At 63.6% G+C, this 57,671-nt stretch carries 52 protein-coding genes (2 of these 52 running past the window's edge); 12 read left to right on the top strand and 40 right to left on the bottom strand.

Annotated features, from left to right (window positions below):
- On the top strand, positions 1-767 hold the 3' portion of the coding sequence (locus tag AB4Y81_RS01050; protein WP_018777706.1) for a DUF3097 domain-containing protein. Its footprint begins 85 nt before the window's first position; only the last 767 of its 852 coding nucleotides appear in the window; its start codon lies beyond the left edge, outside the window; its stop codon occupies positions 765-767.
- 129 nt (positions 768-896) lie between these two features.
- Positions 897-1,310, top strand: a complete 414-nt coding sequence (locus AB4Y81_RS01055) for a DUF4870 domain-containing protein (protein ID WP_018777707.1) — start codon at positions 897-899, stop codon at positions 1,308-1,310.
- Positions 1,311-1,399: 89 nt separating this feature from the next.
- Here the strand turns inward: AB4Y81_RS01055 and hemW are convergent, their stop codons facing one another.
- The gene (gene hemW / locus AB4Y81_RS01060; protein ID WP_189075534.1) at positions 1,400-2,629 is read right to left on the bottom strand and encodes a radical SAM family heme chaperone HemW; all 1,230 of its coding nucleotides are present in this window, start codon (positions 2,627-2,629) and stop codon (positions 1,400-1,402) included.
- The gene (gene lepA / locus AB4Y81_RS01065) at positions 2,630-4,483 is read right to left on the bottom strand and encodes a translation elongation factor 4 (RefSeq protein ID WP_026267159.1); all 1,854 of its coding nucleotides are present in this window, start codon (positions 4,481-4,483) and stop codon (positions 2,630-2,632) included.
- A 160-nt stretch (positions 4,484-4,643) separates the two neighbouring features.
- Between lepA and AB4Y81_RS01070 the strand changes: the two genes are divergently transcribed.
- Entirely contained in the window at positions 4,644-5,180 is a 537-nt protein-coding gene (locus tag AB4Y81_RS01070; protein WP_189075533.1) for a type II toxin-antitoxin system PemK/MazF family toxin, read from the top strand.
- A gap of 168 nt (positions 5,181-5,348) precedes the next feature.
- A complete protein-coding gene (gene rpsT, locus AB4Y81_RS01075) occupies positions 5,349-5,609 on the top strand; it encodes a 30S ribosomal protein S20 (protein ID WP_011774926.1) in 261 nt (86 codons plus the stop codon).
- 106 nt (positions 5,610-5,715) lie between these two features.
- Here rpsT and holA read toward each other — a convergent pair whose 3' ends face one another.
- From holA to AB4Y81_RS01115, 8 genes are all read right to left on the bottom strand, one after another.
- The gene (gene holA / locus AB4Y81_RS01080) at positions 5,716-6,732 is read right to left on the bottom strand and encodes a DNA polymerase III subunit delta (protein ID WP_189075532.1); all 1,017 of its coding nucleotides are present in this window, start codon (positions 6,730-6,732) and stop codon (positions 5,716-5,718) included.
- Positions 6,651-8,369: a ComEC/Rec2 family competence protein gene (locus tag AB4Y81_RS01085; RefSeq protein WP_189075531.1), complete on the bottom strand. Its 1,719-nt coding sequence runs from the start codon at positions 8,367-8,369 to the stop codon at positions 6,651-6,653. Before AB4Y81_RS01085 ends, holA begins: the two co-directional genes overlap by 82 nt.
- Positions 8,362-9,249, bottom strand: coding sequence for a helix-hairpin-helix domain-containing protein (locus AB4Y81_RS01090; protein ID WP_441994878.1), 888 nt, complete (start codon positions 9,247-9,249; stop codon positions 8,362-8,364). The genes AB4Y81_RS01085 and AB4Y81_RS01090 overlap by 8 nt, the downstream gene beginning before the upstream one ends.
- A 145-nt stretch (positions 9,250-9,394) precedes the next feature.
- The gene (locus AB4Y81_RS01095; protein WP_374757497.1) at positions 9,395-10,378 is read right to left on the bottom strand and encodes a DegV family protein; all 984 of its coding nucleotides are present in this window, start codon (positions 10,376-10,378) and stop codon (positions 9,395-9,397) included.
- Positions 10,379-10,437: 59 nt separating this feature from the next.
- A complete protein-coding gene (gene leuS, locus AB4Y81_RS01100) occupies positions 10,438-12,966 on the bottom strand; it encodes a leucine--tRNA ligase (RefSeq protein ID WP_189075528.1) in 2,529 nt (842 codons plus the stop codon).
- A 301-nt stretch (positions 12,967-13,267) separates the two neighbouring features.
- Positions 13,268-14,782 carry a glycerol kinase GlpK gene (gene glpK / locus AB4Y81_RS01105; protein ID WP_055975914.1) on the bottom strand — a complete coding sequence of 505 codons (1,515 nt, stop codon included), beginning with the start codon at positions 14,780-14,782 and terminating at the stop codon, positions 13,268-13,270.
- 79 nt (positions 14,783-14,861) lie between these two features.
- Positions 14,862-15,614: an MIP/aquaporin family protein gene (locus AB4Y81_RS01110; RefSeq protein WP_018777716.1), complete on the bottom strand. Its 753-nt coding sequence runs from the start codon at positions 15,612-15,614 to the stop codon at positions 14,862-14,864.
- A 169-nt stretch (positions 15,615-15,783) separates the two neighbouring features.
- Positions 15,784-17,568, bottom strand: coding sequence for a glycerol-3-phosphate dehydrogenase/oxidase (locus AB4Y81_RS01115; RefSeq protein WP_189075527.1), 1,785 nt, complete (start codon positions 17,566-17,568; stop codon positions 15,784-15,786).
- Positions 17,569-17,690: 122 nt separating this feature from the next.
- On the opposite strand from AB4Y81_RS01115, the gene AB4Y81_RS01120 reads away from it, so the two are divergent.
- Genes AB4Y81_RS01120 through AB4Y81_RS01135 form a run of 4 tightly spaced genes read left to right on the top strand, consistent with a single transcriptional unit; the run spans position 17,691 to position 21,613 of the window.
- Positions 17,691-18,653: a sugar-binding transcriptional regulator gene (locus tag AB4Y81_RS01120; protein WP_018777718.1), complete on the top strand. Its 963-nt coding sequence runs from the start codon at positions 17,691-17,693 to the stop codon at positions 18,651-18,653.
- Between the two features lie 34 nt (positions 18,654-18,687).
- The gene (locus AB4Y81_RS01125) at positions 18,688-19,569 is read left to right on the top strand and encodes an aldo/keto reductase (protein WP_189075526.1); all 882 of its coding nucleotides are present in this window, start codon (positions 18,688-18,690) and stop codon (positions 19,567-19,569) included.
- 11 nt (positions 19,570-19,580) lie between these two features.
- The gene (locus tag AB4Y81_RS01130; protein ID WP_189075525.1) at positions 19,581-20,525 is read left to right on the top strand and encodes an alpha/beta fold hydrolase; all 945 of its coding nucleotides are present in this window, start codon (positions 19,581-19,583) and stop codon (positions 20,523-20,525) included.
- Complete coding sequence (locus AB4Y81_RS01135; protein ID WP_039241667.1) at positions 20,522-21,613, top strand: glycosyltransferase family 4 protein; 1,092 nt, start codon at positions 20,522-20,524, stop codon at positions 21,611-21,613. The genes AB4Y81_RS01130 and AB4Y81_RS01135 overlap by 4 nt, the downstream gene beginning before the upstream one ends.
- Positions 21,614-21,630: 17 nt before the next feature.
- Here AB4Y81_RS01135 and AB4Y81_RS01140 read toward each other — a convergent pair whose 3' ends face one another.
- The 13 genes from AB4Y81_RS01140 to pyrR form a co-directional block, all read right to left on the bottom strand.
- Entirely contained in the window at positions 21,631-23,730 is a 2,100-nt protein-coding gene (locus AB4Y81_RS01140; protein ID WP_193590591.1) for a primosomal protein N', read from the bottom strand.
- Between the two features lie 149 nt (positions 23,731-23,879).
- The gene (metK, locus tag AB4Y81_RS01145; protein WP_039241670.1) at positions 23,880-25,109 is read right to left on the bottom strand and encodes a methionine adenosyltransferase; all 1,230 of its coding nucleotides are present in this window, start codon (positions 25,107-25,109) and stop codon (positions 23,880-23,882) included.
- A gap of 72 nt (positions 25,110-25,181) precedes the next feature.
- Positions 25,182-26,444, bottom strand: coding sequence for a bifunctional phosphopantothenoylcysteine decarboxylase/phosphopantothenate--cysteine ligase CoaBC (gene coaBC / locus AB4Y81_RS01150; RefSeq protein WP_441994884.1), 1,263 nt, complete (start codon positions 26,442-26,444; stop codon positions 25,182-25,184).
- 27 nt (positions 26,445-26,471) lie between these two features.
- Positions 26,472-26,732, bottom strand: a complete 261-nt coding sequence (gene rpoZ / locus AB4Y81_RS01155) for a DNA-directed RNA polymerase subunit omega (RefSeq protein ID WP_017197559.1) — start codon at positions 26,730-26,732, stop codon at positions 26,472-26,474.
- Between the two features lie 38 nt (positions 26,733-26,770).
- Entirely contained in the window at positions 26,771-27,343 is a 573-nt protein-coding gene (gmk, locus tag AB4Y81_RS01160) for a guanylate kinase (protein ID WP_018777725.1), read from the bottom strand.
- 21 nt (positions 27,344-27,364) lie between these two features.
- Positions 27,365-27,691 (bottom strand): integration host factor, actinobacterial type, encoded by a 327-nt coding sequence (gene mihF, locus AB4Y81_RS01165; RefSeq protein WP_039241672.1) that lies wholly within the window; start codon positions 27,689-27,691, stop codon positions 27,365-27,367.
- A 157-nt stretch (positions 27,692-27,848) separates the two neighbouring features.
- Positions 27,849-28,721 carry an orotidine-5'-phosphate decarboxylase gene (pyrF, locus tag AB4Y81_RS01170; protein WP_055975933.1) on the bottom strand — a complete coding sequence of 291 codons (873 nt, stop codon included), beginning with the start codon at positions 28,719-28,721 and terminating at the stop codon, positions 27,849-27,851.
- The gene (gene carB, locus AB4Y81_RS01175) at positions 28,714-32,022 is read right to left on the bottom strand and encodes a carbamoyl-phosphate synthase large subunit (protein ID WP_018777728.1); all 3,309 of its coding nucleotides are present in this window, start codon (positions 32,020-32,022) and stop codon (positions 28,714-28,716) included. The genes pyrF and carB overlap by 8 nt, the downstream gene beginning before the upstream one ends.
- The gene (gene carA / locus AB4Y81_RS01180; protein ID WP_026267162.1) at positions 32,022-33,266 is read right to left on the bottom strand and encodes a glutamine-hydrolyzing carbamoyl-phosphate synthase small subunit; all 1,245 of its coding nucleotides are present in this window, start codon (positions 33,264-33,266) and stop codon (positions 32,022-32,024) included. The genes carB and carA overlap by 1 nt, the downstream gene beginning before the upstream one ends.
- Positions 33,247-33,768 (bottom strand): PH-like domain-containing protein, encoded by a 522-nt coding sequence (locus AB4Y81_RS01185; protein WP_018777730.1) that lies wholly within the window; start codon positions 33,766-33,768, stop codon positions 33,247-33,249. The genes carA and AB4Y81_RS01185 overlap by 20 nt, the downstream gene beginning before the upstream one ends.
- Entirely contained in the window at positions 33,768-35,090 is a 1,323-nt protein-coding gene (locus tag AB4Y81_RS01190; RefSeq protein ID WP_055975935.1) for a dihydroorotase, read from the bottom strand. The genes AB4Y81_RS01185 and AB4Y81_RS01190 overlap by 1 nt, the downstream gene beginning before the upstream one ends.
- Positions 35,090-36,118: an aspartate carbamoyltransferase catalytic subunit gene (locus tag AB4Y81_RS01195; protein ID WP_018777732.1), complete on the bottom strand. Its 1,029-nt coding sequence runs from the start codon at positions 36,116-36,118 to the stop codon at positions 35,090-35,092. Before AB4Y81_RS01195 ends, AB4Y81_RS01190 begins: the two co-directional genes overlap by 1 nt.
- On the bottom strand, positions 36,115-36,699 hold the full coding sequence (pyrR, locus tag AB4Y81_RS01200; RefSeq protein WP_018777733.1) for a bifunctional pyr operon transcriptional regulator/uracil phosphoribosyltransferase PyrR: 585 nt from the start codon (positions 36,697-36,699) through the stop codon (positions 36,115-36,117). The genes AB4Y81_RS01195 and pyrR overlap by 4 nt, the downstream gene beginning before the upstream one ends.
- A 110-nt stretch (positions 36,700-36,809) precedes the next feature.
- Between pyrR and AB4Y81_RS01205 the strand changes: the two genes are divergently transcribed.
- On the top strand, positions 36,810-38,105 hold the full coding sequence (locus AB4Y81_RS01205; RefSeq protein ID WP_441994888.1) for a PrsW family intramembrane metalloprotease: 1,296 nt from the start codon (positions 36,810-36,812) through the stop codon (positions 38,103-38,105).
- Positions 38,106-38,199: 94 nt separating this feature from the next.
- Here AB4Y81_RS01205 and nusB read toward each other — a convergent pair whose 3' ends face one another.
- The 14 genes from nusB to AB4Y81_RS01275 form a co-directional block, all read right to left on the bottom strand.
- Positions 38,200-38,610: a transcription antitermination factor NusB gene (gene nusB / locus AB4Y81_RS01210; protein WP_018777735.1), complete on the bottom strand. Its 411-nt coding sequence runs from the start codon at positions 38,608-38,610 to the stop codon at positions 38,200-38,202.
- Positions 38,610-39,173: an elongation factor P gene (efp, locus tag AB4Y81_RS01215; protein WP_011774957.1), complete on the bottom strand. Its 564-nt coding sequence runs from the start codon at positions 39,171-39,173 to the stop codon at positions 38,610-38,612. Before efp ends, nusB begins: the two co-directional genes overlap by 1 nt.
- Before the next feature lie 155 nt (positions 39,174-39,328).
- On the bottom strand, positions 39,329-39,850 hold the full coding sequence (locus AB4Y81_RS01220; RefSeq protein ID WP_018777736.1) for a tetratricopeptide repeat protein: 522 nt from the start codon (positions 39,848-39,850) through the stop codon (positions 39,329-39,331).
- Entirely contained in the window at positions 39,847-40,938 is a 1,092-nt protein-coding gene (gene aroB, locus AB4Y81_RS01225; protein ID WP_441994889.1) for a 3-dehydroquinate synthase, read from the bottom strand. Before aroB ends, AB4Y81_RS01220 begins: the two co-directional genes overlap by 4 nt.
- The gene (locus tag AB4Y81_RS01230) at positions 40,935-41,501 is read right to left on the bottom strand and encodes a shikimate kinase (RefSeq protein ID WP_018777738.1); all 567 of its coding nucleotides are present in this window, start codon (positions 41,499-41,501) and stop codon (positions 40,935-40,937) included. Before AB4Y81_RS01230 ends, aroB begins: the two co-directional genes overlap by 4 nt.
- Positions 41,501-42,700 carry a chorismate synthase gene (gene aroC, locus AB4Y81_RS01235; RefSeq protein ID WP_018777739.1) on the bottom strand — a complete coding sequence of 400 codons (1,200 nt, stop codon included), beginning with the start codon at positions 42,698-42,700 and terminating at the stop codon, positions 41,501-41,503. The genes AB4Y81_RS01230 and aroC overlap by 1 nt, the downstream gene beginning before the upstream one ends.
- Positions 42,701-42,726: 26 nt before the next feature.
- Complete coding sequence (locus AB4Y81_RS01240; protein WP_441994890.1) at positions 42,727-43,581, bottom strand: shikimate dehydrogenase family protein; 855 nt, start codon at positions 43,579-43,581, stop codon at positions 42,727-42,729.
- Positions 43,578-45,395, bottom strand: a complete 1,818-nt coding sequence (gene mltG, locus AB4Y81_RS01245; protein ID WP_441994892.1) for an endolytic transglycosylase MltG — start codon at positions 45,393-45,395, stop codon at positions 43,578-43,580. The genes AB4Y81_RS01240 and mltG overlap by 4 nt, the downstream gene beginning before the upstream one ends.
- Positions 45,392-45,982 (bottom strand): Holliday junction resolvase RuvX, encoded by a 591-nt coding sequence (gene ruvX, locus AB4Y81_RS01250; RefSeq protein ID WP_018777742.1) that lies wholly within the window; start codon positions 45,980-45,982, stop codon positions 45,392-45,394. The genes mltG and ruvX overlap by 4 nt, the downstream gene beginning before the upstream one ends.
- A 2-nt stretch (positions 45,983-45,984) precedes the next feature.
- The gene (alaS, locus tag AB4Y81_RS01255; protein ID WP_018777743.1) at positions 45,985-48,663 is read right to left on the bottom strand and encodes an alanine--tRNA ligase; all 2,679 of its coding nucleotides are present in this window, start codon (positions 48,661-48,663) and stop codon (positions 45,985-45,987) included.
- A gap of 114 nt (positions 48,664-48,777) precedes the next feature.
- Positions 48,778-49,008: a hypothetical protein gene (locus AB4Y81_RS01260; protein ID WP_026267164.1), complete on the bottom strand. Its 231-nt coding sequence runs from the start codon at positions 49,006-49,008 to the stop codon at positions 48,778-48,780.
- A 22-nt stretch (positions 49,009-49,030) separates the two neighbouring features.
- On the bottom strand, positions 49,031-49,405 hold the full coding sequence (locus AB4Y81_RS01265) for a DUF948 domain-containing protein (RefSeq protein WP_018777745.1): 375 nt from the start codon (positions 49,403-49,405) through the stop codon (positions 49,031-49,033).
- Between the two features lie 158 nt (positions 49,406-49,563).
- Positions 49,564-50,184 carry a 30S ribosomal protein S4 gene (gene rpsD / locus AB4Y81_RS01270; RefSeq protein WP_018777746.1) on the bottom strand — a complete coding sequence of 207 codons (621 nt, stop codon included), beginning with the start codon at positions 50,182-50,184 and terminating at the stop codon, positions 49,564-49,566.
- 190 nt (positions 50,185-50,374) lie between these two features.
- The gene (locus tag AB4Y81_RS01275) at positions 50,375-51,817 is read right to left on the bottom strand and encodes a replication-associated recombination protein A (protein ID WP_018777747.1); all 1,443 of its coding nucleotides are present in this window, start codon (positions 51,815-51,817) and stop codon (positions 50,375-50,377) included.
- A 41-nt stretch (positions 51,818-51,858) separates the two neighbouring features.
- Between AB4Y81_RS01275 and AB4Y81_RS01280 the strand changes: the two genes are divergently transcribed.
- Positions 51,859-52,503: a Vms1/Ankzf1 family peptidyl-tRNA hydrolase gene (locus tag AB4Y81_RS01280; protein WP_275779537.1), complete on the top strand. Its 645-nt coding sequence runs from the start codon at positions 51,859-51,861 to the stop codon at positions 52,501-52,503.
- Here AB4Y81_RS01280 and AB4Y81_RS01285 read toward each other — a convergent pair.
- From AB4Y81_RS01285 to hisS, 3 genes are all read right to left on the bottom strand, one after another.
- Positions 52,467-53,243 carry a GNAT family N-acetyltransferase gene (locus tag AB4Y81_RS01285; RefSeq protein ID WP_441994895.1) on the bottom strand — a complete coding sequence of 259 codons (777 nt, stop codon included), beginning with the start codon at positions 53,241-53,243 and terminating at the stop codon, positions 52,467-52,469. The genes AB4Y81_RS01280 and AB4Y81_RS01285 overlap by 37 nt on opposite strands.
- An 86-nt stretch (positions 53,244-53,329) precedes the next feature.
- Positions 53,330-55,123: an aspartate--tRNA ligase gene (gene aspS / locus AB4Y81_RS01290; protein WP_018777750.1), complete on the bottom strand. Its 1,794-nt coding sequence runs from the start codon at positions 55,121-55,123 to the stop codon at positions 53,330-53,332.
- A gap of 110 nt (positions 55,124-55,233) precedes the next feature.
- Complete coding sequence (hisS, locus tag AB4Y81_RS01295) at positions 55,234-56,589, bottom strand: histidine--tRNA ligase (RefSeq protein ID WP_018777751.1); 1,356 nt, start codon at positions 56,587-56,589, stop codon at positions 55,234-55,236.
- 206 nt (positions 56,590-56,795) lie between these two features.
- Between hisS and AB4Y81_RS01300 the strand changes: the two genes are divergently transcribed.
- Positions 56,796-57,590, top strand: a complete 795-nt coding sequence (locus AB4Y81_RS01300; RefSeq protein WP_441994897.1) for a peptidylprolyl isomerase — start codon at positions 56,796-56,798, stop codon at positions 57,588-57,590.
- A gap of 66 nt (positions 57,591-57,656) precedes the next feature.
- A protein-coding gene (locus tag AB4Y81_RS01305; protein ID WP_441994899.1) for a DUF349 domain-containing protein crosses the window boundary here: on the top strand, positions 57,657-57,671 show its 5' end (the start). Its footprint extends 1,473 nt past the window's final position; the window shows 15 of its 1,488 coding nt (coding positions 1-15); its start codon is at positions 57,657-57,659; the stop codon falls past the right edge of the window.

Genomic DNA, 57,671 nt, shown 5'->3' on the forward strand with positions numbered 1-57,671 from the left:
TCCTCGAAGACGTCCAGTCAGGATGGGTGGGCGAAGTCACCCGGGTGGAAAAGACCGGTGGCATGCACATCGTGTCGCTCGAGGACAGGCGCGGTAAAACGAAGTCGTTCCAACTCGGGTACGGATTCCTTCTCGAAGGACAAGCGATCAGGTTGATGCCTCCGGCCCCTCGCCGGCCCGCTTCAGCGGTTCAGGCGAATCGCACGGCCTCGGGTTCGGTAAAGGTCCAGGGGCAACGGGCGCAGGTCGCGAAGGCCAGCCGCATCTGGGTGGAGGGCAAGCACGACGCTGAACTCGTGGAGAAAGTCTGGGGTGACGACCTCCGTGTTGAAGGAATTGTGGTGGAACCGCTCCACGGCGTGGACGACCTCAAGTCCGCCATTGCCGACTTCCGACCCGGTCCCGGCCGCCGCCTTGGCATCCTGGTGGACCACCTCGTGGCGGGCTCAAAGGAGTCCCGGATCGCAGCCGAGGCCATGACTGTCCCCGGCGCTGCAGGCAACGTCCTGATCGTGGGCCACCCTTATGTGGACGTGTGGCAGGCCATCCGGCCGAAGGTCCTGGGCATCGAGCAATGGCCCGCCGTTGCCCGCGGCACTGATTGGAAGACCGGGATTCTCACGGCCTTCGGTTGGCCCCACGAAACAGCGGAGGACATCGGGCTGGGCTGGCAGCGCCTGCTGGGCGCAGTGCACAGCTATGCGGACCTTGAGGCATCGTTGTTGGGGCGTGTGGAAGAAGTCATCGACTTCCTCACCGTCCCGTAGTCCACGGTCCGGATCATCAGGATCCGGCATGCTTCCGGGGCGTTGGTCCCGGGAAGGACGCGCGGCCCGGTATTCTTGGACAGCAACACAGCAGCATCTTTAAAGCATTTAAGGCAAAGGGAAGACACCGTGGCAGATAACGCTCCTGAAGAACCGGGCAGCGCCGCAGGCCGGCCCCAGTACCATGGCGCCCCTGCCAACGCACTCCCGTTGACAGCCAGCGAGGACAGGCAGTGGGCCACTTTGGCCCACTTCGGCGGCATCCTTGGATGCTTGCCGGCTCTCCTGATCTACCTGATTTTCCGCGACCGCGGGCCGTTCACAGCGCAGGAATCCAAGGAGGCACTGAATTTCACGTTGCCTCCCACCATTGCCGCCGTCTTGGCCAACATCCTTGTCCTGCTGCCGGTGGTGGGAAACATTTTTGCCGTCATTGCCACGGGTATCTGGGTGGCACTGACGTGCTTCTCTGTTTCAGCGGGCATCCGGGTCAACCACGGCCAGCCCCACCGCTACCGTTTCAACCTGCGCTGGATCAAGTAGGACCCCGATCCGCCCGATGAATCCGGGGGGTCCGGGGGGTCCGGGGGGTCCGGGGGGTACGGTACCGGGCTGTCAGTCCCAGGCGAAGGTCAGTCCGGCAGGATCCTGCGGACTACGGCATCTGCGAGCAACCTGCCCTTAAGGGTAAGAACCAGTCGTCCCTTGAATGCCTGAACCGGATCAACCAGTTCGTCAGCAATGAGGCCCGCCATCGCGTGGCGCCCAATCGCATCCAGGGCATCTACGGCAAGGCCCGTTCCGAGCCGCGCCTCCAGCATGATCCGCTCGACTTCCCGGGTGCCGGCGTCGAGGGTTTCGCGCCCTGCGGCAGGTGAGGTCCCTGACCCCAATCGTGATGCGTAGGCCGTGGGGTGTTTGACGTTCCACCACCGGACACCGCCCACGTGTGAGTGCGCGCCGGGGCCGATTCCCCACCAATCGTCTCCGCGCCAATACGCGAGGTTGTGCTTGCACGCCTGATCCGGAGTCCTCGACCAGTTGCTGACTTCGTACCAGTTCAAGCCGGCCGAGGAGATCATCTTGTCCGCCAGTTCATACTTTGCGGCGTGGTCGTCGTCGTCGATTCCGGGCACCTGGCCACGCTTGATCTGCGCGGCAAGTTTGGTGCCATCCTCGACTATCAATGCGTAGGCGCTGATGTGGTCCGGCCCGTACGAGAGCGCCGTCTTGAGTGAGAACTCCCAGTCCTCCATGGACTCCCCTGGTGTCCCGTAGATAAGGTCCAGGCTGACGGAGAGGCCTGCTTCGCGGGCCCATTGCACCACCAGCGGCACCCGGCTGGGAGTGTGGGTGCGGTCCAGCACTTTCAGCACGTGCGGAACCGCAGACTGCATGCCGAAGGACACGCGGGTGAAGCCCGCGTCCGCAAGCACCTTCAAGGATTCGGGTGTTACAGAGTCGGGATTGGCCTCGGTGGTCACCTCAGCGCCGGGCTCCAAGCCCCAGTAGCCGACGGCGGCGCGCAGGATCTCTGCGAGATCCTCCGCAGGCAGGAGCGTGGGCGTACCGCCACCAAAAAATACTGTGCTTAGTGGACGATGCGGAAGGCCAGAGGCCTCAAGGGCCGTCGCCGCGAAAGCGACTTCGGAAACAGCCGTGGAAGCATAGGCATCCTGCGACGCTCCCCCGCCGAGCTCCGTGGCGGTATACGTGTTGAAATCGCAATAGCCACACCGTACGGCACAAAACGGAATGTGCACGTAGAGCCCGAATTTGCGTTGCTCGACGCCGTCCAGCACCTGCGGTGGCAATAATCCATCCGCAGGTGCCGGATCGCCCAAAGGAAGGACGCTGGGCATTTACTTCTTGGCCTTGTCCTTGGACTCGTCGGTCGTCAGTGCTGCGATGAAGGCCTCCTGGGGAACCTCAACGCGGCCCACCATCTTCATGCGCTTCTTGCCTTCTTTTTGCTTTTCGAGCAGCTTGCGCTTACGCGTGATGTCACCGCCGTAGCACTTGGCAAGAACGTCCTTGCGGATGGCACGGATGCTCTCACGGGCGATGATGCGGGAGCCAATGGCTGCCTGGATGGGCACTTCGAACTGCTGCCTGGGAATAAGCTCGCGGAGCTTTCCGGTCATCATCACACCGTAGGCGTAGGCCTTGTCGCGGTGGGTGATGGCGCTGAACGCATCCACTTGTTCACCTTGTAGCAGGATGTCGACCTTGACGAGGTCGGCGACCTGTTCGCCGTCGGCCTTCCAGTCCAGCGAGGCGTAACCGCGGGTCTTGGACTTCAGGAGGTCGAAGAAGTCGAACACGATCTCGGCCAGCGGGATCCAGTATCGGAGCTCCACGCGGTCCTCGGACAGGTAATCCATGCCCTTCATCTGGCCGCGGCGGCTCTGGCACAGTTCCATGATTGCGCCAACGAACTCGTTGGGCGCCAGGACCGTGGCAGAGACCATCGGCTCGCGGACCTCGGAGATCTTGCCTGTGGGGTACTCGCTGGGGTTGGTGACGTGGACGACGCGCTTGTCTTCCAGAGTAACCTCGTACTCCACGTTCGGAGCAGTGGAAATGAGGTCCAGGTTGTATTCACGCTCGAGGCGCTCACGCGTGATTTCAAGGTGCAGAAGCCCCAGGAAGCCCACACGGAAACCGAAGCCCAGCGCAGCGGAGGTCTCGGGCTCGTACACCAGGGCGGCGTCGTTGAGCATGAGCTTTTCGAGCGCATCGCGAAGGACCGGATAATCCGTGCCATCCAAGGGGTACAGGCCCGAGAAGACCATCGGCTTGGCATCTGCGTAACCGCTGAGGGATTCCGACGCCGGCTTGGCCAGGTTGGTGACGGTGTCGCCGACCTTGGACTGACGGACATCTTTCACGCCGGTGATCAGGTAGCCCACCTCGCCAACGCCCAAGCCCTTCGAGGGCGTGGGCTCCGGGGAACTCACACCGATTTCGAGAAGCTCGTGCGTCGCACGGGTAGACATCATCTGGATACGTTCGCGGGGATGCAGCATGCCATCCACAACACGGACATAAGTCACGACGCCCCGGTAGGTGTCATAGACCGAGTCGAAGATCATGGCCCGGGCGGGAGCGTCAGGATCGCCTACGGGGGAAGGCAAATCGCGGACGATCTTGTCCAGGAGCGCTTCGACGCCCACGCCCGTCTTGCCGGAAACCTTCAGAACGTCCTCCGGGTCCCCACCGATGAGGTTGGCGAGCTCAGCCGCGTATTTCTCGGGCTGGGCCGCAGGGAGGTCGATCTTGTTCAGGACCGGAATGATGGTCAGGTTGTTTTCCATCGCCAGGTACAGGTTGGCAAGGGTTTGGGCCTCGATGCCCTGTGCCGCGTCGACCAGCAGAACCGCGCCCTCGCAGGCTGCCAGGGACCGGGAAACCTCGTAGGTGAAGTCGACGTGACCCGGAGTGTCGATCATGTTCAGGGCATAGCTGGTGCCGTCCAGTTCCCAAGGCATGCGGACAGCCTGGGACTTGATGGTGATGCCGCGTTCGCGCTCAATATCCATGCGATCCAGATACTGGGCCTTCATGTCGCGTTGCTGAACGACGCCGGTGAACTGCAGCATGCGGTCGGCCAGGGTGGATTTACCGTGGTCAATGTGGGCAATGATGCAGAAGTTCCGGATGATGGCCGGATCTGTTGCGGCGGGCACCGGTGCGGTGCGGGCCATGGGAGACACGCAGGATCCTTACTGTCGACACTCACACGGCAATTACCCGGACTGGGCATAAGCCAGCCCGAACATGCCGCGCATCTGATCCTCTAGTCTCCCACGAACCGGCGCTTCGCCGTACATCGCGCGCCCTGCTGTCCGGCGACGTCGGATGTAGCGTGTTCCTATGGCTTTTGACGTGCGCCCCCTGGGGAAATTTCTGTTGCGTTCACTCAAGGCGCTGCGAGGCGGCAGCTCCAAGCCGGCCGCGCCATCGGCGACGGCGGGCAAACCCACCCGGCGTACCGCCGTCGGGCAGCCACCGGGCCGCTACCCAGGCGACTTCCGCGGAGCCGTCAAGCCCAGCTACTCCCCCAAGCCGGACGGCAGGCCGGATCCTGGCGAAATTGTGTGGGGCTGGGTCCCCTATGAAGAGGACCACTCGCAGGGCAAAGACCGCCCCGTTCTTCTTATCGGGCGGGACGGAGAATGGTTGCTTGGGTTGATGTTGACCTCGAAAGACCACGACAACGGAGCACGCGCTGATAGCTACGTCGACATTGGCGCCGGCCCTTGGGACCGACAGGGCCGGCCCAGCGAGGTCAATGTACAGCGCATCATCCGCTTGGACCCCCGGGCCGTGCGGCGAGAAGGCGCGGTCTTGGGCAAGCGGCAATTCCAGGACGTTTCACGGAGCCTCAGGGCCTATCAAAGCGTGCGCTGAACTGCGGGTCTCCGTTATCCGTGAGTATCTGCTATCCTTTATAGCTGTGTGTCCGTGCAGGTCGACGGCCACTCATGGTTGGCTGCCATAGGCATCCCCACGCCGCTCAGTCGATGGCCAACCTGAAAACCCTCTAGACCATTTCCGCATTAAAAAGAGAGTTCATACGTGGCTAATATCAAGTCCCAGAAGAAGCGCATCCTCACCAACGAGAAGGCTCGCCTGCGTAACAACGCTGTCAAGTCCGAGCTGAAGACGGCCATCCGCGCCGTCAACACCGCCGTTGAGTCTGCTGACAAGGATGCTGCTGGAACTGCACTTGTTGCTGCCAGCCGCAAGCTGGACAAGGCTGTCAGCAAGGGCGTTATTCACAAGAACAACGCTGCAAACCGCAAGTCGGCGATCTCCAAGAAGGTCAACGCACTCTAAGGTTTTTCCAGTTCGACTGAGCTGATCAAAAGGCCGGCACCCATTGGGTGCCGGCCTTTGGGTTTAACGGCCGGTATTTCTCCGGCGGGTACTTCTTAGGCGGACTTCAGCGACGACTGGCTGACGTGGCGATTACCGTTACCGCATGCTCCACCGCGTACACGGGATCACGCGATTCGCCCTTCACCTGGGCATCCGCCTCGGCAATGACCTGGATGGAACGGATGAGGCCTTCGGGGGTCCACCGGCGAACGTCACGTTGGGCCTGTTCCACCAGCCAGGGCTGCATTCCCAGATTCCTGGCGATGGTGGCTGAAGACCCGTTGGCCCCGGCTACTTTGGCGAGGGTCCGAAGTTTGGCTGCCAGGGCAGCTACGAGAGGAACGGGATCGACGCCGGTGGCCAGGGCGTGCCGGAGAGTGGAAAGTGCTACTGGCCCGTTGCCTGCCATGGCAGCATCTGCCACCTTGAAGGCTGTGGCTTCAACCCGCCCTCCGTAGTAACGTTCCACGGTCTCTGCCGTCACGGCAGTAGTAGCATCAGCGATGAGCTGGCCGCACGCTGATGCGAGCTCTGAAAGATTGGCACCGACCGCGTTTACCAGGGCCTGGACGGCTTCGCCTTCAATGCGGCGTCCGCCCGCCTTGAACTCCGAGACAACGAAGGCGGTCTTGTCCGAGTCCTTCTTCAGGGGCTGGCAGTCGATGACGGGCCATCCCCCGGCCTTCACGGCATCAAGCAGCTTCTTACCGCGTACTCCACCGCCATGGCGAAGGACGAGGACAACGTCCTCGTCAGGGTGCTGGAGATAGGCCAGACCATCCGCCAGGAACGCGTCATTCATGGCTTCGAGGCCCTCGACCTCAATGAGCTTGCCTTCCCCGAAGAGGGACGGAGTCACTGTCATCGCCAGTGTCCCTGCCTCGTAGGAGCCGGCGTTGAGACGGCTGAGTTCCACGTCCGGCGCGGCAGTCCGCACCTGCGTGCGGATCCGATCCATGGCACGGATACCAAGGTATTCTTCCGGCCCGGTGATCAGTACTACGGCGGCCGGGCTTGCGTCCCGCCAGCTGACGGTGTTCGCCGCGGCGTTCTTGGCCCGGGTGTTTTGGGCAGCAGCCACTGGTGTTTCCTTCCGGATGATTCCTTGCAGATATCAAGTCTGCCATGCCTGCGCCCTGACATGCGGCCCAGGAACAGCACCACCCCGGCATGCAAAGCCACAACCCGCACCAGAACCCGTTCCGATTGCAGGACCATCCAGACCAGCGTGATGCTGACGCCCGAGCACAGCACCATGGCGGCGACACCGGCCTGGCCTTCGGCCCAAGGCATTGTTGCGCCGGGCAAACCCGCGAAGAACCTGGCAACTCCCGCAACAGTGGCCGCACATCCGCCAGCCACCGCGACGGGCACCACTGCCAACCAAGGCGCCATCACCGCCAACGGCACAGCGAGCGTTCCCATGATGGTCACTGGGGCAACCAAAGGACCGGCCACGACATTGGCGATGAGGGCATACGGAGTAAATTGTGGCTGAAGTGCCACAATGACGGGCCCGCACAGCAGCTGGGCGGAGAACGGAACGGCCACTCCGGCAGCCATCCATCGGGGAACGCGCGAGGGTATCCAGGAAGCAAGGCGGCTGGCCAGGAGTACTATCCCGAGCGTTGCCAGTACGGACAGGAGAAATCCCGCGTTCGCTGCCATGGTCGGGTCAAGAAGCAACAGAATCGCTGTGGCAACGCAAAGGAACGTCAGGGAACGCCCCCGAAGGCCGCCCACCATGGCGGCCAACCCTACAGCTCCCATGACGGCGGCACGCACGACGCTCGGGTCAGGACCGACCATGAGGACGAACCCAGCCAGGCCACATGCAGCAATGGCGGCCGCCGACGGGCGAGAGAGCCGAAGTGACCGGGCCAGCAGAATGAATGCTCCCAGAACGAGGCTGCAATTGGCACCGCTGACAGCTGTCAGATGGGTCATCCCTGTCGTTTTCATGTCTTTTTCGAGACTCTCCGGCAAGGAACTTGTGTCTCCCGTGACCATGCCTGGCAACAGCCCGGCTGCATCGGGAGGCAACCACCTTGTCGCGGCACTGAAGCCATGCTTAAGCTCGCTGGCGGATTGCCGGACATCGGGTTGGGAGTCGAGCACCACCGGCCACGAGGACGCCGACAGGAGCGCATCCTGGCCCTGGCCGTCGCGGGATTCCTTGAGGGTCCCGGTGGTTCTGACCACTTGGCCCGCTTGTACCTTGTCCCAACCATCGCCGCCGGCGATCAGGACATCCGCCGTCCCCCGCGCAACAGTGCTCTTCGCCGTTACGGCCAACAATTCGGCTGTCACAGTCCACCTGGTCCCTCCGGACTGGCCAGGTGCCATCGATGCGGCCGGGCTTCCCGTAATCCGTATCTCGATGGCGACTCCGTCATGGTCCGCAGCCGCCTGCGCCAGCGGTCCCTCCTCCCGTTGGACTGCCATGGCTGCACAATGGACCGCAACTGTGGCCCCGAAGAAACAGGCCAAAGCAAAAGTGGCGGGCATTGTCCGGGCCCGCACCCCGGCGCACCGCCGCTGCCGCCCACTGAACAGCAAGACCGCGCCTGCGATCAACAGGAAACCTGCCGCAGCCCAGGACCAAACAGCCTCATTGAAGGTGCCTGCGAACGCCGCTCCCCACGCAGTGGCTGCAGTAGGAACCAACCTGAGGTCAGTACGTCCGGCCGACCCCGCCCCGGCGCCGGCGTCAGCCACTTTGCACCGTCACAAGATCCTTCAGTGACTCCATAAGCTTGGGCCCGATGCCGTCCACAGCGTCAAGTTCATCCACGGACGTGAATGCTCCGTGCTCTTTCCGCCAGTCCAGGATGCGTTGGGCTGTTACCGGTCCGACCCTGGGCAATGTCCCTAGTTCCTCCAGCGAGGCTGTGTTGATGTTGACCTTGGCACCTGTCGCGGCAGGGCCGGCTGTTCCACTGGCCGCTCCGGAAACTGCGCCAGCACCCGCAACCGGCGAGCTCTGAGGGGGTGTCTCTCCGACAACGGGTATGTACACCTTGATTCCGTCGGTGAGGACTTCCGCCAGATTGAGGGCGGTAAGGTCGGCGCCGGGCGCCGCCCCGCCAGCCGCATCGATGGCTTGGAAGACGCGACTCCCCTGAGGCAATGAGACGACACCGGGCTTACCCACCGCACCGGCAACGTGCACCATGACCACTCCTGGCCCACCTTGCGCAGGCGGAGCAGCAACTTCTGCGGGCTGCACGCCTTCGGCCGGAGGATCTACGGCATCAGGACCATCTGAGCGGCCGGCGGATACGGAAGGACCCAGGGGCTCAGACGTTGCCCGACCGTCCGCGAGTCGCCAGAGAAACCATGCCATGAGCACGGCCGCCACCACGGCAACCAGCGCAGCTACCCTCCACGATGTCCGCCAACGCAGCCGGGCGACAGCCGGAACCGAATTTGCCTCGCCTTCGAAGAGTGACGCCAGATCATCTGTTTCTGCGCCTGAATCCCCGGATAGATCCAGCAGCGGCCGACTGCTGTGGTCTGGGATCATCCGTGCGGCGAACCGTTCCCGCGCGGCCTGCGCTGCGGCATCTGGGGACAGGTCCCGGCTCCGGCGTGGCATGAATCGAGCCTACGGTCGGCGGCGGGGCACGTGGGCGAGCTTCCATGGCTATGTGGATAAGTGGCTGCGCTCAGATGCAAGCAGACCAGGCACGCCGGCGCACTACCCTCATCCAGTCCATGAGCCTGAATCCGCAGGTCCAGGCTCAGCCCGTCGGCGTACTGCTCTCCCCCACGATGACCGCAAGAACTCCGAGCCCGGCATGCGCGGCCAAGACAGCCGGCAAAGCACTGATTTGGGGTGCCGGGCAGTCCGGGCAGGTCTCGTTCAGACGGGCTGCCAAGGCTTCGGCCTCGATCTGGTTTCCGAAGTGGTGGACCGCCAAACGTTGCTGCCCCTTGGGACGGGAGGCTACGTCGGCAGCAACGATCTCCTCGAGGCGGGCTATGGCACGCACAGCGGAACGTACCTTTTCCAGCGGCACGATCTTGCCGCCGTCGACCGCCAGGATGGGTTTGATGGCCAGCACTGTACCCAAGAGCGACGCAGCCGCGCCTATGCGCCCACCCCGCCGCAGCTGTTCCAGGCTGGGAACGTAAAAGTAAACCTTGGTGCGTTCCATGCGCTGTTCCGCGAAGCCGCGGACTTCGGCCGGTCCGCGCCCGTCCGCTGCGGCGACGACGGCGCTTTGGACCCCCATTCCCTGGGCCATGCCGACAGTGCGGGAGTCCACAATTTCGACCGGTATCGAGACACGTTCAGCGGCCAGCTTGGCGGCGTCCACCGTCCCCGAGAGTTCGGACGAAATGTGAATGGAGACCACAGCCTCAAAACCGCGCCGCTGGGCTGCCAGGTACGCCTGCTCGAACTGGCCCGGTGATGGTCGGGAGGTTTTGACGGAAGCTCCCGAAGCAAGTGCCAAAGCCAACGTCTGGGTGATGTCGTCTTCGCCCTCGCCATAGATTTCATTCCCCACCATCACTGGCATGGGAACAACCGCCAGGCGTCCATCCGCTGTAAAGGCAGAAATCCAGTCGGCCGGCAGCGCGGCCGCGGAATCGGTGACGACAGCAGTCCTGACGACGGCGGCAAGCGGCTGATCGGCGGCGGTAACCGGCGCCGCCGGTTGCCGAAGACGCGCCACTCTTTCCTTGAGCCATATCCAGGCCGGTGGTTCTCGCTCAGGCACGCAACCTCCATAGATGATGGCCGGCCGCCGGCACAGTGCCGGCGGCCTCACAGTCCCTGCTAGGCAGGAACGATGTTCACCAGTTTAGGTGCACGCACAATCACAGTACGGATGCCGCGGCCGTCCAGTGCCCGCTGAACATTCTCCGAAGCCAAGGCCAGTTCACGCAGCTCGTCTTCGGCAATGTCCGGGGAGACTTCCAAGCGGTCCCGGACCTTGCCCTGGACCTGGACAACGGCGGTGACGGTGTCCTGCACCAACAGTGCTTCGTCGTGTGCCGGCCAACCCGCGTTCGCCACTGACGCCGGGTGTCCCAGGGTGTTCCAGAGATCTTCGGCCGTGTACGGAGCGAACAGGCTCAGGATGACAGCGACAGCTTCCACCGCCTCGCGAACAGCAGGATCGGCTGCCCCGGCACCTGAGTCGATGGTCTTGCGGGTGGCATTGACCAGCTCCATCAGGCGGGCCACAACGACGTTGAACTTGTTGTTGTCCAGAAGTTCGGCGGCGTCGGCAATGGTCTTGTGGGTCACCGTGCGCAGGGCGCGGTCACCGGTGGCCGGATCAACGCCGGGCTCGCTGCTGACGTCCTGCCCGAGGCGCCAGGCACGCGCCAGGAACTTGGCCGAGCCCGACGGCGAAACGTCCGCCCAGTCGACGTCGTCTTCAGGCGGGGAAGCAAAGACCATGGTGAGGCGGACGGCATCGACACCGTACTTGTCCAGCTGCTCGCCGAGGTCCACGCCATTGCCGAGGGACTTGCTCATGGCCTTGCCGCCGTTGAGCACCTGCCCTTGGTTCAGGAGCGCCGAGAAAGGCTCGTTTGCCTCGATCAGCCCGATGTCCTTGATGACCTTGGTGAAGAAGCGCGCGTACAGCAGGTGCAGGATGGCGTGTTCCACGCCGCCCACGTACTGACCCACCGGCATCCAGTCATTGATCTTCTCGGGATCGAAAGGGCCCTCGGTGTAGTCGGGCGAGACGAAACGCAGGAAGTACCACGAGGAATCCACGAAGGTGTCCATGGTGTCGGTGTCGCGCTGGGCGGCACGGCCACAGTTGGGGCACTCGACGTTGACCCATTCCACGGCTGCGGCCAGCGGGGAGGTTCCCTTGGGGGCCAATGCTTCGCCACGCAGGTTGTCGGGCAGCCTGACCGGCAGCTGGTCGTCGGGGACCGGCACTTCACCGCATTCGCCGCAGTGGATGATGGGGATGGGCGTGCCCCAGAAGCGCTGGCGGCTCAGCAGCCAGTCACGCAGCCGGAAATTGACGAACTTCTCGCCGGTTCCGAGCTTTTCGAGGATCCCGATGGCAGCCGGAATGCCTTCGGCCTTGGACAGCCCGTCCAGTTCACCGGAGTTCTTGAGCGTTCCTTCGCCCGAGGTGGCCACACCGGTAGCAGCGGGGTCTTCATCGCCGGTATCCAGGACGGCCCGGACCGGGAGGTCGAAGGCCTTGGCGAAGTCGAGGTCGCGCTGGTCGTGCGCGGGCACGGCCATGATGGCGCCCGTACCGTAGTCGGCCAGTACGTAGTCAGCAGCCCAGACCGGCAGCTTTTCGCCGTTCAACGGGTTGATTGCGTAACGGCCGGTAAAGACGCCGGTCTTCTCACGCTCGGTGGACTGGCGCTCGATTTCGGACAGGGCCTTGACCTTCTCGCGGTAGGCCATGAGTTCGTCGTGCTGTTCCGGGGTCACCAGATCCAGCGCCAGATGCGCGTCAGCTGCAACGACGAAGAACGTTGCGCCGTAGAGAGTATCGGGACGGGTGGTGAACACGGTGACTTCGCGCTCAGCCCGGTCGTCCGTGGCTTCGATGACGAACCTGACATGTGCGCCTTCGGACCGGCCGATCCAGTTGCGCTGCATGGCCAGCACGCGCTCGGGCCAATGGCCCTGCAACTGGTCCATGTCTTCTAGCAGGCGGTCGGCGTAGTCGGTGATCTTGAAGTACCACTGATTCAGGGACTTCTTGGTGACCGGCGTGCCGCAACGTTCACAAGCGCCATTGACGACCTGCTCGTTGGCCAGGACAGTGAGGTCCTTGGGGCACCAGTTGACCGGAGAGTCCTTGCGGTATGCCAGGCCGCGCTCGTAGAAGCGCTTGAACAGCCACTGGGTCCACCGGTAGTACTCAGGGTCGGAGGTGTGGATGCGCCGCGACCAGTCAGCCGAGATGGCGTATCGCTTGAACGACGCCGCCTGGGTCTCAATGTTCGCGTACGTCCACTCGCTGGGGTGCGCGTTGCGCTTGATGGCCGCATTCTCGGCGGGCAGGCCGAAGGAGTCCCAACCGATCGGGTGCAGGACGTCGAAGCCCTTCTGGCGCAGGTAACGGGCGACGACGTCGCCCATGGCGAACGCTTCGGCGTGGCCCATGTGAAGGTCGCCCGAGGGGTAGGGGAACATGTCCAGAACGTAGCGGCGTTCACGCGAGCCGTCGTCGGCAGGCGTGAAGACTTTGAGGTCTTCCCAGACCTGCGGCCACTTGGCTTCCATCGCAGCGAAGCTGTAGACGCCTTCTTCAGGCGCTTCGGCTGCGGCTGTCTGTGCTGTTCCGGTCTCTGTCTCCGGCTGAACGCTCACTGCTGCCCTCTTCTGTTCTTCGATGGCGGTATTACCTCCTGCTGCGGTCCCGGATACCCCCGGACACACAAAAGCCCCTCAACAATGGAGGGGCGGCCGCACGGCTGTTGAAAGCCGGGCGGCTAGCTAAGCAGAAGGATCGCACGCATAGATCTACAATAGCGCACGATCAAACTCCCAAGTCGCATCGAGCGGCTTACAGGACTGATGGTTGAGTTGACGGCAGCCGCGCCTCGCCCGGGTGTGGTGGGCACCGCGAAGCGGGCGGGGCAGGCGCGGCTGCCGTCAACGTCAGGTCAGGCTACTTAACGTCCTCGTCGACCCAGTCCATGGACTTGGTGACTGCCTTCTTCCAGAGACGCAGCTGGCGCTCCTGCTCCTCTGCCGGCAACTGCGGCTCCCAGCGCTTGTCTTCGTTCCAGTTGGCGCTCAGTTCGCCCAGGTCCTTCCAGAAGCCGACAGCGAGACCGGCCGCATAGGCAGCACCGAGAGCCGTGGTTTCGACGACCTTCGGGCGAACCACAGGCACGCCGAGAATGTCCGCCTGGAACTGCATGAGTGCCTCGTTGGCGACCATGCCGCCGTCGACCTTAAGCTCGGTGAGCGGAACGCCCGAGTCGGCGTTGACGGCGTCGAGCACCTCACGGGTCTGGAAGGCGGTGGCTTCCAGCGCCGCACGGGCGATGTGGCCCTTGTTGGCGAAACGTGTCAGGCCAACGATGGCGCCACGCGCATCCGCACGCCAGTAGGGGGCGAAGAGGCCGGAGAACGCAGGAACGATGTAGACGCCTCCGTTGTCCTTCACCGCGGCGGCGAGTTCCTCAACTTCCGGCGCGGAGCTGATCATGCCCAGGTTGTCGCGAAGCCACTGGATCAAGGAACCGGTGACGGCGATGGAACCCTCGAGGGCGTAGTGCGGCTTGGCGTCACCCAGCTTGTAGCCGAGGGTGGTGAGAAGACCGTTCTTGGAGTGGACAATGTCCTCGCCGGTGTTGAAGATCAGGAAGCAGCCCGTGCCGTAGGTGTTCTTCGCTTCACCGGCCTGGAATGCCGCCTGACCGAAGGTAGCTGCCTGCTGGTCGCCCAGGATTCCGGCCACGGGGGTCTCGCGGAGCAACTGCGAGGTGTGGACATGGCCGTACACCTCGGAGGAGGACTTGATGGTGGGCATCATGGAAGCCGGAACACCGAAGACGTCCAGGATCTCCTGGTCCCACTGCAATGTTTCAAGGTCCATGAACAGGGTCCGGGAAGCGTTGGTGACGTCCGTGACGTGCACGCCGCCGTCGACGCCGCCGGTCAGGTTCCAGAGGACCCACGCGTCGGTGTTCCCGAAGAGAAGGTCGCCTGCCTCGGCTTTTTCACGGGCACCGTCGACGTTGTCCAGGATCCACTTGATCTTGGTTCCGGAGAAGTATGTGGCCAGGGGAAGGCCAACCTTCTGCTTGAACCGCTCAAGCCCGCCGTCTTGTGCCAGCTCGTCAACGATCGGCTGGGTGCGGGTGTCCTGCCAGACAATCGCGTTGTAGACGGCCTCACCGGTGTTTTTGTCCCAGACAACCGCGGTTTCACGCTGGTTGGTAATGCCGACGGCGGCAATGTCGTGCCGCGTCAGGTTCGCCTTTGACAGTGCTGAGGCGATGACCTCGCGTGTGTTGTTCCAGATCTCGGCGGGGTTGTGCTCAACCCAGCCCGCCTGCGGGAAGATCTGCTCGTGTTCCATTTGGCCGGTGGACACAATGTTGCCCGAGTGGTCGAAGACGATGGCGCGCGAGCTGGTGGTGCCCTGATCAATGGCGATGACGTATTGATTCATGGTGACGTCCTTGTCTGGTGTTGTTGGTTAATCAGTGATGGTCAGCAGTGTGCGGATAAGGGAGATTGTTGTGGGCAGGTCAGCCGGCAAGCGCAGGCATGATGCCGGGTACCAGCAGCCCAACGAGCCCGGCCAAGGTACCGCCAACCAACGGTCCAACCACCGGAATCCAGGAGTACGCCCAGTCGCTGGAGCCCTTGCCCTTGATGGGAAGGACGGCGTGTGCGATGCGGGGGCCGAGGTCACGTGCGGGGTTGATGGCGTAACCGGTGGGACCGCCGAGGGACACGCCGATACCTACAACGAGCAACGCTACGGCCAGCGGGCCGAGGCCGGAGGGGGTTCCTCCGAAGGTCAGGATGACAAAGACCAGGACGAACGTGCCGATGATTTCGGTGATGAGGTTCCAGGGGGTGGAGCGGATGGCCGGGCCGGTGGAGAAAGTGCCCAACTTGTTTGCCGCCAGGGGCTCTTCATCGAAGTGCTGCTTGTAGGCGAGCCAGCAGACTACTGCGCCAAGGAAAGCACCAAGCAGTTCACCGCCGAAATAGGTCAGGGTCGAGCCGAACGTTACGGCCACGTCGGGCGCGTACTCCGCCTTTCCATTGACCAACAGGCCCAAGGTGACTGCCGGGTTCAGGTGCGCACCGGACTTGGCGGCCACGAAAACGCCCGCGAAGACCGCAATACCCCAGCCCCACGTCACCATCAAGAATCCAGCGTTGTTGCCCTTGGTGCCTTTGAGCGCAACGTTGGCCACGACGCCACAACCCAGCAGGGTGAGCATCATGGTTCCGAATACTTCGGAAAGGAAAACAATTCCAAGAGACATCTTTGACTCCTCTATTTTCTGTTGTCAGCCTCATCGCGGGTGAAGAGGCTGTTGGGACGGTTCCGTTGTCTCCGGAACCGCCCCGGTGTGGTGGGCCCCTGTCGGGCCCACCTACCCCATTCCGTCCCTGCCGCGCTCCGGGACGGTCAAGCTGTTTCCGCTGCCGGCCTCAGGCCACCAAGCTGTGGACGTCAACCTTGTGGAAGCGTTGCAGGACATCCTGCGCGTGCTGGATTTCGGCTTCACGGGTTGCTGCATCCCAGCCAAGCGGCTCGGCAAGGGCCGCGGCGATCTCATTGAGAAGCTCCCCGGTCACCAGGCCACGGAAGGCAAGTGACGTCCGGCGGATCAGGACATCGACCAGGTGCCCGATCTGCTCGTGCTCGGCCATGAAGGCCAGTTCGCGAACGCTGAGTTCGCGGGTTGACCGCAGCGGCTGATCCTGGCCGGCGTTGAGGTACTCAATGACCTCTTCCGCACGAGTCCCGTAACGGGTCAGCAGGACGGCAACCCGGTCGGCATCCAGGCCCGGGCCCATGTGATTCTTGATCCATTCCTGTTCGCCCTGTTCCGTATCCGGGAAGCCGGCACCTCCGCCGATGGCGAGTTTCGCCGTCGAGACTTTGCGCTCCATGCCCAATTCGCGCAGGACATCATTGGTCATGTGTTCAGCCAACGCACGGAAGGTTGTCCACTTGCCGCCTACCAGGCTGAGTACGACGGCGGCCTTGCCGCCTGGTGTTGTCACGGCGTCGTCACCGGTGCGGACGTTACGTTCGATGCGGTAGTCCCGGGAAACGAAACCCGGCTGGGTTTCATCGTGGCGGGGCAAGGGACGAACGCCGGCGAAGCTGTAGACGATCTGGTCACGCTCCACCTTGATGGTGGGGAACACATGGCCAACGAGGTCGAAGAAGTAGTCGATCTCTTCTTCCGTGCAGACGGCGTCTTCGGACATGTCGGCGTCGACATCCGTGGTACCGACCAGCACGCGGTCTCCCATCGGGTAGATCAGCACAATGCGGCCGTCGGTGTGCTCGAAGAAGATCTCCCGGCCGTTGCACGCGGCAAGGAGTTCGGGGTGGTCCAGGACAATGTGGGAACCCTTCGTGCCGCCCATGAACCTGCTCACAGCACCCATGGCCTGGTTGGTGAGGTCAACCCATGCGCCGGTGGTGTTGACGATGACGTCTGCCTGGAAGTCGAATTCCTTGCCGGTCAGCTCGTCACGGAGCCGGACCCCGTTGGTACCCATGGATACGAGCGAGACGTAGTTGCTGGCGCGGGCACTGCCTCCGGGAAGCCCACCCCCGCGGCCGGCCTTCTCGCCGTCCTGCAGGACGTCCAGGGTCAGACGCTCGGGGTTGTGGACTGAGGCATCAAAGTAGGTGGCTGCGTACTTGATTCCGGAGTGCAGCTTGGGAAGTTCAGCCAAGGCCTTTGTCCGGCCGCGGAACTGGTGGCGCGGAACGCTGCCACCGTCGCGGGAGAAGAAGTCGTACATGCTCAGGCCCACCTTGATGAGGAACGCGCCGCGCTCCTTGGGCTTGCCCTGCTTGTGGGTAAGGAAACGCGTGGGCGCGGAAAGGATGCCGGAGAAAGTGCTGAAGATCGGGATGGTGGTCTGCAAAGGCTTGACGTAGTGCGGGGCGATGCGCAGGAGCCGGTTGCGTTCGACCACGGATTCCTGGACCAGTCGGAATTCGCCGTTCTCGAGATAGCGGATGCCGCCGTGGATCATGTGGGAGGAAGCGCCGCTGGCGCCCTGGCAGAAATCACCGCGTTCAACAAGGGCGACGTCGACGCCCTGGAGCGCGAGGTCGCGGAACGTTCCGACACCATTGATGCCACCGCCGATAATGAGGACCTTCGCCGTGGGCCGCTCCTGCAGTGCAACGACGGAGTCACGCTGCTGTGCGTGCTGTGAAGTACCGGAATTCCTGTTGTGTCCCAAAACTGCTCCCTTGGGCTTGGTTCGTGCGCCGCGCCACTCGCTGCTGCACCGTTCACCACTAATCTTGCGAAGGTGGAAAATGGAGTCAAGCTATTTGCACAAACGTGCAGTAAGGAAATGAGATGGCACGATCACGTCACTCGGATGCGCTCCGGGCTGCACAGATGTACTACCTGCAGGATCTGACCATGGATGCGATCGCCCGCGAGTTGCGGACGTCCCGGTCCACAGTGTCCCGGCTGTTGTCCTCAGCCCGGGAAACAGGCCTGGTGCAGGTCCAGATTCGAAGTCCGTTCGATACCGGTCCTGAGCTTGAGAGCCAGATCAGGAACCAGTACGGCGTGGACGTCCACGTCGTTCCGGTCCTGGACACCTTGAATGAAGCGGAGACCTTGGACCGCGTCGCCATGCAGGCCGCCAGGACCATAGGGCCCTTGGTGGATTCGAATGCAATCATCGGCGTTGCCTGGGGCGCCACGCTCAGCGCCGTCAGCCGTCACCTCACCCGCAAGGTGACCCATGACAGCATCGTGGTCCAGCTCAACGGTGCCGGGAACATGCAAACCACAGGCATTACCTACGCCAGCGACATCATGCGACGCTTCGGCAGTGCCTACGGAGCGAGGGTTGAACAGTTCCCGGTTCCCGCCTTCTTTGATCACGCCGCCACGAAGACCGCCATGTGGAATGAGCGCAGCGTTCAAAGAATCCTTGATCTGCAGGCACGCATGAGCATAGCTATTTTCGGAGTCGGATCCGTTGATTCGGACTACCCGAGCCACGTGTATGCCGGCGGCTACCTGGATGAACGCGACCTCTCCATGCTGGCAGCGGACGACGTGGTGGGCGACGTGGCGACTGTGTTCTTCCGGAGTGACGGCTCCTCGGACGGCATCACGCTGAACGAGCGCTCCACAGGACCCAGCCACGAACAGTTGCGGCAGGTCCGGCGCAGGATCTGCGTGGTGTCGGGCGCCTCCAAGATCAACGGATTGCAGGGAGCCCTGGCTGCGGGTTTGGCCACCGACCTCATCCTGGACGAGGCTTCCGCGCGACGCCTGGTCAGTTTCAATGGCCACTCCTGAAGCATTCGTGCAGGAAATGGGTAGAGTCTTTGCTATGAGATTCCCGGTCCGGCTGACATTGAACAACGGCGTACAAATGGAACGCTTGGGATACGGGCTCTACAAGGTACCGCCCAAAGACGCCGAAGCTTTGGTTGCGACCGCCCTGGGCGAGGGCTACCGGCGTTTCGACACAGCATCGATGTACGGCAATGAGGTGGGCGTCGGCCGAGCGCTCGGCGGTGCCATTGGCGATGCTGCCCGGGCGAACGGCGGCACGGGTGGTTCAGGGGAATCCGTGCACGCCCTTTCCCGTGAGGACCTGTTCGTGACCACCAAGGTCTGGAACGACGACCAAGGCTATGAGTCCACACTCCGGGCCTTCGACACCTCGATTGCGAACCTCGGGCTTGACTACGTGGATCTTTACCTCATCCACTGGCCGTGCGCCGGACGCGGACTTTTTACGGAGACATACAAGGCGCTGGAAACCCTCTATCGGGAGGGCAAAGTTAGGGCGATCGGGGTATCGAACTTCCAGCCCGGCCATCTCGACGAACTGATGCAGAAAGCCGAAGTCGTCCCGGCAGTAAACCAGATCGAGCTGCACCCCTGGCTGCAGCAAAGCAGATTACGGACACTCCACCAGCAGCTGGGAATAGCCACTGAGGCGTGGAGTCCCCTCGGCCGCGGGCAGGTCCTGGCCGACGCTGCCATCATCTCGCTCGCCGAAAAGCATGGAAAAACTCCTGCCCAGGTCATCATCCGGTGGCATCTCCAACTGGGAAACCTCGTCATCCCCAAAGCGAGCTCTGCAGGACGGATCAAGGAAAACTTCAACGTATTCGATTTTGAGCTGGATCCCTCCGACATGGACGGCATGGCAGGACTCGAACGACACCATCGAACCGGCTCACACCCGGACAACGTGAACTAGGGAATACCTCCATGGAAAAAGTGGACACCGCGCACTCCCCCGAGGGCTCGCAGGCCCCCAATGGATTCTTCAGTGAAGCCCTCGCCGGACGGACTACCGCTTCGGATATCGAAGTCGACGGCAGCACGGTCGCCTACTGGACGTACGAACCAGCCAAGGCCACGTCCACGACCCGCACCATCCTGGTCATCCATGGCTTCAGGGGAGACCATCACGGTCTATTGCGCGTAGTGGACCAGCTTCCGGAAATGCGCATCATCATGCCCGACCTGCCGGCGTTCGGAAGCTCGGAGCCGTTCGTGGATGATGAACACACCGTTGAGCGCTACGGGCAATTCATCTCCAGCTTCATGACCGCGCTCGGCTTGGGTCCCAGGACCGTCCTGCTGGGCCACTCCTTCGGTTCGATAGTGGCCAGCCACTTCGCTGCTTCGCATCCCGATGCCATCTACCCGTTGATCCTGATCAACCCCATTGCCGCTCCGGCTCTGGAAGGTCCCAAGGGCATCATGACCAAGCTTGCCGTGCTGTACTACCAGGCATCCGCCAGGCTTCCCCGCCGAGTGGGACTCGCTGTCCTCCGAAACCGCTTGGTCGTCCGCGTCATGAGCATCACCATGGCAAAGACCAAGGACAAAGCACTCCGCCGCTTCATCCACGGCCAGCACGATGCCTACTTCAGCGCCTTCGCGGACAGGAAAAGCCTGCTCGAATCCTTCAAGGCGTCGGTCTCGGGCAACGTAGCAGAAGTAGCCGAACAACTGAAGCTCCCGGTCCTTCTCGTCGCCGGGGAAAAGGATGAGATCGCCACCCTTCCGAACCAGCACAAGCTGATGGAGCGGCTGCCGGACGCTACGCTGGAAGTGATTCCCGACGTCGGGCATTTGATCCACTACGAAACCCCGGCCCCCGCAGCAGCAGCGATCCGCACCTTCCTGGAGGAACACCCCGCGTGAAAATTGTCATCGACGCCCGCTTTACCAGAACGGACCACCACGATGGCATCAGCCGCTACGGTTCCAGCCTCATAGCCGCCACGTCAAAACTCGCGGACGTCACCATGCTGGTCAGCGACAAGCGCCAACTCGCCCTGCTGCCTGACGTTCCGTATGTGATGGTCAACAGCCCCCTTTCCCCACTGGAGCTGTTCGTTGCCCGGAAGGTCAACCCCCTGGGCGCCGATGTGGTGGTCTGCCCGATGCAGACCATGGGCACGTTGGGGCGCAAGTACGGACTGGTTCTCACCCTCCACGACCTCATCTACTACGAACACCCCGCTCCCCCGGGTTTCCTTCCCGCCCCGGTCCGCCTCCTGTGGCGGCTGTACCACAAGGCTTTCTGGCCCCAACGGTTGCTCTTGAACCGGGCCGATATCGTCGCCACCATCAGCCACACCACCGAAGCCCTGATGGCCAAATACAGGCTGACCAAGCGGCCGGTCCGGATTGTGGGTAATGCTCCGCAGCCAGGACAAACACCACGGGATCCGGCAGCAGGTGCCGACAAGACCCTGCTGTACATGGGCTCGTTCATGCCCTACAAGAACGTGGAAACCATGATCCGGGGAATGGCCGGGTTGCCGGAATTTACGTTGCACCTGTTGAGCCGCATCACTGCGGACCGCCGGGCAGAACTGGAAGCCATCGTTCCCGCCGGCGCCAAGGTCATCTTCCACAACGGTGTAACCGACGCCGAATACGACGACCTCCTGCTCCGGGCAACCGCACTGATCAGCCTTTCGCGCGCTGAAGGATACGGGCTGCCGCTGGTGGAGGCCATGGCCCTCGGTACCCCGGTGATTGCCAGCGATATCCCGATCTTCAGGGAGGTCGGTGGCGAGGCCGTCAGTTACGTTGATCCTGAATCGCCCACTGACTTCTCTGCTGCAGTAACCGCCCTCGGTGACGGGGAATTGTGGCAGCAGCGGTCCCGCATTTCGGTGGAACGGGCATCGAAGTTCAACTGGGACGAGTCGGCACGGCAACTTCTCGCCGCGGCTGAAGAAGTCGTCAACCTGCGCCGGCGCAAGTCTCGGTTGTACTGAGTCCGGCACCTTGGCGCCTAGAGGACGTCGACCCCGTCCAGGCGCAGCTGCACCGGCCCGGCCGTGCGCTTGGCAGCGTTCGCGGCTTTGACAGCACGCATGGCGCGAGTCGTTTCTGCGGCTTCGGCATACGGAATGAAGTACAGCGTCCTGACATCAGCATCGGCTTCTTCGGCCGCAGAGGGGGACGTGCCGGTGAACAATTGCACCGGGGCCGGTCCAGCGCTGCGGAGTTTGGCGCCGGAGGCCAGCGGAGCGCTGGCCTCGAAAGCCTCGGAGAAATGCCCGACGTCGGCCCTTGAGCCGGTGACGGAAGCCACTCGGACCGCGGGCGGTAGCTGGAGCTCTCTGCGCAACGCGAGCTCCCTGGAGGCATATCCTGCAGCGTCCCAGCGCAAAAGTGCGCCCGTGGCCGCGGTGTCATCCGCGGTGATCACTACCAGTCCGCCTTGGCCGGAAGGCTTCACGAGGGAAGCGGCATTGAACCAGCGGCGAACGGTGTCCTCCCCCGCACGCAGGTTTTCCCGTCGAAGCAAGGAATTGCCGTCGAGCAACAGGGCTGCGGCATATCCGGCGGGAGCAACCGGCTCTGCGCCGACCGTGGCCACCACCAAGGCAGGAGTATCGGGGACCATGGCTTTGATGTTCTCGCCGGACGAGGTGACCACCGGCTTGCCGGGGAACGCCCGGCCCAGCTCCTCCGCGGTCCTCATGACACCTGCGGCTCCCCGGCGCAGCCTGGTTCCGTTGCAGTGCGTGCAGCGCCACTGAGGAGCCGGTGTGGAGCACCAGCGGCACGCCGGCATGGCCGAACTGCTGGAGACCGCCAACGGCCCCTGGCAGGCGTTGCAGCGGGCCAGCTCACGGCATGTCTCACACACCAAGGACGGCGCGTATCCCGCGCGGGCCACTTGCACCAGGACGGGGCCGCGCTCCAGGCCTTCTTTGGCCGCCCGCCATGCCGCACCCGGCAAACGGGCGATCCGGGCCAGGGGGTCGCGTTCCTGCTCAAAGCTGTCAGCGGTGTTGAGGACGCGCGGCACCGTGGAGCGGACTGTGGTGCGGGGCGCTTCGATCGGCGCCGCCCACTGCATTTCCACCAGTCGCTGCAACTCTGTGCTGCGGCTGTGGGAGGCCATGAGGCAAGCCGCGCCCTCCTGCTCGGCCCGGAGCAACAACACCTCACGGGAATGGGCGTAGGGAGCGCGTTGCTCGATGTGGAGGTCGTCGCCGTCATCCCAGCACACCACCAGGCCCAGATCCTTGACCGGTGCGTAGGCAGCAGAGCGGGTGCCGATAGCCACCCCGGCCGCACCGCTCAGGAGCCGCAGGAAATTCCGGTAACGGGGCGTTTGCCCATCGTCCGCGGTGAGCCTGGCTACGTCAGACGACGGCAGGACCTTGGCCAGGGCGGACTCCAACTGCTCAAGGTCGCGGTAGTCCGGAACCACCACCACCGCGCCCCGTCCGGAGGAGCGGACTGTGGCTACAGCTGATGCGACCAGGGCCGCCCAGCCAGCCGCTCCGAAACCCTGGAGGGCCGTCAGGACAGCCTTGGGCGAACCGCCACTGGCGAGGTGCTGCAGATAGGACTTGCCGTTGGAGTACGCCGCCCAGGCGTGAGCGTCCGTGAACGGCTTCAGCTCCGCGACATCGGCGTCCAAATCCCCGGCCAGAAGTTCCTTCTCCACCTTGGCCACACGGGGAGGCACAGCTGTCCGGAGAACGTCGCTCAGGGTACCTGCGTAGCGTGCAGCCACGGTGGCCGCCAACTCGGAGACGGCTGGGGTCAGGACCGCTACGGGGGACACAACCTTATGCAAGGCTATGAGCGGGTGGGCCGCATCCGAGGACCCCCGGCGCTCGATGATGTAGCCGTTGAGTTCCTGGCCGTTGAACTTCACCTTCACCCGGACGCCTGGAGAAGCCGCATCAGCGAGTTCGGCGGGAACGCTGTAGTCAAAGGGCCTGTCCAAATGGGGCAGGGATGACTCCAGGATGACGCGCGCTACCGGATTCGACGCAGCCAGCGGAGGTCCATTGGCCGGCATCCGGTCGGGGAAACCCTGCAACAGCGAGGGTTGGAGCAACGATGGCTGGACATCGTGTGCTGCCATGCCCGTCACCTCCAACTCATCACACGGAAGACCGCTTCACTGTCAACGAGAGATGCCCGCAGCGGGATTGACCCGCTGCGGGCATCTCTCTGGCTAAAGCCAATCACGAACCACCGACAAAACAACATCGAGGCAGTCCGCGGGACACATCAGGCGTTGAAGTATTCCTTCAGGTCCGCAACGCGGTCCAGCCGCTCCCAGGTGAAGTCGGGCTCATCCCGTCCGAAGTGGCCGTGTGCAGCAGTCTTGGCGTAGATGGGCCGCTTGAGGTCCAGGGCATCGATGATGGCGCGGGGACGGAGATCAAAGAGTTCGTCGATCGCTTCGCTGATGCGGGCAGGGTCCACAGTCTCCGTGCCGAAGGTCTCAACGTAGGTACCCACGGGCCGGGCCTGGCCAATGGCGTAGGCGATCTGGATCTCGGCGCGCTTGGCAAGACCGGCAGCCACGACGTTCTTGGCGACCCAACGCATGGCGTAGGCAGCAGAACGGTCCACCTTCGACGGATCCTTGCCGGAGAACGCACCGCCGCCGTGGCGGGAGAATCCGCCATAGGTGTCCACGATGATCTTGCGCCCGGTCAGACCGGCATCCCCGACGGGGCCGCCGATGACGAAAGCGCCTGCAGGGTTCAGGATGTTGGCCGTGCGGGAGAGGTCAAGGTTTGACGCTGCCAGCACGGGTTCGATGACGTAGCTTGCGAGGTCCGCGCGGAGCTGATCTAGGCTTGCTTCCTCAGCGTGCTGGCTGGAGATCACAACGGTTTCAACGGAAACCGGCCGGTCGCCGTCGTACCCTACCGTCACCTGGGTCTTGCCGTCGGGCCGCAGGTAGGCAAGTTCGCCGTTCTTGCGGACTTCGGTCAGACGCTCCGAAAGGCGGTGCGCCAACCAGATGGGAGTCGGCATGTAGGACGCCGTTTCATCGCTGGCGTAACCGAACATGATGCCTTGGTCGCCGGCACCCTGGAGGTCGTAGTCGTCCTCCTGGCGTCCTTCACGGGCCTCAAGCGAGTTGAAGACCCCGCCCGCGATGTCGTTGGACTGCTGGCCGATCGAGACCGAAACGCCACAGCGGGCGCCGTCGAAACCGTTGGCCGAGGAGTCATAGCCGATTCCGAGTATGGTCTCACGGACGATCTGCGGAATTTCGACGTAAGCATCAGTGGTGACCTCGCCGGCCACATGCACCAAGCCGGTTGTGGCCATGGTCTCAACGGCCACGCGGGATTCAGGATCCGCGGCCAGCAACGCGTCAAGAATGGAGTCGCTGATCTGGTCGCAGATCTTGTCCGGGTGCCCTTCAGTAACCGACTCGGAAGTGAAGAGGCGGAGCTTGGACGGGGTGCCATGGTGTTCATGGTGCAGCGGTAAAGTCACTCGACCACCTTACTGGGTTGCGGGATCACGTGATCTGCCGTGTGTCCCTTTGCGAAGAATTCAGGCGTGGGCTCAGTCACATGCCGGGAAGACCTGTGCGAGTTCGGCGCCAACCCGGTCAATCACTGCGGCGGCGACGTCTGTCTTGGACCCGGCAGCGGACTGCGGCTCAGCGCCATGGCCGGAAAGGATGACCACAGAGTTGTCGTCCTGCCCGAAGACCCGGCCAACACCCACCTGATTGACAACGAGGAGGTCGCAGCCCTTGCGTTTGAGTTTGGCTGCCGCATGCTCCAGTACATCGCCCTGCGCGTCCCCGGTTTCCGCCGCAAAGCCGACAATCAACTGCCGGCCGCCTTCAGCGGTCCGGCTCTGGACAAGCTCGCGCAGGATGTCAGGATTCCGGACCAGGCGCACAACAGGTGCGTCCTCGCCGTCGACCTTCTTGATTTTTGTGTCCGAAACCTCAGCCGGACGGAAATCCGCAACCGCCGCAGCCATGATGACGACGTCGGAATCCACTGCTGCTTTCAGCGCGGCCTCGCGCAGTTCCAGGGCTGACTCAACGCGGACAAGCTCGACGCCGGCCGGCGGCTCTACGTCCATGTGCGCGGCCAGGAAACGGACTTTGGCGCCGGCGGCCAAGGCAGCGGTGGCCAAGGCAGCGCCCTGCTTGCCCGAGGAACGGTTGCCCAGGAACCTGACCGGGTCCAGGGCTTCCCTGGTTCCACCGGCGGAAATCGTAACTGTCCTGCCCACGAGTGATGCGTGCGTCGCCGACGTCGGTGGGGCACTATCCGACGTACCGGAGGCCTCTGCCAAGGCAATGGCCGCAGCAAAGATGGCGTCCGGCTCCGGGAGCCTGCCCGGACCCGAATCGGCACCCGTGAGTCGCCCGGAAGCAGGTTCCAGAACCGTTGCTCCCCGGCTGCGCAACGTTTCCACATTGGCTTGGGTCGCCGCGTGCTGCCACATTTCGGTGTGCATCGCGGGCGCGAAGAGTACCGGGCCATGGGCCATCAGCAGGGTGTTGGTGAGGAGGTCGTTTGCTTGCCCGGTGGCCGCCCGGGCCAGGAGATCAGCGGTGGCGGGTGCAATGACGATCAGGTCGGCCTGGTGCCCCAGGCGCACATGGTTGACCTTGTCGACGTCGTCGAAGACGCTGTTGCTCACCGGGTTGCCGGAGAGGGCCTCCCACGTGGCAACCCCAACAAAACGGGTGGCTGCTTCCGTGGGAATGACCGTCACCTGATGGCCGGCTTCAGTAAAAAGCCGGAGGAGCGATGCAACCTTGTAGGCTGCAATCCCTCCCCCGACTCCGAGGACTATGCGCACGTGACCTCCGTCAACAGGCAGTCTGCTTTATTCTGCGGGCTCGATCGGCGTGGAAACCAGAAGGCCTTCGTTGATCTCGCGGAGGGCGATCGAGAGCGACTTCTCGTTCAGCTTGGTGTCAACCAAGGGACCGACGTACTCGAACAGGCCCTCGTGCAGCTGGGCGTAGTAAGCGTTGATCTGGCGGGCACGCTTGGCGCCGAAGATCACCAGGCCGTACTTGGAATCGGCAGCCTCAAGCAGCGAATCGATCGGCGGGTTGATGATGCCTTCAAGGTTCGTGGACACGAATTCTCCAAATTCTAGCGGGCCAACAAACAGGCGCTTTAGCGCCCGTGCGGGGTAAGCCCCATGAGTGAAACAAGCTCGTCCGCTGCCCGGCGAACGTCGTCATTAATGACGGTGTGGTCAAACTCCGGTTCAGCAGCAAGTTCCAGTTTAGCGGTTTCCAGCCTCCGCTGCTGTTCCTCCGCGGTTTCCGTGCCGCGGCCAACCAGCCGGCGGACCATTTCGTCCCAGCTGGGCGGAGCCAGGAAGACGAAGTTGGCGTCGGGCACAGCCGCCTTGACCTGCCGCGCACCCTGGAGGTCGATCTCGAGGAGGACGGACTTGCCCTCGGCGATCGCAGCGTTGACGGTGCTGCGAAGGGTGCCGTAGCGGTTCTGGCCGTGAACTACGGCCCACTCCAGCAGTTCGCCGTCGGCTACCAGGGCATCGAACTCTTCGGCTGACTTGAAGAAGTAATGGACACCATCCTTTTCACCCGGACGGGCGGCCCTGGTGGTGGCTGAAACCGAAAGCCAAACCTCTGGATAGTTGTCCCTGATGTACGTGGATACGGTTCCTTTGCCAACGGCAGTGGGGCCTGCAAGGACGGTCAGTCCAGGATTCTTGCTCACGGATTCCTTCGGGGAGATGCGTCAAACGCTTTGTTGGGTATCCATAAAATCTACCAGCGCCCGGGCCTGGTGGATTCCCAACCCCCTGATACGCCGGGATCCGGCAATACCGATATCCGCCATGATCCCGGCCGCCCGGACGGGACCAATCCCCGGCAGGGCTTCCAGCAACTCCACCACACGCATGCGCGCGATCGCTTCGTCAGTGGCGCCTGAGGAGATCAACTCCGCGATGCTCACTTCTCCACGCTTCAGCCGCTCCTTGGCCGCGGCCCGCACGGCCCGGGCCTTGGCAGCCTTTTCCAACGCATCGGCACGCTCTTGCGGTGTCAGCTCTTTCAGGCCCACTGCCGAACCCCTGTCAGATCGAGTTTGTGATGCAGATCACGCGACTGATCCTGAACCTACCGCCAGGGGCGCAGTTGCGCAATGAGTTGGACCAACGCGGGGTCACTTATGGCCGGTAGTCAGGCCCATCATGGGCCAAAAGTGACCCCGCGTTGCCTCAGGAACGAAGCCCGGCCAGGGTCTCCCCGGCTGCGGCGCGCAAAGCCGGAATGGACGGACCTGCTGCCAGGATTCCCCGGCTGGAGGTGGCCAGGACCTGCGGATACGCGTCAGCGAAGGTCGCACGGAGGTCGGCAGGCGTCGCGCCCTGGGCTCCGAGTCCCGGCGCAAGGATAGCTCCGCGGACCGGGCCAAGCTCGATGCCCAGATCTGTCAGGGCCGAGCCGATAGTGGCACCGACCACCAGGCCCACCGATCCCAGTGCACCCTCATAACGCTGGTTCTCCGCAGCGGCTGCGGCCACGATCCTGCGGGCCACGGAGTGTTCGCCTCCGACGTGCTGAACCGACTTTCCCTCGGGGTTCGATGTCAGCGCAAGCACGAACACTCCCCGGCCGTTCCGGGCTGCAAGATCCAGGGCAGGACGCAGCGACTCAAATCCCAGGTACGGACTCAACGTCACCGAGTCCGCAGCCAACGACGACCCATCCCGCAGCCAGGCATCCGCATAGGCCGCCATGGTGGAACCGATATCGCCACGCTTGGCATCAGCAATGCTGAGCACCCCGGCGTCCGCTGAGGCCGCAAGCGTTCGTTCCAGGACAGCCATGCCGGCCGAACCGTGGCGTTCGTACAGCGCCACCTGCGGCTTCACCGCGGCAGCGAGGGAAGCCACCGCCTCAACCACCGAGAGCGAGAAGCGCTCCAGCCCCGCGACGTCGTCGTTCAAACCCCAGTCCGCCAGGAGCTGCGGGTGCGGATCAATCCCGACGCACAGCGGACCGCGGGAGGCCATGGCGGCAGCCAGCCGGGAGCCGAAAGACTCCCGGACCGGCTGCTGTGCCTGCTGTGATGCTGCAGTCTCAGGCATGTGCGGCTTCCATGGCTGCCGACAGGTTGGCTGCGTGCTCCTGCAGGCTGGTCACCGACCATTCATAGGTCCGCAGGGCCTCGATCGCCTGAACTGCCGCGTTGAACTCAGCAACGGTGGTGATGCATGGAATGCCGATGGAGGTCGCTGCGGCGCGGAGTTCGTATCCATCGCTGCGGGCTTCGCCACCGGAAGGCGTGTTGAAGACCATGTCGATCTCACCGGCGATGACGAGGTCCGCGATGGTTCCCTCACCTTCGGCGCTGCTTCCCTCGGCAACCTTGCGGACCGGAGTCGCCTGGATGCCGTTGCGGCGCAGGACGTCGGCGGTGCCACCGGTGGAGACGATCTCGAAGCCAAGGTCCGAGAGCCGCTTGACGCCCATGATCACCGAACGCTTGTCCCGGTTGGCCACGGAAACGAAGATCTTGCCTTCGGTAGGCAGCGCGTTGTTGGCTGCTGCCTGGCTCTTGGCGAAGGCGGTATCGAAGTGCTTGTCGATACCCATGACTTCACCGGTGGAGCGCATTTCCGGGCCGAGCAAGGAGTCGACGACCTTGCCTTCCGGCGTACGGAAGCGGCTGAACGGCAGCACGGCTTCCTTCACGGCAACCGGAGCATCCAGCGGCAGCGTTGAGCCGTCGCCGCTTTCCGGCAGCATCTTGTACGCGCTGCGGAGCTGGTTGATGGTGACGCCGGTACCGATCAAGGCAGCGGCCTTGGCCATCTGCACGCCCGTTGCCTTGGAGACGAACGGAACGGTACGGGAGGCGCGGGGGTTTGCTTCCAGGACGTACAGGACGTCGGAGGCAAGGGCGAACTGGATGTTGATGAGGCCACGTACGCCCACGCCTTCGGCGATCGCACGGGTTGCCGTCCGGACGCGCTCGATCACGTTGTTGCCAAGGGTGATCGGAGGCAGGACACACGCGGAGTCACCGGAGTGGATACCGGCCTCTTCGATGTGCTCCATGATGCCGCCGAGGTACATGTCGGTGCCGTCGAAGAGGGCATCGACATCGATCTCCACCGCGTCTTCAAGGAAGCGGTCGATCAAGACCGGGTGATCCGGGGTGATCTCGGTGGCGTTCGCGATGTAGCGGGAAAGGTTTGCTTCGTCGTAGACGATCTCCATGCCGCGGCCGCCCAGCACGTAGGACGGGCGGACCAGCACGGGGTAGCCGATTTCGTCGGCGATCTTCTTGGCGTCCTCGAAGGAAACGGCGGTGCCGTTCTTCGGGGACGTCAGGCCGGCCTCGTCCAGGACCCGGGCGAAGGCGCCACGGTGTTCGGCGAGGTCGATCGCTTCCGGCGAGGTGCCCAGGATGGGAACACCTGCGTCGGCAAGCTGCTGTGCCAGCTTCAAGGGGGTTTGTCCGCCAAGCTGCACGAAGACGCCCATGACGCCGCCCGTGCGCTCCTCCGCAGCGATGACCTCGAGGACGTCCTCAAGGGTCAGCGGTTCGAAGTACAGACGCGTGGAAACGTCGTAGTCCGTGGACACAGTCTCCGGGTTGCAGTTGACCATGACGGTCTCGTAGCCGGCCTTGCGCAAGGCCATGGAAGCGTGGACGCAGGAGTAGTCGAACTCGATGCCCTGGCCGATGCGGTTGGGGCCGGAGCCGAGGATGATGACGGAGGGCTTGGAGTGCAGGCCTACTTCGTCCTCCTCATCGTAGGAGGAGTAGTGGTACGGGGTGTAGGCGGCGAATTCGGCGGCGCAGGTGTCCACCGTCTTGTAGACCGGGCGGATGCCCAGGGCCTGGCGAACACCGCGGACCACGGCCTCGTTGTTGTGCGTCAAGGCACCGATCTGCTCGTCGGAGAAGCCGTGGCGCTTGGCGTTGCGCAGCATTTCCTCGGTGAGAACGCCGGCCTTGCGGATTTCCTGGGCAGTCTCATTGAGCAGCTGGAGCTGGTCCAGGAACCAGGGGTCGATCTTGGTGGCTTCGAAAAGGTCCTCAACGGTGGCACCGCCAAGGAGGGCCCGCTGTACCTGGTGCAGACGCTCCGTGGTAGGCCGCTTGGCCTTCTCGATGAGCTCTGCCACTTCGTATTCCGGGACCGAGCTGAAGTCCAGCTGGGAGCCCTTCTGCTCCAATGAACGCAGGGCCTTCTGCAGGGCCTCGGTGAAGTTGCGTCCCATGGCCATCGCTTCGCCCACCGACTTCATGGTGGTGGTCAGCGTGTTGTCTGCTGCCGGGAACTTCTCGAAAGCGAAGCGCGGAACCTTGACAACCACGTAGTCAAGGGTCGGCTCGAAGGAAGCCGGGGTCTTCTGGGTGATGTCGTTCGGAATCTCGTCCAGGGTGTATCCCAGGGAGAGCTTCGTGGCGATCTTGGCGATGGCAAAACCGGTTGCCTTCGAGGCCAGCGCCGAAGAGCGGGAAACGCGCGGGTTCATTTCGATGACCACCACACGGCCCGTGGCGGGGTCGATGGCGAACTGGATGTTGCAGCCACCGGTGTCGACGCCGACTTCGCGGATAACCGCGATGGAGACGTCGCGCAGCTTCTGGTACTCGCGGTCCGTCAGGGTCAGGGCAGGAGCAACCGTGATGGAGTCGCCGGTGTGCACACCGACGGGGTCGAAGTTCTCGATGGAACAGACGACAACGACGTTGTCGTTCTTGTCGCGCATCATCTCGAGTTCGTATTCTTTCCAGCCAAGGATGCTCTCCTCAAGCAGGACCTCGGTGGTGGGGCTGTACTGGAGGCCCTGGCCGACGATGCGGCGGAGGTCGTCCTCGTTGTACGCGAGGCCGGAACCCAGCCCGCCCATGGTGAAGGACGGCCGGACCACCATGGGGTAGCCCAGGTCTTCGGCTGCCTTGAAGGCTTCATCCATGGTGTGGATGATGTGGCTGCGTGCCGACTCGGCGCCGCAACGCTCCACGACGCCCTTGAACTTCTCGCGGTCCTCGCCGAGTTCGATGGCGGCGATGTTGGCACCGATGAGTTCGACGTTGTACTTCTCCAGTACCCCGTTCTTATCCAGGGCGATGGCCGTGTTCAGGGCCGTCTGGCCACCAAGGGTGGGCAGGATGGCGTCCGGGCGCTCCTTGGCGATGATCTTCTCCACCACCTCAGGGGTGATGGGTTCAACGTAGGTGGCATCGGCGAACTCGGGGTCCGTCATGATGGTGGCCGGGTTCGAGTTGACCAGGATGACCCGGAGGCCCTCCTCCTTCAGGACCCGGAGGGCCTGGGTGCCGGAGTAGTCGAACTCGGCCGCCTGGCCAATGACGATGGGACCGGAACCGATGACAAGGACGCTCTTGAGATCTGTACGCTTGGGCATTACTTCTTGTCCTCAGTCTTGGAGTCGTTGTTCTTTGCGGGAGCGGCGGCTTTGGTATCGGCCATGAGGTCGATGAAGCGGTCGAAGAGGTACGCGGCGTCGTGCGGGCCGGCGGCAGCCTCCGGGTGGTACTGGACCGAGAAGGCCGGGATGTCGAGGCAGGCGAGGCCTTCGACGACGTCGTCGTTCAGCGAGACGTGGCTGACCTCCACACGGCCGTAACGCTCCTCCGGCGCCACCGTGGATCCGTTCAGCGGCGCGTCTACTGCGAAGCCGTGGTTCTGGGAGGTGATTTCCACCTTCCCGGTACGGCGGTCCATCACGGGCTGGTTGATGCCGCGGTGGCCGTAGCGGAGCTTGTACGTGCCAAAGCCCAGGGCGCGGCCCAGGATCTGGTTGCCGAAGCAGATTCCGAAGTACGGCAGCTTCTCGTCCAGCACCGAACGCAGCAGGGAAACCTGGTGGTCGGCAGTGGCGGGGTCGCCGGGGCCGTTGGACATGAAGAAGCCGTCGGGCTTGACCGCGTTCACGTCTTCAAGCGTGGACGTGGCAGGCAGGACGTGCACGCGCACGCCGCGCTCGGCGAAACGCACGGGAGTCATGGCCTTGATGCCGAGGTCCACAGCAGCGATGGAGAAGCGGGGTTCGCCTTCCCAGCCGTGGTCCTTGGGTTCGACCACGTAGGCCTCGTCGATGGAGACTTCCTCGGCCAGGGCTGCGCCCTCCATGGGCGCGCTGGCCAGGACGGCGTCCAACAATTCCTTGTCGGTGGCCCGGGCGGCCTCGCCGGAGAAGATACCGGCCCGCATGGTCTTGTGCTCGCGGAGGTGGCGCGTGATGGCACGGGTGTCCACGCCCTGGATGCCCACGATGCCCTGTTCGACGAGTTCCTCGTCCAGGCTTCGCTCCGAGCGCCAGTTGGAGGGCCGGCGCGCGGCATCACGGACAATGTACCCGGCCACCCAGATGCGGCGGGATTCAGCGTCTTCGCTGTTGACCCCGGTGTTGCCGATGTGCGGCGCAGTCTGGACGACCAGCTGGCGGGCGTACGAGGGGTCGGTGATGGTCTCCTGGTAGCCGGTCATGCCGGTGGCGAAGACGGCCTCTCCCAGTGCGGTTCCCTGGGCGCCGTAGCTGCGGCCGCGGAACATGCGGCCGTCTTCGAGCACCAGTACTGCTGCGGAGGGGGTGGTTTTGGTGGCTGCGTTACTTTCCGTCACTTTATTACTTTCCACTATCGGCATCTGCCTGAGGGGCTGCGGAGATCAATTCCTGGAGGGCTTCAAGGAGGAGCTTCTTGTCGGCTGAGTGCCGGGACCGGAATCCGGTATCGAGTTCCCGGGCGCCAAGCCTCCAGCTGATGACAAGGAGGCCGTCTTTTTCGACGAACTTCCCGGCCATGCCGTTGGCTTCGCGGCTGTCCACGAGGGACCGCCGCGGGATGAAGACGGGGGCGGCACCGGAGCGGTCGAACAACACGCCTTCGGCGTGGATGCTCAGTTCCGCGTTGGTCCGGATGCCCAGGCCCTGGGCCGCTATGCGGTCGAGCCAGTCGCCCGCCGTCGTGGTGGTCACGTACTGGCCATCAGCGACGACGCTCGCCGGCGTCAGCTGTTCCGGCACCGCAGGCAGACGTTCGACGTCGGCTTGTCGCCTCAGCCGGTTCCGCCACCCGAGCCAGATCATCACCAGTACGGCAACGATCAGCGGCACCGTGGTGAGCACAGTCAATGTCTGGTTGCTCATCAGTTGCTGACTGCCGGGTGCTGGTAGGGCGTGTTGAGCCGGCCGTCGAGGACCGTGGGGTGGCCCTTGAAGAAGGTAGCCACCACGGATCCGGGCAGCTCTTTGCCCTTGAACGGTGAATTGCGGCCCATGGTTGCCATCTTATGGGGGTCGACCGTCCAACGCGCAGCCGGGTCCACCAGGATGACGTTGGCCGGCTCGCCAACTTCCAGCGGACGGCCTTGGTCGGCCACGCGGCCGATGACGGCGGGAGTGAACGAGGTGACTCTGGCGAAGTCTGCCCAGGTCATGAGGCCGGTTTCGATCATGGTTTCCTGAACCACCGAGAGCGCCGTTTCAAGGCCCGTCATGCCCATGGCCGCCTGCGCCCACTCGCACTCCTTGTGCTCGCTGGGGTGCGGGGCGTGGTCGGTTCCGACGACGTCGATGGTGCCGTCGGCCAGTCCTTCACGCAGGGCCTGCACATCGGCATCCGTGCGCAGCGGCGGGTTGACCTTGTAGACGGGGTCGTAGCTGCGGACCAATTCGTCCGTCAGGAGCAAGTGGTGCGGGGTCACTTCGGCGGTGACGTTGATGCCACGGGCCTTCGCCCAGCGCACGATCTCAACAGACCCGGCAGTGGAAACGTGGCACACATGCAGCCGGGACCCGACGTGCTGGGTAAGCAGGACGTCACGGGCAATGATGCTTTCCTCGGCAACGGCAGGCCAGCCGGTCAGTCCCAGGACTGCGGAGACTGTGCCCTCGTTCATCTGTGCCCCGGCGGTAAGGCGGGGTTCCTGCGCGTGCTGGGCCACGACGCCGTCGAACGCTTTGACGTACTCAAGCGCGCGGCGCATGAGTACCGGGTCGTGAACGCAGATGCCGTCGTCGGAGAACATCCGCACCTGCGCGCGGGAGTCGGCCATGGCGCCAAGCTCGGCGAGCTGCTCGCCGGCCAAACCCACGGTGACCGCGCCGACAGGACGCACATCGACCCAGCCGGACGCACGGCCCAGGCTGTGGACCTGCTCGACGACACCGGCGGTGTCAGCCACGGGGTTGCTGTTGGCCATGGCGTGGACGGCCGTAAAGCCACCGAGGGCAGCAGCCCGGGTGCCGGTCTCCACTGTTTCGGCGTCCTCGCGACCGGGTTCACGCAGGTGCGTGTGGACGTCCACCATGCCCGGCAGGGCCACCAGACCCTTGCCGTCGATCACGGTGGCGCCCTCATCGGAAAGGTCCGCACCCCGGGCGGCAATTACGCCGTCGCGGATCAGCAGGTCCTGGGCCTCGCCACCGAGGACGGCGGCCCCGCGGATCAAGTAAGTGTTCTCGGCCATCAGTTGCTCTCCTTGCTGGACGGGCTTGCGAAAGCCGGTGTGACAATGTTCAGTGGGGCTGCTTCGCGGGTATCTCCGGACAGCAGCAGGTACAGGGCCGCCATGCGGACCGAAACGCCGTTTCGTACCTGCGCAAGCACAGTGGAACGGGGCGAGTCGGCGGCGGCGGATGAAATCTCCAGGCCACGGTTCATGGGGCCGGGGTGCATGATGATGGTGTCCTTCATGCCCAGGTCATCCAAGGCGCGGAGGCGGGCGTCGTCGAAGCCCCAGCGGCGCGAATATTCACGGGTCGACGGGAAGAACGAGGCGTTCATCCGCTCACCCTGGACGCGCAGCATCATCATGGCGTCAATACCGGACTGGAGCGTTTCGTCCAGGTTGTAGCTGACCTTGCAGGGCCAGTGCTCGACGCCGATGGGCAGCAGGGTGGGTGGCGCAACCAAGGTGACCTCGGCACCCAAGGTCTTCAGCAGCCAGACGTTGGAGCGGGCCACGCGCGAGTGCAGCACGTCCCCCGCAATGGCGACCCGCATGCCTGCCAGGTCCGCTCCCGTCGATGCGACGCCGTTGAGCTTCGACCAGTGCCTGCGCATGGTGAAGGCGTCCAAAAGTGCCTGCGTCGGGTGCTCGTGAGTACCGTCGCCGGCGTTGATCACCGCGGCATCGATCCAGTCCGTAGCGGCCAAGCGGTGCGGCGCGCCCGAAGCCCAGTGGCGGATGACGACGGCGTCCGCGCCCATGGCAGCGAGGGTCTGCGCGGTGTCCTTGAGGGACTCGCCCTTGGATACGGAGGATCCCTTGGCTGCGAAGTTGATGACATCGGCGGACAAGCGCTTGGCCGCCGCTTCAAAGGAGATCCGGGTTCGCGTGGAGTCCTCGAAGAAGAGGTTCACTACGGTGCGGCCGCGGAGCGCGGGGAGCTTCTTGACCTCGCGGTCCCCCACTGCGGACATCTCTTCCGCGGTGTCCAGGATGCGGATGGCGTCGGATGCGACCAGGTTTTCCGTGGAAAGAAGGTGCTTCACTTGCCCGCCTCGATTACTACCTCGTTGACGGGTGTGCCATCTACGGAATCAGTTTCCTCGAGGTGTACCCGGACTTTTTCCGCAGAGGAGGTCGGCAGGTTCTTACCCACGTGGTCGGCGCGGATGGGAAGTTCGCGGTGGCCCCTGTCCACCAGGACCGCAAGGCGGACGATGCGTGGACGGCCGAGATCGACAAGGGCGTCCAAGGCTGCACGGATGGTGCGTCCCGAGTAGAGGACGTCGTCAATGAGCACAACAACCTTGTTGTCGATGCCGGACAGCGGAAGCCGGGTGTGGTGCGGAGGCCGGGTGGGCTGGTGGGAGAGGTCGTCACGGAACATGGTGACGTCCAGCTGGCCGACAATGGCCCCGGCGTTAACCGTGGGGTCGGCTGCGGCGATCTTATTGGCGAGCCGCACGGCCAGCGGATAACCGCGGCTGGGAATGCCCAACAGAACCAGGTCCTGCGAGCCTTTGTTGGCTTCGAGGATCTCGTGGGCGATACGAGTAAGCGCACGATCGATATCCGCCTGGTTGAGGACAACCCGCGACGGCACGTGCGCAGAAGTGACTTCAGTCATCGCTCGTCTCCCCTTTCCCCGCCTCACGGGACGGAATTAAAAAAGGAATATTTGCTCTCCAAAAGTATCACAGCGTCCATGGGACGACCGCGCGGGTCCTTGGCAGGTGGGTGAGTTTAAGCTCACATTTCCGAGCGTGGAATAGGCTCTTTCCCATGAGCATGAACCAGCCCGGTCAGCACGGCGGACATCCTTATCCAAGGCCTTACCTGGAGCCAGGTGCCAACCCCACGTGGATCGGTCGCGTTCAGCCGGGAAACTACCAGGCAGCCCCGGGAAACCCGGCGTCCCTGCCACAGCAAAACTGGGCCACGCCACCGGCACGGCCTGCACGCCGGAGCTGGGGCACCCTTCCCTTGCTGATCGTCGGCACCGTCCTGGTCCTGGGTAGTCTTCTGTTGGTGGTGCCGTTCCTCTTGGGAAATACGGGGATCGCAGGGTTCATCATCGGCTTCCTGGTCTCATTGATCCCACTGTCCATCGTCCTGTTGACGGTGCGCGTCATAGACCGGTGGGAGCCCGAACCGGCGCGGCTGCTCTGGTTCGCCTTTACGTGGGGTGCGGCCGTTTCCATAGCCGGCACGCTGTTGATCCAACCGCTTTTCGCGCTTGCCGCTCCCACTGGGAGCGAAGAGGCCTTCGCCTATTTCATGGCGACGGTCCAGGCCCCGATCGTGGAGGAATTCACAAAGTCACTGGGACTCTTGGTCCTGATCCTGGCAGCCCGCAAGTACTTCGACGGTCCCGTGGATGGCGTGGTGTTCGCGTTCACCATTGCGGCGGGGTTCGCTTTCACTGAGAACATCCTCTACTTCGGGCGTGAAATCGCTTCTTCCACTGATCCCGGGACCGATTTGGTACGCATTTTCATCCTTCGTGGCGTCATGTCTCCCTTTGCCCACGCAGTATTCACGGGCACGACCGGTTTGATCATGGGATTCGCTGCCAGGAAATGGCACTCAGGATATGCGGTCCTGGCCTTCTTCATCGGCCTGCTGCCGGCAATGTTCCTGCACAACCGCTGGAACAGCATGGGGCAGAACTTCCTGGTGGAGTACTTCGCAGTGCAGGTACCAATCTTCCTGGTTGCCGTCGTCGGCGTGATCCTGCTTCGCGTCGCCGAGGGAAAGCTGACCCGTCAACGGCTTCTGGAATACGCCCGCGCCGGCTGGTTCACGCCGGCAGAGGTGGAGATGCTGGCTACCTCCCGAGGCAGGCGCCAGGCACTTCGCTGGGCTGCATCGAGGGGCCGGGGCGGGCAGATGAAGGCATTCATCAAGGGGGCAACTGCGTTGGCTTTCACACGCCAACGGATACTCAGTGGCCGCGACGTCCCCGTGCACCAACACGACGAAATCGAACACCTCCGGCTCATCCCCACACTGAGGGCCGCTGTCCTCCAGTAGGTCCCGGGGCAGTTCCGGTATTTGCCCGAAAAAATGGACCCTCCTCTCCGGTTTTCCGGGGAGGAGGGTCCATTTTCGAATACTGTCCTGCCGGCTAGGCCAGCAGCGACGGCTTGAGCTTCTGCAGACGGCCCAGCAAGCCATTGATGAAGGCCGGGGACTCATCAGTGGACATCGTCTTGGCGAGGGCCACGGCTTCGCTTACGGCCACTCCGTCCGGAACTTCATCATTGTAGAGAAGTTCCCACGCACCGATACGAAGAATGATGCGGTCAACGGAGGGCATGCGCTCCAAGGTCCAGCCTTGTGCGTAGGTCTCCAGGAACTCATCAATGGTTGCCTGCATGGAGACAACACCCTCCACTATTTCCACCGTGTAGGGGTTGATGACGAGGTCTGTCTTCTCCCGACGCGCTGTCATTGCGTCGAAAGCCGAAACTGAGCGCTGCTCCGCTTCGAAAAGTACTTCCAAGGCCCTGCTACGGGCTTTACCGCGTGCGCTCACTAGTCGTTGACCCGGCCCAGGTAGCTGCCATCGCGGGTGTCGACCTTGACCTTGGTTCCCTGCTCAACGAACAGCGGCACCTGGATCTCGTAGCCGGTTTCCACCGTAGCCGGCTTGGTTCCGGCGGAGGAGCGGTCGCCCTGCAGGCCGGGCTCGGTGTAGGTGATTTCGAGAACGACACTCGGGGGCAGCTCGATGTACAGCGGAGTGCCTTCGTGGATGGCGATGTTCACCATCTGGTTCTCGAGCATGAAGTTGGTGGCGTCGCCGACTGTTGCACCGGAAACGGTGATCTGGTCGTAGTCCTGGGTGTCCATGAAGACGAAGTCTTCGCCATCCTGGTACAGGTACTGGTAGTCGCGGCGGTCAACCGTTGCGGTTTCAATCTTCAGGCCGGCGTTGAAGGTCTTGTCGACCACCTTGCCGGACATGACGTTGCGCATTTTGGTGCGGACAAAGGCACCGCCCTTGCCCGGCTTGACGTGCTGGAACTCGATGATGTTCCAGAGCTGGCCCTCGAGCTTCAGTACGGTCCCGTTCTTGATGTCGTTTGTGGTTGCCACTCGTATCCTCTGGTTAATCGCACTGGTTCTAGCTGCCAGCTATCTATGCCAAGCAGGCGTGCCTTTCGGCGCGCCAGCGCGTATTTATCAAAAATCCAAAAACCATTCTACCGGCAAATGCGGCATGACCTTGCGGGCAGCGTTACAGGCGGCTCTCAGGAAGCAACTTCCAGGACATCCCGGGCCCGTTGCAGGGCCACAGCGGACGAGTAGATCAGTGCCGCATCGGCGGCCATGGCCACCCTCAGGTCAAGTGCCCTGGAGAACTCCTCGGCTGCGGCCAACGCGTTGCCGCCCACGAAGTAGGCGCGGCCAAGATACTGGCGTACTACTGCTTCCTTGGACGTTCCCTGGACCTCGTGCAGCAGGTGGCGGAACAGTTGGACAGCACGGTCATGGCGGTTGGTGGCACGGTGGACTTCGGCCTCAAAGATCCTGAGCCGGAAGGACTCAGGATCCTTATAGCGGGCCTCTGCCAGAAGTTCAGCTGCCTCTTTTGGCTGGTTTTCAAGCAGGAGGGCCATGATCCGGTCCGCAGGATCATCCGAAGCCGCGAGAGCAGTCTCCATGACTTCCTCATTGACCACCACGGGCAGGAGTGTGTCCGGGTTCATCCGGACACCGGGGAACCCGGCTGTTGGCCAGTCACTGACCCCTTCGCGCAAGGCAATCGTCATGATGCGATCTCCTGATAGGCAGCAAAGAGAAGGGAAGTATCGGGGACATCCAGGATGCCGGGCTTGGCCACTCCGTCGAGGACGACAAAGCGGAGGAGGTCACCACGGGACTTTTTGTCCCGGCGCATACCGTCCAGCAAGCCCTGCCAGCGGTCCCTTCGGTAGGTAATGGGCAGGCCAAGGCTTTCGAGGATGGTGCGGTGCCGGTCGGCATCGGCATCCGACAAACGGCCGACACTGCGGGACAACTCGGCAGCGAACATCATGCCCACGGCAACGGCAGCACCGTGGCGCCAGGAATACCGCTCCACCAGTTCGATGGCATGGCCAAGGGTGTGGCCGTAGTTCAGGATTTCGCGCAGGCCGGATTCCTTGAGGTCCTGGGATACGACATTGGCCTTGACAGCGATGGCGCGCTCAATGAGTTCGCGGACGACATCGGAACCGGGATCCATCACGGCGTCCGTGTTCTTCTCGATCAGTTCGAGGATCGCGGGATCGGCGATGAATCCGCATTTGATGACTTCCGCCATGCCGGAGATGAGCTCGTTCTTCGGCAATGTCTGGAGAGTATCCAGATCGGCCAGGACGGCAGCGGGCGGGTGGAATGACCCCACGAGGTTCTTGCCCTCGGCGGTGTTGATGCCCGTCTTGCCTCCAACCGAGGCGTCCACCATTCCCAGGAGGCTCGTGGGCATGTGGATGACCTTGACACCGCGCAGCCAGGTGGCTGCCACGAAACCCGCGAGATCGGTGACAGCACCGCCGCCGACAGCCACGATGGCGTCCGAACGGGTGAAGTCATTCTGGCCCAGCACTTGCCAGCAGAACGCGGCAACCTGGATGTGCTTGCCTTCCTCCGCGTCCGGGATTTCGGCCGTAAGCGCGGTGAATCCGGCGCTCTCCAGCTCGTCGCGAACGGTGTCGCCCGTCAGCCGAAGGGCCCGCGGGTGGATGACCAGGACCCGTCGGACGCGTTCACCGAGTTTTTCGGGAAGGTTCTGCAACAGGCCACGGCCCACCACGACGTCGTAGTTTTCGTTGACTGACTGGCCGGTCACCTTGATGACAGTTGCTTCGTTGCTCACTTTTCAACTTCCTCTTTCAAGGCTGCATGCTGGCGCAGCCGTTCCTCCAAATGGAGGCCGATTTCCGCCACGGATCCTGAACGCACATCCATGACGATGTCTGCGAGCCGTTCGTAGACGGGACGCCTGGTGGCAAAGAGTGCTTCCCACCGGGCCATTGCGTCCCCCTGCAGCAAGGGCCTTCCCGTGTTTCGCGCGATCCGGTCCGCCACGGTTTCCGCGTCGCATTCCAGGTAAACCACGGTGCACTCCCCCAGCAGTTGCTGGGTTCCGGAATCAAGGACTGCTCCGCCGCCCAGGGAAATGATCGCCGGCTGTGCTTTGGCGGACTCGATCGATTTCGCCACTGCCCTGGCTTCGATTTCCCGGAAGGCGTGCTCGCCGCGTCCTGCGAAGATGTCCGCAATGCTCCCGTGGGCAGAAACCACCACTGCGTCGGTGTCCACGAACGGAAGACCAAGCTGTTGGGCCAACTGTTGGCCTATGGCCGACTTGCCAACAGCCATGGGCCCCACCAAAACAACGGGACGGGCGGAGCAGCCATCCAGGACAGAGCGGACCACTACCGGCCGACCGAGTCCAAGGTGGCCGGAATGCTGTCAAGATAGCTTTGCAGGTTCCGCTGGGTCTCCGCTACGGAATCGCCACCGAACTTCTCGGCAACAGCCTCCGCGAGAACCAGGGCAACCATGGCTTCGGCAACGACACCGGCGGCGGGAACAGCACAAACATCGGAACGCTGGTGGTGCGCCTTGGCAGGCTCGCCCGTGCTCACGTCGATGGTGCGCAGTGCGCGCGGAACAGTAGCGATCGGTTTCATGGCTGCACGAACACGCAGCACTTCGCCAATACTCATGCCGCCTTCGATGCCACCGGCACGGTTGGTCTGGCGGACAATCCGGCCGTCGTCGTCCTTGACGATTTCATCGTGGGCTGCCGAGCCGCGGCGGGCTGCCGTAAGGAACCCGTCGCCGACTTCAACGCCCTTGATCGCCTGGATGCCCATAAGCGCAGCAGCAAGCCGCGAGTCAAGACGGCGGTCCCAGTGGACGTAGCTGCCCAGTCCGGGCGGCAGGCCGTACGCAAGTACTTCAACAACGCCACCGAGGGTTTCGCCTTCCTTGTGGGCTGCATCCACCTCGGCGACCATCGCGTTGGATGTCTCGCGGTCAAAACAACGAAGGGGGTCGGCGTCGAGGGCCAGCACGTCCCGGGGTCCGGGCAACGGCTTGCCTTCAGGAACGGTGACGCTGGCAATGGACACAGTGTGGCTCACCAGTTCCACGCCCAGCTGCTTCAGGAACTGCGCAGCGACGGTGCCGAGGGCAACGCGGGTGGCAGTCTCCCGTGCACTGGCGCGTTCAAGCACCGGACGGGCTTCGTCGAAGCCGTACTTCTGCATACCCGTGAAGTCCGCGTGCCCGGGGCGGGGACGGGTCAAAGGGGCGTTACGGGCCTGGTCGGCGAGGACCTCCGGGTCCACCGGATCGGCAGACATGATCTGCTCCCACTTGGGCCATTCGGTGTTTCCAACCTGGATGGCTACCGGCCCACCCTGGGTGAGCCCGTGCCGGACGCCACCCATGATGGTGACCTCGTCCTGTTCAAACTTCATACGGGCGCCACGTCCGTAGCCGAGGCGGCGACGCGCCAGCGCGTCACGAATTTGCCCGCTGGTGAGTTCAACACCGGCAGGCACGCCTTCAACAATTCCGATCAGAGCCGGACCGTGGGATTCACCGGCAGTCAACCAACGCAACATATAACCAATCCTGCCATGTAGGGCCTCTAGAACACCCGCCGGGGAAGCCCGACTGAGTCGCACATCACATCTATGACGGCGGTATCAACGTCACAGCCGCTGAAGAGCCGTATCTGCTCTGCCGCCTGGTACATCAGCATCTCCAGCCCCGGGACTACCGCTCCCCCGTGGCCGCGCCAGGCTTCCGCAATGCGGCTTGGCCAAGGATCGTAGGCGACATCCAGCAGGACACCGGCCCCGGTTCCCGGCAGTGCCGCCAGTTCCTCGGCCAAATCGTCAGCGGCGCGGGGCGGGAAGGTCGATATCACCAGGTCCGTGCCCGCAACAGCGGTGGCGGCCTCCGTCAGCGGCCTGACGGAGAGGGAGATCCCGACGGCGGCCGCGGCGGCTTCGGCGTCGCCGGCACGACCGGCGTCGCGGACGAAGACGTCCACGTGGTCTGCGCCAAGTTCATGGACGGCGGCGACCGCAGCAGCGGAAGTACCGCCACCACCGAGGATGGCGGCGTGCGGGGTGGTGGCTACGCCGGCATACCTGACCGACTCCACGATGCCCGCGACGTCGGTGTTGTATCCCGCCCGACGCACCGCGCCGCCGTCGTACTCGAAAACGACTGTGTTGATGACGCCCAACAGGGCGCCGGCGCCCCGGACCTCATCGACTTCACGGACCATGGCCGACTTCAGCGGCATGGTTACGGACAGGCCACACCAGGAGTCTTCTGCACGGAGCGATTCCATGAAGGCCGGAAGGCCGGCAACGGTGACATCGATGGCAGAGTACCCGATGTCCACACCCAGCCTGGCGTAGGCAGCAGTATGCAGCGCCGGAGACTTCGAGTGGGAGATCGGATGGCCAAGGACCGCAGCCCGACGACTCACACACACCGTCCCGCGTTGGCCTGGCACCATGCGTTGTATTGCTCAACATAGGTGTTGTGCTCAGCCAGCGTCTTGGAGAACTTGGTCTCCTTGGTATCCAGGTTGATCGTTACCCAGTACATGTAGTCGTTGGGCGTCGGCTTGGCCGCGGCATCGATCGCGGTCTTGCCCGGCGAACCGATGGGACCCACCGGCAGACCCACATTTGCGTACGTGTTGTACGGGTTGGACTTGTCAGCCTTTTCTTCTTCCGTGACATGGAAGGACTTCCTGCCCAGCCCGTAGGTTACCGTGGCGTCGGATTGGATGAGCCCGCTGGTTTCGACGTTGTTGGGCTTGAGCCTGTTGTAGATGGCGCCCGCGACGTTTCCGTAGTCCGCCTGTCCGCCCTCCGCCTGCACGATGCTGGCGATGGTCACGGTGTCGTACTGCTTGGCGGGATCGGTGATTCCCTGGGCTTTGAGTTCATCCAAAGTGGTGGTGACAAGCTTTTGGATGATGTCCTTGGCGGAAGTGCCGAGTTCAAAGCGATACTCCCCCGGTGCCAGGAAGCCTTCGAGGTTCTTGGCCTTGGCCGGAACGCCGAACTGTCCAGGAGCCTGGTTGAGGGCGTTGAGCTGCTCCATCGGAATGCCTGAGCCCTTGGAAATGGCTTCCAGGGACTCGGTGATACGCAATCCAGCGCTCAACGCGAAGTACATGACCTTGGACGTGTCCTTGTTCACCAGGACCGCAACGGCGTCCGAGTTCTTCATCTCGGTCCGGAACGTAAAGTCACCGGGCGACAACTCACCGCCCTGGCTCGCGAACTCCTTGACGAACGAATCGGCGTCCGCCACAACATGTTTCTGCACGAGGTCGTTGGCTACAGCTTTGGGTCCAGAGCCTTGGGGCACCGTGACGACGACGGAACCCGTGCCGGGTCCCGGGTAGTCGGTAACCTTGTCCATTCCCAGCAACGGCTTCAGGAACTGCGCGCCAACGGCGATGGCAGCGACGAACACTCCCAGCGTCAGGAGGAGGGCAAGGACACGACGACGGCGGCGCGCCTTCTTCGCGGCGGCTTTGGCCGCCGCGGTGGTCACTGCAGGCGCCAACAACTCGTGGGGATGATCGTCGTGGTGGAGTTCATCGTGGTGGAGCTCGTCGTGGTGGAGTTCGTCGTGATGGAGCTCATCCGGGTGAAGCCCGTCGTGAAAGCCATCATGGGCCGCTACGCCGTAGTGCCCGTCATGCTCGGCGTACTCATGGGCCTCAAGGGGTAACGCGGAATGCTCAGCGTGGACCAGTTCCCCTTCACCATGCCCGGCATGGGGGTGGTCGAACCCGTCATGGTCGATCGACCCAGGCTCATGGTCCGGCGCAGGCTCGTGGTCCTGTGCAGGCTCATGGTCCGGTGCGTGTTCTTGGGGCGCAGGGGCTGCTTCGGGGGTGACCGGCGCGTGCACCACGTCATCATGCTCGGCATTCCCGCGCTCATTCTGAAGCTCGGCTACCGGCTTCTGGGCGGGTACCGGCGGGGCGGCAGGTGCTGCCGGCGGGGCGGCTGCTGCCGGAGGGTTGGCGGCAGGCGGGGCTGCAGATGCCGGCGGCGCTTCGGGGACGCGTGGAGCTGGAACAGCAGGAACGGGACGTGGAAGTTCCGCCTCTGTTTCGACCGACAAGGAATCTTCGCCGGGGGTCGCTTCGGGAACGGGTACGACGTTGTGGTTCTGCGTGGCGAGGAATCGTTCCCGCGCCCGCAGCTCTTTGCGGGTCAGCGGCATGCCGCCGCCGGCGGTACCGCTGGAGGGGTCGTTGTTGACCGGGCTCACAGTTGCAGTCCCCTCGTTGAAGTATCGGGTTCACTGCCTGAGGCAGCCTGCAGCGTTGGGGCACTGCTGGGCTTTTCGGACTCCGCCGGTGCCTGCACTCGGCGGCCGATGTCCGTTCCTCTGGCTTTTTGCATGTCGATCGCGTGCTGGAGTATTCCAGCAGCAGCAACCTGATCAACCACTTTACGGTGATTCCTGCTGCTCATGCCAGCTTCGTGCAGGTTGCGGTGTGCCGTAACAGTGGAAAGCCGCTCATCGACGAGGTTCACGGGAATGTCCAGACCGGCGCGGGCCAGCTCTTCCACAAGGAGCAATGCGTACTCGGCAGCCATGGCCGCGGAGCCGCGCTCCTCCCCCTTCATGGTGCGGGGAAGGCCCACAAATATTTGCACCGCAGGCAGCTCAGCGGCGTGTTTGACCACCAAACGGACATCGGAGTTCTTTTTGGCATCGCGCCCTACCGTCTTGAACGGCGTGGCGAGAATGCCGTCAGGATCGCACTGGGCAAGGCCGACCCTGACGGTACCGACGTCTACCCCCAGCTTGATACCCCGGGGGTAGACGTCATCGTTAGTACGGGCGGACACCGTCAGCGCTTGGCAATCGCGTCCACCACCGCTGTGAGGGCCTCAGAGACCTTCGCAGCGTCGGTGCCACCGCCTTGGGCGACGTCGTCCTTGCCGCCACCACCGCCACCGAGGATGCCTGCAGCCAGGCGGACCAGCGCACCGGCCTTCACTCCGGCCTCGCGGGCGGCTTCGTTGGTGGCGATGAGGATAACCGGGCGATCGTTGCTGACCCCGGCAACGGCCACTGCGGCGGCGTCCGAACCGAGACGGCTGCGCAGGTCCAGGGCAAGGTTCCGCAGGTCATCTGCGCCGCCCACCTGGCCGGCGTCGTGGGCAACTACGCGCACGCCGGCTGCGTCCTTTGCCGTTCCGACGAGGTTGGCGGCTGCTGCCGTGAGCTGTTCCTTGCGGAGGCGGTCGAGTTCCTTCTCCGTGGCCTTGAGCTTGTTCAGCGTGCTCGAGATGCGATCGGCAAGCTGGCCGGACGGGACCTTCAAAAGCTCGGTCAGTTCAGTCACCAGTGCGCGCTCCGCGGCAAGGTGACGGAACGCGTCCAGGCCCACAAAGGCCTCGACGCGCCGGTTTCCCGAACCAACGGACTGCTCGCCCAGCAGCGAAAGGCTGCCGATGAGGGAGGTGTTGGATACGTGGGTGCCACCGCACAACTCACGTGACCAGGCGCCGTCGATCTCGACGACCCGTACCTCGCTGCCGTAGTTCTCGCCGAAGAGGGCCATGGCGCCCAGCGCCTTGGCCTCTGCCAGGCCCATCACCTTGGTGTCAACGCGGTAGTTGTTCCGGATGGCGATGTTGGAGACTTCTTCAATCTCGGAACGCGTGGCGGGGCTGAGGCCCTCACCCCAGGCGAAGTCGAAGCGCAGGTAGCCGGCCTTGTTGTAGGAGCCGCGCTGGGTAGCTTCGGGCCCAAGGATCTGGTGGAGGGCGGCATGGACAATATGCGTTCCGGTGTGGGCCTGCTCTGCGGCGTGGCGGCGTTCACGGTCGACGGCGGCCCGCACCAGTGCGTCGGAGGCAATCTCACCCTCGCGGACGATGGCCTTGTGAACGCTCAGGCCCTTGATGGGACGCTGGACGTCAAGGACCTCCACCACGAAGCCGTCACCGGTGATGAGGCCGGTGTCTGCTGACTGGCCGCCTGCTTCGGCGTAGAACGGGGTTTCGTTGAGGACAAGCTCAATTTCGTCACCCGTGGAGGCATGTGCGACAGCACGGCCTGCGCTGACGATGCCCCGGACCTTTGCTTCGCCCTCAAGTTCGTCGTAGCCCGTAAAGACGGTCTCACCCTTGCCGAGAAGCTCCTGGTAGGCGCTGAGGTCGGCGTGGCCGCCCTTCTTGCCCTTGGCATCAGCCTGTGCGCGCTGGCGCTGTTCAAGCATGAGCGCGCGGAAGCCTGCCTCATCAACCTTGAGGCCGGCTTCTTCGGCCATTTCCAGGGTCAGGTCGATCGGGAAGCCGTAGGTGTCGTGCAGCGCGAAGGCATCGGCGCCGGACAACGGAACTCCTGCAGCTTTCGATTCGGCCACAGCGTCTTCCAGGCGGGCCGTTCCCGAAGCAATGGTGCGGAGGAAGGCCTTCTCCTCGGCGTAAGCAATACGGCTGATGCGCGCGAAGTCGGTTTCCACCACCGGGTAAACGCCCTTCATGGCGTCGCGGGAGGCGGGAAGAAGGTCAGGAAGGCATGCCTTCTCGACACCGAGGAGGCGCATGGCGCGCACAGCCCGGCGGATGAGGCGGCGCAGCACGTAGCCACGGCCTTCGTTGGACGGCGCCACACCATCGGCAATGAGCATCAGGGCGGACCGGATGTGGTCCGCGACGACGCGCATGCGGACGTCATCGGTGTGGTGCGGGTCCTCCGGCGACTCGGCCGAGGTGTACTCGCGGCCGGACAGTTCGGCAGCCTTGTCGATGACCGGGCGGACCTGGTCGGTCTCGTACATGTTCTCGACGCCCTGGAGGATCATCGCCAGGCGCTCCATGCCCAGGCCGGTGTCGATGTTCTTCTTCGGCAGCTCGCCGACGATATCGAAGTCCACCTTGGAACGGACGTTTTCGATCTGGTACTGCATGAACACAAGGTTCCAGATTTCGATGTACCGGGTTTCGTCGGCCAGCGGGCCGCCTTCGATGCCGTACGCCGGGCCGCGGTCGTAGTAGATTTCCGAGCATGGGCCGGCGGGGCCGGGCTGCCCGGTGGACCAGTAGTTGTCAGCCTTGCCCATGCGCTGGATACGCTCAGCCGGGATGCCGGTGTTCTTGAGCCACAGTTCCTTGGCTTCGTCGTCCTCTTCGTAGACAGTCACCCAGAGGCGCTCGGCAGGCAGTCCGTAACCGCCGTCGTCCACGCTGGTGGTGAGCAGTTCGAAGGCGAACTTGATGGCATCTTCCTTGAAGTAATCACCAAAGGAGAAGTTGCCGCACATCTGAAAGAACGTTCCGTGGCGGGCAGTCTTGCCTACCTCCTCGATGTCACCGGTGCGGATGCACTTCTGGACGCTCGTGGCACGGCTGTAGGGCGGCTCTTCGCGGGCGGTCAGGTAGGGAATGAACGGCACCATTCCGGCCACAGTGAAGAGAAGTGACGGGTCGCTGGAAACGAGCGACGCGGAGGGAACGGCGGTGTGGCCCTTGCTGACAAAAAAGTCCACCCAGCGCTTGGTGATCTCCTGCGACTTCATTAGCTGATTACTTACCCTTCTCAATTCACTGCACACGATGTGCGCGGTACCGGCTGGTGCCGTTCCGCAGCTTTCCATTCTGCCCTGTTGAGGGCCTGGGAGCGAACCGCTCCGCTACCGTCCGCCTGCTACGGCGTCGTCAATTCCAAGCGCTGCGCGGAGATCCTCTTCCCGCTGGTGCATGCCGGACCGCACTGCGTCGGCGAAGTCGAACAGCCCGTCAGCCATCCGGCCAACCGCACGGTTCAAACCTTCGGGGCCCAGGTTTGCCTGTGCCTCGGTGATCTTACGGAAGGCGATGACGCCGATTGCGACGCCAATGCCCATCCAAACAATTCTCTTCATCGGTTTATGGTCTCCCGTTGATTCAGCGGCTGCGACGGCCGGAGGAAGGGGTCCGGCGTGCGGCGAAAGCCGAGCGGACTCCGTAGCTGAAAGCAGCCACCTTGATCAGCGGCGACCCAACCGTGGCGGCCACGAGCGAGGACAGCGCGGAGATGTTGGCTGACGCGTCCGAGACGTTGGAGGCGATGCCATCGACCTTCTTCAGCTGCTGGTTGGTGGTAGTGACCGTGGCAGTCACTTCGTCCATCAAAGGCGTGGCGCCGTCGCTGATGGAACGGATGGAGGTGCGGACCTCATCGAAAACGCCGCCCAACTTCAGAATGGGCACAGCCAACAGCAGAACCAGGAGCGCGAAGACTCCTGCTGCGATGAGGCCGGCAATGTCGCCACCAGACATAGAACACTTCTCCTAGGATCGTTGCGCGGCCTTGCACCAGCCGCATCGCGGCTTTGGCCAAGGCCTCCCCCAGTACCTTACCTATAGTGGCCCGGTACCTTATAGACAAAGAAGCCCGCGGCGGTTGCCACGGGCTTCTTTGTCTGTGCTGCTTGAATTTAGCGAGCGTAGAATTCGACGACGAGCTGCTCTTCGCAGATCACGGGGACCTCAGAGCGCTTCGGGCGACGAACCAGGCGTGCCTGCAGGGCGTCGATCTTGACGTCCAGGTATGCGGGCACGTTGTTCAGGACGTGTGCACCGGCAGCGGCGACCTGGAACGGTGCCATGACCTCGGAGCGGCTGTGAACGTGGATGAGCTGGCCTTCGCCAACGCGGAAGGACGGGCGGTCCACGCGGACGCCGTCAACCATGATGTGGCGGTGCACGACGAGCTGGCGTGCCTGTGCGATGGTGCGGGCAAAGCCTGCACGGAGCACGAGGGCGTCCAGACGCATTTCGAGCAGCTCGACCAGGTTTTCACCGGTCAGGCCCTTGGTGCGGCGTGCTTCTTCGAAGGCACGGGTCATCTGGGCTTCGCGGATGCCGTACTGGGCGCGCAGACGCTGCTTTTCGCGCAGACGTACGGCGTAGTCGGAGTCCTGCTTCTTGCGGGCACGGCCGTGCTCACCGGGGCCGTACGGGCGGCGCTCCATGTACTTGGCGGCCTTGGGGGTCAGAGCAATGCCGAGTGCACGCGAAAGGCGTGCGGTACGGCGAGCACGAGTGTTGTTAGCCACTTGTGTCCTTCCAATTACTGCGGTGTATCTGTGTTACTGGCCTCCATCAGGGAGAGCATCGGCCAACCGCTGCCTCTTGCTACTGGCCCGGGCGCGCAGCACCGTTGAAGAAATCTTCAAGGGATTTGGCGTCGGGTCATGCCAGACAAGGATCAATCCTACCACGGGCGTTGGAACCGCCCTGCCTCCGCTACTCGCCGCGGACGATCTTCCGGAGCCGCTCCAACCTGGCCGCAATATCCCGCTCCGCGCCGTTGTTGGTGGGCTGGTAGTAGTCCTTGCCGACGAGGTCGTCCGGCGGGTACTGCTGGGTGGCTATCCCGTGCGGCTCATCGTGGGCGTATTTGTAGCTGGTGCCGTGGCCCAGTTGCTTGGCACCGGGATAGTGGGCATCCCGCAAATGCATCGGAATGCCGCCGCCATAGCCTGCACGCACATCCGCCACCGCTTTGTTCAAGCCCATGTAGGCGGCGTTGGATTTAGGCGCCGTTGCAAGGTGCACCACGGCCTCGGCCAGCACAATGCGGCCCTCAGGCATGCCGATCAACTGCACTGCCTGCGCCGCTGCCACGGCGGTCTGCAATGCGGTGGGGTCGGCCATGCCGATGTCCTCGGCGGCGGAGATCACGATCCGTCGGGCCACGAAGCGCGGGTCCTCCCCGGCTTCGAGCATCCGGGCCAGATAGTGCAGTGCCGCATCCACATCCGAGCCGCGGATGGACTTGATGAACGCGCTGGCGACGTCATAGTGCTGGTCCCCCGCGCGGTCATAGCGCACCGCCGCAGCGTCCAAGGCCCGTTCCGTGTGGCGGAGTTCCACCAGCACCGCGGCGTCCGGCGCTTCGCCTTCGACGGCGGCCGGGTCGTCGACGGCGGTTGAGTCACCGAAAGCTACCCCGGCAGCGGCTTCCAATGCCGTCAACGCACGCCGGGCGTCGCCTCCGGACAGCCGCACGAGATGATCCAGCGCTTCCGGGCTGAGCTCAACGCGGCCCGCGAGTCCGCGGGCGTCGGACACTGCCCTCTGCAGCAGTCCCGAGATGTCATCGTCAGTCAGCGGCTTCAGCGTCAGCAGCAGCGAACGCGACAACAGGGGCGAGACCACCGAGAAGGACGGGTTTTCCGTGGTTGCTGCCACCAGCACGACCCAGCGGTTCTCAACCCCCGGCAGGAGGGCATCCTGTTGGGCCTTGTTGAAGCGGTGGATCTCGTCCAGGAACAGGACGGTGGTCTTCTTGTACAGGTCACGGGCCGTCAGGGCCTCGTCCATGACCCGGCGTACGTCTTTGACGCCGGCGGTGATCGCAGACAACTCAACAAACTTCCGGCCGGGACCGCGGGCGATCACATGCGCCAGGGTGGTCTTTCCTGTTCCAGGCGGCCCCCAAAGGATCACCGAGCTGGGGCCGGCCGGACCGGCAGCCTCTGCGCCGGCCGCCAGTTGCCGGAGCGGGGAACCGTGACCGAGCAGGTGCTGCTGTCCCACAACGTCGTCCAAGGTCCGTGGCCGCATCCGCACTGCCAGCGGACTGCGTTGGGACGCCATCCAGTTGGCGTCCGAGGGTCCCCCTGCGGCAGGCTGCTCCTCCGACTCGTCGTCGTCCACTGCGCCGGCACCAAAGAGATCTTCCACATGGATAGGCTACTCATAGTTCCAGCAAAGGAGACATCGACGTGCACCGCCCAGCATCGGCCCCGCAACGCAGGGGCGGCAGCAGGACCGCCTTAGTGCCCGGGGAAAGGCTGCAGGGGTGGGTGGCCCGGTTCGCCTCAAGCCACGGCCCGGTTGAGGAGGACCTGGACGACGGCGGCTTGCTGCTGCGGGCGGCCGACGGAGGTGAGGCCCTGCTGCGACCGCCGTGGCCGGCTGACGGCAGGCCGGGGCGCGGGGCGACAGAGCTGGACCGGCTCGCCTCACTCGCCACCCAGGAGCGCGGTCTCGGGCTGCTGCTGGTCCGGAGGGGTGGCTACGCCCTGGCTGCTGCCAGCGGTTCCACCATCTTGGCCTCGAAAAGCGGTTCGCGCTTTATCGACGCCAAGACCACGGCGGAACACGCCGCACGGATCTTCTCCGGCCACAGGATTGAGTACATCGTTCCCGGTGGTGACCGGACATTGGTGGACCAGGTCCTCGCCCACGCATCCCTCAAGGCAGTTGCCGCCCGGACAAGGCTCGCCTTCCTGGATGTCCAGGAACCGAAGTCAGCCGTCCTGCCAAAAGCTGCAGCTGACGCCTGCTCCGTCCGGATTACGGTGTCGGATGCACCTGTTCAGCAACCGCCTCAGCAGCCGCCGGGCGCTCGTTTCAGCGGCGCCTGACGATAAAGATAGCCACCCTGGTCAGTAAAACCCGCCTGCAAGTAGAGGTCCCGGGCTCCTTGATTGGCCGCGGTAACCAGCAGCCAGAACCCTTCGAGTCGCCGTTGGCTTCCGGCGCGCAACAACGCATCCAGAATCCTTGTAGCGTATCCACGCCTGCGGTGCGCCGGCGATGTCGCCATGCTGTAGATACCGCCCCAGCCGTCCACCAAGGCGAGACGCCCAACGGCGGCGGGAACGCCGTCGTCGTCCCTCAGCAGGGCGTAGAGCGAGGGGCACGCGGCAAGAATTCTGTGGGCGACCGACAGCTCTGCCTCGCCGCCGCGGCCATCCACCGACCACCACAGGTCCAACCATTCCCGGGTGGGATGGTCGTTGAGTTCTACGCCAGGCCCGGGGGCAGCCGCGGATGTCCCGGCAGCGTCCCTGACCATGATCCTGGTTTCTGACTGCCGGGTGAAGCGCTGCTCGTCCAGGACGGTATTGAGGGCTTCGCTGCGGGGATCGTTGAAGACCTGGAAGATCAGGGGAAGCCGCCGGTCCCGGTACCAGCGCGCGGCGGCCTGGACCGACCGGCTGATGCCGTCGTGTCCGGTCTGGTGGGACACCCTGGGCCACACTGAGTTTGCCCGTTGCGTCACTCCCTCCGAAGCGCGAAGCACCCACTCCCCCGTCTCCTCCCGGTCAAGGGCAGGCCAGGCCTTATCCATGAGGTCTTCAAGGAGTGCTTGCTCCATCATCTGCGGCACCTCTCATATGCGGGAAATTATGTGGCACGAACACCAAAAGGCCCCCCACCATGGTGGAGAGCCTTTTGGCCAGGACTTTACTCGGACGCGGTTGCCGGCTTGGCCGCAGGTTTGGCCTCCGGCTTGAAGTCGACGCCTGCCTCCTTGCGCTGCTGTGCCGTGATCGGAGCAGGCGCCGCAGTCAGCGGGTCATAGCCGTTGCCCGACTTCGGGAAGGCGATGACGTCGCGGATGGACTCCACACCGGCGAGCAACGCGACGACGCGGTCCCAGCCGAGCGCCATTCCGCCGTGGGGAGGTGCGCCGTACTTGAAGCCCTCCAGGAGGAAGCCGAACTTCGTCTCAGCGTCTTCCTTGTCCAGGCCCATGAGCTGGAACACCCGTTCCTGCACGGCCCGGTCGTGGATACGGATGGAACCGCCGCCGATTTCGTTGCCGTTGCAGACGATGTCGTAGGCGTAGGACAGGGCCGACTCCGGGTCCTTGTCGAACGTGTCCAGGAATTCGGGCTTGGGCGAGGTGAAGGCGTGGTGCACTGCTGTCCACTGGCCACCGCCAACTGCCACGTCACCGGAAGCGACGGCAGCGGCGGCCGGCTCGAACATCGGGGCGTCCACGATCCATACGAAAGCCCAGTCGTTGGGATCGATGAGGCCGGTACGGTGCCCGATCTCAACGCGCGCGGCACCGAGCAGTGCCCGGGCGGCAGACTTCTCGCCGGCTGCGAAGAAGATGCAGTCTCCCGGTTTCGCACCAACAGCGTCCGCCAGGCCTGCACGCTCGGTTTCGGTGAGGTTCTTGGCGACCGGACCGGCCAGTTCGCCGTCTTCCTTGTAGAGCACGTAGGCCAAGCCCTTGTGACCGCGCTGCTTGGCAAATTCCTGCCAGCCGTCCAGGGTACGGCGTGGCTGGGACGCGCCGCCCGGCATCACGACAGCACCAACGTAAGGGGCCTTGAAGACGCCGAAGTTGGTGTCCTTGAAGAAGTCGGTCAGTTCAGTCAGCTCAACACCGAAACGCAGGTCCGGCTTGTCGGAGCCGTACTTGGCCATGGCGTCCAGGTACGTCATGCGGCGGATCGGCGTAGGGATTTCGACGTCGATCAGCTGCCACAGTGCTTTGACGATTGCCTCGCCGAGTTCAATGACGTCGTCCTGATCCACGAAGCTGGCTTCGATGTCCAGCTGGGTGAACTCCGGCTGGCGGTCTGCGCGGAAGTCCTCATCGCGGTAACAGCGGGCGATTTGGTAGTACTTCTCGAAGCCACCCACCTGGAGAAGCTGCTTGAAAAGCTGCGGCGACTGCGGGAGGGCGTACCAGGAACCCGGGGCCAAGCGGGCCGGAACAACGAAGTCACGGGCGCCTTCCGGCGTCGAACGCGTCAGCGTGGGTGTTTCGATCTCAACGTAACCACGCTGGTGGAGGAGCTCACGCGCTACGCGGTTGGCTTCCGAACGGAGGCGCATGTTGCGTGCGGGGCCGGGGCGGCGGAGGTCGAGGTAGCGGTGCTTGAGACGTGCTTCCTCGCCAACCTCAACGTGCTCGTCGATCTGGAACGGAAGGGGCTCGGAAGTGTTGAGGATAACCACGTTGTCGGCGATGACCTCAATTTCACCCGTCGCCAGGGCAGGGTTTTCGTTGCCTTCGGGACGCTTGTTGACCGTGCCCGTCACCTGGAGGACGTACTCGTTCCGGAGGCCGTGGAAGACCTCCTCCTCACGGACAACCACCTGGGCAACGCCGGACGCGTCGCGCAGGTCAACGAATGCAACGCCACCGTGATCACGGCGCCGGCCCACCCAGCCGGCAAGGGTAACGGTTTGTCCAATGTGCTCGGAACGAAGTGATCCGAGGTCATGTGTGCGCAGCACAGCATTCCTTTCAGCATGAAATTTAGAAGGACCGCTGCAAAGGCGGTCCCGTCCGAGTTTACCCGCCCCGGCCGCGGCTCCCGCCAAGGGTGGGAGAAGCTATGGTCGGATCAGGCCGTGGTCACCCGGACATGGAGGTCTTCCTCCGGAGGAGTCCAGGTCGTGGGATCGGCATCAACCTGCTCGCCGGAACGGATGTCCTTGACCTGGTGTTTTCCGTCGTCATCGGTGAACCAGACGAAGGGGATGCCGCGCCGGTCGGCGAACTTGATCTGCTTGCCGAACTTCTCGGCCTTGGCTGCGACCTCGGTAGCGATGCCGCGGCCACGCAACTGGGCCGCGATGTCCTGGGCCGCAGACCAGCTGTCGTCGCTATTCAAAGCAACCAGCACTGCAGTCGGCACAGCGCGTGAGGCCGTGGCAAGTTCCTGGCTGAGGATGCGGGACACCAGGCGCGTCACGCCGATCGAAAGCCCGACGCCGGGGAACTTGCGGTTGCCCTTGCTCGCCAGGGCATCATATCGGCCGCCGGAACAGATCGAACCGAGCTGCTCGTGTCCCACAAGGACGGTCTCGACGACGGTGCCGGTGTAGTAATCCAGGCCACGGGCAATGCTCAGGTCAGCGACCACCTTGCCCGGGGCACGCTGAACGGCTGCTTCGATGACCTGTTGAAGCTCGCTCAGGCCTTCTTCGAGGAGGTCATCCTTCACCCCGAGTGCGCGGACCTGTTCGACGAAGGAGGTGTCCTCGGTGCGGATCGTGGCGAGTTGCAGGGCCAGGGCCGCCTGCTCATCCGTGGCGCCGAGCTCAGACTTGAGCAAACCGGCTACCTTGTCGGCACCGATTTTTTCCAGTTTGTCGATGCTGCGCAGCACGCCGGCGGTGTCCGTCAGGCCAATGCCGCGATAGAAACCCTCGGCCAGCTTCCTGTTGTTGATCCGGAGCCGGAAGTCCGGAATGGGAAGGGCGCTCAGGGCCTCAGCGATGACCAGCGCAATCTCAACGTCATAGCGGAACGGCAGTTCGCCGTCGCCTACGACATCGATATCAGCCTGGGTGAACTCGCGGGCCCTGCCTTCCTGGGGGCGTTCACCGCGCCACACTTTCTGGATCTGGTAGCGGCGGAACGGGAAAGCCAGATACCCGGCGTTTTCCACGACATAGCGCGCAAACGGAACGGTCAGATCGAAGTGCAGTGCAAGCGCGTTGGGGTCGGACTTATCGGAACTGCCCTGCTTCGCAGCCTCGCCCTCATCATCCTGGAGACGGCTCAGGCCATAGACCTCTTTGTCGATCTCGCCCTTGCGGAGCAACTGGCCGACCGTTTCGACCGCGCGTGTCTCAATGGAAGAGAAACCATGCAACTCGAATGTCTTCCGGAGCGTATCCAGCACATGGAGTTCCACCAACCGTTCCTGGGGAAGCCACTCGGGGAATCCGGACAGGGAGGCGGTACGTGCCATGGTGGAATTGTCTCCTCGAAGAAAGCTGACCCGGGCCTCGGCGCCATGCTTTAAACGCCCGTTCGGCGTTTAGAGGGCGGGCGTCCAGCCGGTCATGCATAAACTATGTGCGGCAGCCAGTTTATGCTTTCCGCGCGTGCACATCTAATGCAGCATGCCGGGTTCCTGTCGGCAGCCATCCGAAGCGGACACAATCAGGAGGACTCTTGGCAACAAGGTCGCGGGATGACCGCGAAGCGAAACGTCGCATCAGGCAAATGGAAGCCAAGCGCGCCCTGCGGCAGGAACAGGGAAAGCGCCGCAAACGCGACAACATCATTGCCATCGGCGCCGGTGCTGCCTCCGTGGTCCTTGCCGTGGTGCTCCAGCTGACCGTCTTCAGCTCCAACCCCACGGAAGACGAGTTCGCTGCCGCGGAGGCGGGCCTGAATTCGCCGTCGGCATCCCCGGCGGCGTCCAACGGTGCCGACATTCCCAGCCCGGATACAGCAGCCGGCAAAACGTTCACGGGCGAGCTTGCCTTGAACAGCGGCGTCGTGGGAGTCGAATTGAACGGTACAGCGGCACCGCAGGCGGCTGCTGTCCTGAAGTCGCTCGCTGATGCCGGTTACTACACAGGGGCCAACTGCCACCGGCTGACCACTTCCGAGACCTTTGGCCTCCTGCAGTGCGGCGCTAAATCAGAGGACGGCGCAGACGACCCCAACTATCGCTGGGGTCCACTCGAAAACACGCCGGCAGACAACAAGTACCCTGCCGGAACCATCGCCGTTGCCCGTACGGGCAACAATGCCTACGGCAACGGGCACCAGTTCTTCATTGTCTATAAGGACACCACCATCCCGGCCGACACGGCTGGCGGATACACCGTTGTTGGCAAGGTCACCAGCGGGTTGGACGTCGTGACGAAGATCGCCGCTGCCGGCATCAAAGCCGGCGGAAACAGCAGCGACGGCGCCCCTGTGGCACCTGTCACGATAGACTCGTTTTCTCTGAAGTAACCAGCCCCGGGCCCAGGCCCGGGGTGCATTGCCTTAGCAGTCCCTCCAAGCGAAAGACTTTTAGCGGTGACAGACAGTCAG

It is taken from the genome of Paenarthrobacter sp. TAF1, assembly GCF_052113825.1.
Taxonomy (GTDB): Bacteria; Actinomycetota; Actinomycetes; order Actinomycetales; family Micrococcaceae; genus Arthrobacter; species Arthrobacter nicotinovorans.

What these genes read in the sequence shown, in the direction of transcription:
- hemW (WP_189075534.1), bottom strand. Translation starts at nt 2,629, where the DNA reads ATGCCCAGCGTCCTTCCTTTGGGCGATCCGGCACCTGCGGATGGATTA.
- AB4Y81_RS01070 (WP_189075533.1), top strand. Translation starts at nt 4,644, where the DNA reads ATGGCTTTTGACGTGCGCCCCCTGGGGAAATTTCTGTTGCGTTCACTC.
- AB4Y81_RS01090 (WP_441994878.1), bottom strand. Translation starts at nt 9,249, where the DNA reads ATGCCACGCCGGAGCCGGGACCTGTCCCCAGATGCCGCAGCGCAGGCC.
- glpK (WP_055975914.1), bottom strand. Translation starts at nt 14,782, where the DNA reads ATGAATCAATACGTCATCGCCATTGATCAGGGCACCACCAGCTCGCGC.
- AB4Y81_RS01110 (WP_018777716.1), bottom strand. Translation starts at nt 15,614, where the DNA reads ATGTCTCTTGGAATTGTTTTCCTTTCCGAAGTATTCGGAACCATGATG.
- AB4Y81_RS01120 (WP_018777718.1), top strand. Translation starts at nt 17,691, where the DNA reads ATGGCACGATCACGTCACTCGGATGCGCTCCGGGCTGCACAGATGTAC.
- AB4Y81_RS01125 (WP_189075526.1), top strand. Translation starts at nt 18,688, where the DNA reads ATGAGATTCCCGGTCCGGCTGACATTGAACAACGGCGTACAAATGGAA.
- AB4Y81_RS01130 (WP_189075525.1), top strand. Translation starts at nt 19,581, where the DNA reads ATGGAAAAAGTGGACACCGCGCACTCCCCCGAGGGCTCGCAGGCCCCC.
- AB4Y81_RS01140 (WP_193590591.1), bottom strand. Translation starts at nt 23,730, where the DNA reads ATGGCAGCACACGATGTCCAGCCATCGTTGCTCCAACCCTCGCTGTTG.
- pyrF (WP_055975933.1), bottom strand. Translation starts at nt 28,721, where the DNA reads ATGCCTGAGACTGCAGCATCACAGCAGGCACAGCAGCCGGTCCGGGAG.
- carB (WP_018777728.1), bottom strand. Translation starts at nt 32,022, where the DNA reads ATGCCCAAGCGTACAGATCTCAAGAGCGTCCTTGTCATCGGTTCCGGT.
- carA (WP_026267162.1), bottom strand. Translation starts at nt 33,266, where the DNA reads ATGCCGATAGTGGAAAGTAATAAAGTGACGGAAAGTAACGCAGCCACC.
- AB4Y81_RS01185 (WP_018777730.1), bottom strand. Translation starts at nt 33,768, where the DNA reads ATGAGCAACCAGACATTGACTGTGCTCACCACGGTGCCGCTGATCGTT.
- AB4Y81_RS01190 (WP_055975935.1), bottom strand. Translation starts at nt 35,090, where the DNA reads ATGGCCGAGAACACTTACTTGATCCGCGGGGCCGCCGTCCTCGGTGGC.
- pyrR (WP_018777733.1), bottom strand. Translation starts at nt 36,699, where the DNA reads ATGACTGAAGTCACTTCTGCGCACGTGCCGTCGCGGGTTGTCCTCAAC.
- AB4Y81_RS01220 (WP_018777736.1), bottom strand. Translation starts at nt 39,850, where the DNA reads ATGACGATTGCCTTGCGCGAAGGGGTCAGTGACTGGCCAACAGCCGGG.
- aroC (WP_018777739.1), bottom strand. Translation starts at nt 42,700, where the DNA reads ATGTTGCGTTGGTTGACTGCCGGTGAATCCCACGGTCCGGCTCTGATC.
- alaS (WP_018777743.1), bottom strand. Translation starts at nt 48,663, where the DNA reads ATGAAGTCGCAGGAGATCACCAAGCGCTGGGTGGACTTTTTTGTCAGC.
- AB4Y81_RS01260 (WP_026267164.1), bottom strand. Translation starts at nt 49,008, where the DNA reads ATGAAGAGAATTGTTTGGATGGGCATTGGCGTCGCAATCGGCGTCATC.
- AB4Y81_RS01265 (WP_018777745.1), bottom strand. Translation starts at nt 49,405, where the DNA reads ATGTCTGGTGGCGACATTGCCGGCCTCATCGCAGCAGGAGTCTTCGCG.
- AB4Y81_RS01285 (WP_441994895.1), bottom strand. Translation starts at nt 53,243, where the DNA reads ATGATGGAGCAAGCACTCCTTGAAGACCTCATGGATAAGGCCTGGCCT.
- hisS (WP_018777751.1), bottom strand. Translation starts at nt 56,589, where the DNA reads ATGGCACGTACCGCCTCCCTGTCCGGATTCCCCGAGTGGCTTCCCCAG.